The sequence below is a fragment of the Streptomyces sp. NPDC058291 genome (genome assembly GCF_042880855.1).
GTDB lineage: Bacteria > Actinomycetota > Actinomycetes > Streptomycetales > Streptomycetaceae > Streptomyces.
The window spans coordinates 1-48,603 of the sequence record NZ_JBHVYK010000035.1; the positions used below are offsets into that span (position 1 = coordinate 1).

The window sequence follows — 48,603 nt, forward strand, 5'->3', positions numbered from 1 at the left end:
GCCACCGGCATACCGCAGGGATCATGAACCGTCACTCCCCGACGACAACCCGAAACCTGTGGTCGCTCATCGAGCCGTTGTTGCCCGTGCCGGGTCCGAAGCTGGTGGCGGCAGGCCGGAAGTGATCTACGGTCGGGCAGGGCCACGAGACGTGGCCCAGATGGCGGATTAGTGTCGAATGTTCTTGATATTGCTTTCTGGGGCCTTTAGCGTCCTCGGGCAAGAGAACCGCCGCGGTGTGAGTCCTGTGACGGTCGAGCCCCCGGGAGCGAGGTGTGGAGCGAGTGCACCCGAAGTCCGGCTTCCGGACGGTCCGCTGGCCGCGGCCAGCTGCCCGAGGAGCGCGGCTCAGGAGAACGCGGAGACTGCGGGTGTTCGCCGCGCTGCCACTGCTCGCCTCGTTGTTGGCAGGCTGCGGCGGTGACGGCGAGGCAAGCGGCAAGACCACCCTGAACTGGTACAACTTCCCGGACGACTCCGGCGCGCTGCAGCAGGCCGCCGACAAGTGCAGTCAGGCGTCCGGCGGCCGCTACAGGATCGTTTACAACCGGCTGCCACGCGCCGCCGACGGCCAGCGAGAGCAACTGGTGCGCAGGCTCGCGGCCGCGGACAGCTCGGTCGACATCATGGGACTGGACGTGACGTGGGCAGCGGAGTTCGCGGAGGCCCGCTGGATCCGCGAGTGGACTGGGCCGGCCAAGCGGCAAGCAACCCAGGGCACCCTGCGCGTACCCCTCCAGACGGCCACCTGGAAACACAAGCTGTACGCCGTCCCGTACAACACCAATACCCAACTCCTCTGGTACCGCAGCGACCTGGTGCCCACCCCGCCCCAGACCTGGGCCCAGATGCAGACCATGGCCCGCGCTCTCGCCCGGCAGGGCAAACCGCACTTCGTGGAGATCCAGGGCGCCCAGTACGAGGGCCTCACCGTCTGGTTCAACAGCTTGATCAACAGTGCGGGCGGCTCCATCCTCAACAGGAACGCCACCGAGCCCTCGCTCGGCCCACCCGGTGTACGGGCCGCCCAGGTCATGCGCGACCTCGCAGCCTCCCCGGCTGCGGACCCCTCTCTGCCCAACCAGATGGAGGACCAGAACCGCCTCGCCATGGAGTCCGGGACGGCGGCGTTCGAGATCAACTACCCGTTCGTCTATCCGTCGATGAAAGCGAACAACCCGAAGCTGTTCAAGAGCTTCCGTTGGGCGCCCTACCCGAGGACCGACGCCGACCGCCCGTCACGGCCCACCATCGGCGGCATCGACCTCGCCGTGAGCGCCTTCTCGCGCAACCCCGGGCCTGCCTTCGAGGCGGCGCTGTGTCTGCGCAACCGCGAGAACCAGCTCACGGCGGCGCTCAAGGGCGGCCTGCCGCCCACCATGCGCAGCCTGTACGACGAGCCCTCGTTCATCAAGAACTACCCGTTCGCCAAAGACGTGTTGGCAGCCCTGCAGTCGGCGAGCGTGCGTCCGATCACCCCGGCATACCAGAACGTGTCGATCGCGGTTTCCCACACGCTGTCTCCCCCGGCCTCGATCGACCCGGAGAGTTCGGTCGCCACCATCAGAGACCAGATCGACCAGGCTCTCCAGTCCAAGGGTGTGATCCCGTGACCCACCACTACCCGCACCGGCCCAGACCCCCGCGGCCGAGCGCGCGGACCTCCTCCCCCGGCGGCCCGGCATGAGCATGCAGGCCGAACCGGCCGGGGCCCCACAGCCCCCCGAGGCGAAGCAACCGGGCAAGGACCAGGCGGCACCGTCCGGGGGCGCACGCCAGGAACGCCGGCTTGGCTGGCTGCTGTGCGCGCCGGCCGTCGTCGTCATGGTGGCCGTCACCGCGTACCCCATCGGATACGCCGTCTACCTGTCGCTCCAGCGATACGACCTGCGCTTCCCCGCACAGGCGAAGTTCGTGGGATTCAGCAACTACGGGGCGGTCCTGTCCTCCCCGTTCTGGTGGGATGCCTTCTGGGTGACGCTCTTCATCACCGCGGTTTCCGTGACCATCGAACTGGTCCTCGGCATGGGGCTCGCGCTCGTGATGCACCGCACGATCTTCGGGCGCGGCACCGTCCGCACCTCGGTCCTCATCCCCTACGGGATCGTCACGGTCGTCGCCGCGTTCTCGTGGCAGTACGCCTGGACGCCGGACCTCGGATACCTCGCAGGCCTGCTGCCCAGCGGTGAGGCTCCGCTGACGGAGCAGTGGCCCGCGCTGTGGCTGATCATCCTCGCGGAGGTGTGGAAGACCACCCCGTTCATGGCCCTGCTGCTGCTCGCGGGCCTCGCTCTGGTCCCCGAGGAAACCCTCAGGGCGTCCATGGTGGACGGAGCCAACGCCTGGCAACGCTTCACCAAGGTGGTACTGCCGCTGATGAAACCGGCGATCCTGGTGGCACTGCTGTTCCGCACTCTCGACGCGTTCCGCATCTTCGACAACGTCTACATCATGACCTCAGGAGCCCAGGGCACCGGCTCCCTGTCGATCCTCGGCTACCACAACCTGTTCACCGCGCTGAACCTGGGCGTCGGATCGGCCATCTCCGTGCTGATCTTCCTCTGCGTCGGGATCATCGCGTTCGCCTTCATCAAACTGTTCGGCGCCGCCGCGCCAGGCGCGGAGGTGAAGCGCTGATGGCAGCCGTCGGCAAGGCACACGCCGCCCGCTGGGCGGTCCTGAACGTGGTGGTGGTGCTGTACGCCCTGTTCCCGGTGGGGTGGATCGCCTCGCTGTCGTTCAAGGACCCCAGCACCCTGACGGACGGCGACTACATCCCCTCGAAGTGGACCTGGGAGAACTACCGCGGCATCTTCGACACCTCCGAGTTCACCCGCGCCCTCATCAACTCCATCGGCATCGCGCTGATCGCGACAGCGATCGCGGTGGTACTGGGCACCATGGCCGCCTACGCGGTGGCCCGACTGCGTTTCCCCGGCAAGCAGGTCCTGATCGGCATGTCGCTGCTGATCGCCACGTTCCCGCCGATCTCGCTGGTGTCGCCGCTGTTCAACATCGAGCGGATCCTCGGCATCTTCGACACCTGGCTGGGACTGATCATTCCGTACATGACGTTCTCCCTGCCGCTGGCGCTCTACACCCTGTCGGCCTTCTTCCGCGAGATTCCCTGGGATCTCGAAAGGGCCGCCAAGATGGACGGCGCCTCGCCCGCCCAGGCATTCCGGCTGGTCATCGTGCCACTGGCGGCCCCCGGCGTATTCACCACGGCTATCCTGGTCTTCATCTTCTGCTGGAACGACTTCCTGTTCGCGATCTCGCTGACCTCCACGCAGAGCGCACGCACCGTGCCGGCGGCCATCGCGTTCTTCACCGGAAGCTCGCAGTTCCAACAGCCCACCGGGTCGATCGCCGCCGCCGCCGTGGTGATCACCATTCCGATCGTTGTCTTCGTCCTGCTCTTCCAACGGCGCATCGTCGCCGGTCTCACCTCCGGAGCGGTCAAGGGCTGACAGGCCACCCCTACCCCGGCCGGCCACCGGCGCGCAGCCACCCGCACCGCGACACCCCGCACCTGGAAGGCAAGGAGGCACCACCCATGGCCGAGATCGTTCTTGAGGGAGTCACCAAGCGTTTTCCCGACGGATCCCTCGCGGTGAAGGACGTCAACCTCCGCATCGCCGACGGCGAGTTCGTCATCCTCGTCGGACCGTCCGGATGCGGGAAGTCCACCACCCTGAACATGATCGCCGGGCTGGAGGACATCACCGAGGGCCACTTGCGTATCGGCGGCAAGGTCGTCAACGACCTCACTCCCAAAGAGCGCGACATCGCCATGGTGTTCCAGAGCTACGCCCTGTACCCGCACATGACCGTCCGCGACAACATGGGCTTCCCCCTGCGCCTGGCCAAGGTCGACAAGGCCGTCATCGACAGCAAGGTCGAGGAGGCCGCCCGGGTACTCGACCTGACCGAGCACCTGGACCGGAAGCCGGCCAACCTCTCGGGCGGCCAGCGCCAGCGAGTGGCCATGGGACGAGCGATCGTCCGCGACCCCAAGGCGTTCCTGATGGACGAGCCGCTGTCCAACCTGGACGCCAAACTGCGGGTGCAGATGCGCACCCAGATCGCCCGCCTGCAACGGCGACTGGGCACGACGACCGTGTACGTCACGCACGACCAGACCGAGGCCATGACCCTCGGCGACCGGGTCGTGGTCATGCGGCAGGGCCTGGTTCAGCAGATCGGCACACCCGCACAGCTCTACGACCACCCCCGTAACCTCTTCGTCGCGGGCTTCATCGGCTCCCCCGCGATGAACTTTGTGACGGCGGCCCTGGAGGGCGACACCCTGCGCTCCCCCCTGGGCGAGCTGCCCCTGGACGACCGTACGCGCCAGGCACTGGAGCGGCAGAACGCACCCCGTGACGTCATCGTCGGCCTCCGGCCCGAGGCCTTCGAGGACGCGGAGCTGGCGAACGAACGGGGGCGCCCTCGCTTCACCGCGACCGTCGACGTGCTGGAGTCTCTGGGCTCCGACGTATTCGTCTACTTCACCGCTGAGGGCGCGGCCGCGAAGTCGTCCGAACTCGAGGAACTCGCCGCGGACGCGGGCGTACGTGACACCGGCTTCGAGGCCAGCCCTCAGATCGTGGCCCGTCTCGACGCCGCGACCCGGGCCCGTGAGGGTCAAACCGTGGAACTCCGCGTCGACATGGCCAAGGCCCACGTGTTCCACCCGGGCACCGGGGCGAATCTCACGCACCCGGACACTACTGCCTGACGGCCGCGTCCCTGGGCCCCGTCGCCACGCCGTAGGCGTGAGACGGGCCGCTCGGCCCTCATGCGGCGGATGCGGCAGCCGTCGTCGACTACCGCCTTGCACCGTGGAGTGGGCACAATCCCGAACAATCCAGCGCCGTGCAGACCGTGGCGCGCTGGTTCGGCCAGGTGGACCTGGCGGCGTCCGCGGCACACAGCGATGTGAAGGCGCAGTTGCTGCCCCTTGTCCCGGATGCAGGTGGGCGGTGACATCCCCGTTGCGATCCCCTGGCGGAACGCCGGGTGGTGGGGGTCAGGCAGTGGGGTTGGGCCCAAGGGCGATGTCGAGGAGGGCGCCGAGCTGGTCGAGCTGGTCGGGCGTGAGGGCGCTGAACGAGGTCGTGGTGATGGCGTCGAGCACGGTCTGGCCCTCGGCCAGCAGCCGTGCGCCTTCCTCGGTGAGCCGGTGGCGGACGGCGCGCCCGGGGCCCGGTACCCGCTCGATCAGGCCGCGCTCGGCCATGCGGGCGGCCAGCGATCCGAAGGACTGGTCGGTCTGGAAGGTCAGCACGGCCAGGTCGTGAAGCGAGGCGTCGGGCTTGGCGTGCAGATGCCGCAGGGTGTCCCACTGGACCAGCGACAGGCCGAGCGGCGCCAGCGCCCGGCTGGCGGCGCGCTGGTGCCGGTGCTGGAGACGCTTGACGGCCAGGCCGACATCGGAGGGTTCGCGCATGGCCCAAGTCTACTTCCGATCCAAGGTTGCTTAGATACGAGGCCTGATCTAAGGTTCCTTATATAAGCAAGCTGTCTTGCAAGGAGATGGAAGACGATGAGCGCCCCCGTTTTGGCCGGTTCCCTCCGGCCCGCCCGCACCTCCGGCTACACCGTCGCGTCCCCCGCCGGACCGGTCGAGATGACCGTCCAGGACCGCGACCGCACCCGCCCCTTCCTGCTCCTGCACGGAGGCGGCGGCATGCCCACCATGGCCGGCTTCGCCGACCTCCTCGCCGAGCGCGCCCACGCCCGGGTGCTGCTGCCGACCCACCCCGGATTCGGCGGTACCCCCAAGGCCGACGGCCTCACCGGCGTCACCGCGCTGGCCCGCGCATACGTCGCGCTGCTGGAGGAGTTCGACCTCACCGACGTCACCGTCGTCGGCAATTCCTTCGGCGGCTGGCTCGCCGCCGAGATCGCCCTGCAGGAAAGCCCGCGCGTCAGCGGCGCCGTCATCATCGACGGCGTCGGCATCGAGGTGGACGGCCACCCCATGACCAACCTCGCCGGCATGACACCGCAGCAGATCAGCACCCACTCCTTCCACGACCCGCGCAAGGCACCCGTTCCGCCCGCCGGCCAGGCCGGGCCGAGCCCCGACCTCCAGGCCCTGATCGGCTACACGGGCCCCACGATGTCCGACCCGACGCTTACCGGCCGGCTGGCCGGCCTCCATCTGCCCGTCCACGTCATCTGGGGCGAGAGCGACGGCATCGTCACCCCCGACTACGGCCGCGCCTACGCCGCCGCCATCCCCGGCGCTGCCTTCACCCTGCTGCCCCGCACCGGCCACCTCCCGCAGCTGGAGACCCCCGAAGAACTCCTCGGCGCCATCCTCGACCTCGACCTCGGCACCTGACCCACCCGGACAATCGGCGACCCCCCAAGAGCAGGAGAAACCATGAACACCCCCCTTGCCGTGACCCGGATCGGGCACGCCTGCCAGCTGATCGAGATCGGCGAGACCCGGATCCTCACCGACCCCTGGTTCACCGAGACCGCCACCTACCACCCCGGCGAACAGCTCGCCACGACCGTCGCCGGCCTCGGCCGGATCGACGCAGTCGTCGTCAGCCACGAGCACTACGACCACTGCGACCTCGACGCTCTGCTCGACGGCGGCTTCGACCTCTCCGTCCCGCTGATCGGCCCCGGCACCGTCGCGACCATCGCCCGCGCCAAGGGCTTCCGTGACGTCCGCGCCATCGAGGCATGGGAGGCGACGACCGTCGGCCCCCTGGTGGTGACCGCGACCCCCGGCGAGCACGGCGTCCACGAGGTGACCTTCGTCCTCCAGGCCAAAGGCCGCACCGTGTTCTTCGGCGGCGACTCGCTACGCGTCCCCGAACTCGACACCATCCCTGACCGGATCGGCCCCGTCGACCTCACCATCCTGCCGACCAACGGCCTGTGCGTCCGCCCACTCGGCATGCGGCAGTTCGTCATGGACGCCGAACAAGCCGCCGGTCTGACCGCGGCGCTGCGCCCCACCCTGGCGATCCCGCACCACTACGCCTTCCACAGCGGCCGCCTCGGCGACCGGATGATGACCAAGACCGACCCCGACCCCCGCCACTACGCCGACGCCGTCGCCCGCCTCGCCCCCGACATCGAGGTCCGCATCGTCCTCACCGGCGAGCGCGTGCAGGTACCCTGAGCGCCGACGAGCAGTACATGCCGTAGCTCGCCGGCCGGCCTGCCCGCCGGCGAGCACCCCATGATCGCCAGCGTCAGGATGCAGAAGGCGTGCGCAACGCCCGACGCACATACGTCGCGGAGCCCATGGACCGCTACGTGTAGCGCTCCCCTCCGTCCCGCACAGACCTTCAGGGCCCCGCCACCAGGCCGGGGCCCTGTCCCCTGTTCCCGGTGCTCATCAGGTCCGTCAGACCCCAGTCCGTCGGCCGGAGTCGGCCGTGCAGAGCTACTCGATCGCTCGCGCGCCCGACCACGGAACCGCCGGTCGTGGTCACGCACACTCCGGCTCAACTCCCGCAGCGCGTCCGGCTGGTCCTGGGTGAGTCCGACGACGGGCGGCGGGCTCGGTACCGGAAATGCGTGGTGACGGCCCGGTGATCCCGTTCAGCGTGATCCGGCTGGCGATCGTCTGCAGCACGTGCCGTCCAGCAGCGACGCGTCGATGTGCTCGGGGCCGGGCTTACGCCGGGCCTGCACCTTCGGCAGCTCGCGCAGCGCCTCCACGAGCGTGTGCGGGCGAGCACGGCTCCCGACACATGCCCGAGCCTGTGAAGCCGGCTTCGCGAACCGGCGTCGGCATGTCCTTCGGGGTGTAGAAGCTGATGGACGGCGTCCCTGATGCTCATGCGCCTTCCTCACTCGCACCGACGCGGGGCGACAGATGCGCAGGGGGTCGACCGAGGGTGCGCACATCGTGTTCGCCTGTTCCCACGTCTGCGTAGTTCTTCTCGGGTTCCCGGGCGGGCGCCTGGCGCCTGTAGCCACGGTGGTGACAAAAATGGCAAGATGGGGTAATGGCCCGCTCCACAAACACCCAGTTCGCCGTCGCCGCGCACGTACTGGTCATCCTGACACTCGCCACCGATGGCCACGCCGTGAGTTCCGAGGAACTCTCCAAGAGTGCCAATGTCAACCCGGTCTATGTACGCCGCGTGCTCGGACCGATGCGGAACGCGGGGCTGGTCCGGTCCCGGTCCGGCGTGAACGGCGGCTGGGAACTGGCAGCCGACCCCGCCCAGATCACGCTCGCACAGGTATGGCTGCTCCTTCAGGGCGACGAACCCGTGCTCGGACTGCACGGCCCCGATCCGTCATGTGTCACGGGCCGGTCCGTCCAGAAGTCCCTGGTGTCGATCGACCGTATGATCGCTCGCGCTGTGGTGACGGCCCTCGGGCACTTCACCGTGCAGGACATCTCGCAAGGTGTTCCGGAGGCGGCGCGGCTCCTGGAGAGCGTCTGACCGCGATCCTCCGCGCCGGCCGGGGAGGGCTGTGCCGTAAGGCGGAGAGAGTCGGCCATAGGCCGTTGCGCGAAACGCCTCCGGCCCGCCGGGCCGAAGCCTGGCGGGCCGGAGGCGCGAGAAAGATCTTTCACGCGGACGACGCGGACAGGCTCTCCTCGCTGACGGATCCGGCCCGAGCCGTGGTGAGTGCGATGAGGGTGTCGGCTGCGGGGCCTGAGGAGGCGGGGTTCTGGCCGGTGATGAGCAGGCCGTCCTGGACGACGTAGGGCTGCCAGTCGCCGATCTTGGAGTAGATGCCGCCGAGCTTGATGAGTTCGTCCTCGACGAGGAAGGGGACGACGTCGGTGAGCTGGACGCCTTCTTCCTCGGTGTTGGTGAAGCCGGTGACCTTCCGGCCCTGGACCAGGGGGGTGCCGTCTTCGTCGCGGGTGTGGCGCAGGACGCCGGGGGCGTGGCAGACCAGGGCGAGGGGCTTGCCGGAGCGCAGGGTCGTCTCGATGAGGCGGGCGGAGTGGGTGTCCTCGGCCAGGTCCCACAGCGGGCCGTGGCCGCCGGGGTAGAAGACGGTGTCGTAGTCGTCGGCGTTGACGGAGTCCAGGCGTACGGTGTTCGCCAGCGCGGCGGTCGCTTCCGGGTCGGTTTCGAAGCGGCGGGTCTGGTCGGTCTGGTTGGCGATCTCGTTGCTCTTGGGGTCCAGCGGGGGACGGCCGCCCTTGGGGGAGGCGAGGGTGATGTCCCAGCCGGCTTCCTGGAACCGGTAGTACGGCGCGGCGAGCTCCTCCAGCCAGAACCCGGTCTTGCGGCCGGTGTCGCCGAGCTTGTCGTGCGAGGTGAGGACGATCAGAACCTTCATGGTGACTTCCTGTGCATCAGTAGGACGATCACCCCTGGTGAGGCGAATCGCGCTGGGGGGCGTGATGAGGCGGGACGTGATGAGGCGGGATACGAGGATGCGGGCGCGGTCGGCCAGCCGGAGCCGGCCGACCGGGCAGAGGTGCGGCTTACTGAGCGAGGAAGTTCAGCAAAACCTCGTTGACCTCGGCGGTGTGGGTGGTGAGCAGGCCGTGGGGGGCGCCGTCGATCTCGGTGTACTGGGCGGTGGGCAGGGCCTTGGCGAAGCGGCGGCCGGTGGCGTCGATGGGCAGGGTGCGGTCGGCGGTGCCGTGCACGATCAGGGCCGGGACGTCGATCCTGGGGATGTCGGCACGGAAGTCGGTGGGCCAGGAGAGAGGCGCGGCGGCCGAGGCGATCGCGCCCGACCCGGCGGCGATGTTCCAGGCGTTGCGAACCGCCTCTTCGCTGACGCGGGTGCCCAGGTTCTCGTCGAGGTTGAAGAAGTCGTTGTAGAAGCCGGTGAAGAACGCGTACCGGTCCTTCTTGACAGCCTCGGAGACACCCTGGAAGAACGAGGCAGGCGCGGCACCGTCGGGGTTGTCGTCGGTGATCTCCAGGAACGGCTCCAGCGAGGCCAGGAACACCGCCTTGGCGACACGCCCCGAACCGTAGACGGACAGGTATCGGGCCACCTCGCCGGTGCCCATCGAGAACCCGACCAGCACCGCCTCACGCAGATCCAGCGCCTCCAGCACCGCGTTCAGGTCGGCGGCGAAGGTGTCGTAGTCGTAACCCGCCGAAGGCTGACTCGACTTGCCGAAACCCCGCCGGTCATACGTGATCACCCGATAGCCGGCCTCCAGCAGCGCCGACGTCTGCCCCTCCCACGAGTTCCCGTCCAGCGGGTAACCGTGGATCAGCACCACCGGCTGACCGGCCCCCTTGTCCTCGTAGTGCACCTCGATGTCCGTGCTGTTCTCCGTGCCGACCTTGATACGTCCCATGACGTCCAACCTCCATAGTGTGTTTTGCGCTCCGACATCCAGAACTGAACGACTGCTCCACTCACCCGTCACACGCGCCCCCTCCGACGGGCCCGCCGATCACCTCACCGACGGCCGGAGGCGACGGGTCGTGATCGGCACGGATGTCCCAAGGGTTACTTGGAGGTGGCTCGGGCGGCCTGTTCGATGAGGCGGGTGACCGTGCCGGGGTGGGAGATGGCGACCGCGTGCGAGGAGTTGACCTCGATGGTGTGCGCGTGGGCGCGCTTGGCCATGAAGCGCTGTTCGGCCGGTGCGATCGCGTGGTCCTGGGTGGTGACCAGGTCCCAGGAGGGGATGGTCCTCCAGGCCGTTTTCGTGGTCTTCTCGTCGAAGACCGAGGCGGCCAGCGGACGCTGGGTGACGGCCATGAGGTCAGTGACCGGCCTGGGTACGTCGGCGGCGAAGGCGTCGTGGAACTTGTCCTTCTGGACGTAGAGGTCGGTGCCGGTGCCTCCGCCGGGCAGCGGATAGGGCACAGCGTCGAGGGCCGAGGGGAGGGTCGCCCCCGGGAACCTGTCGCCGAGTTCCGCGAGGGTCTCGTCCTTGTCGGGGACGAACGCGGCGATGTAGACGAGCGCCTTGACCTCCGGATTGCCCGCGGCGGCGTCACTGATCACTGAACCGCCGTAGGAGTGGCCGACGAGGACGATCGGTCCCTTCACGGTCTTGAGGTAGCTCTCCAGGTAATCCGAGTCGCTGGCCACTCCACGCAGCGGGTTGGCTGGAGCGTCGACCGGATACCCCGCGTGCCGCAGGCGCGTGATCACGCTGTTCCAGCTGGAGGAGTCCGCGAAGGCCCCGTGCACCAGCACGACCGTGGGCTTCGCTGCCTGCGCGGCGGGTTCGGCGGTGGCCGCGGGGGCCGACGTCATGGACGCCAGGCCGAGAGCGGCCACGCCGGTTACGGCCGCGATCGCGGAAACACGCCGACGGGAGGGGCGCAGCACACTCTTCATCTTCGCCTTCATATGCATCTGTATCTCCTTGAGACGTGACGTTCTTCGAGCGGCAGGTCCTGCTATCCCCGGGCGCGGACCGGAGCAGTGCCTGGCACGTCGGCACATGCAGCGCCGGGCAAGGTGTCGGACGCACCAGCCGGTTCGGATGGCTCCCAAGTCGCCACTCCCACCTGCGCAAATGCGAGGCCCTCGCCTTTCTGCCACCAACGCGGCTACAGTAACATAACTGTAGCCGAGATGATTACGGATAGGGGTGACGTGAGGACGGTCGACGCGCGGTGGTCAGCACCACCGCCCTCGGGCCCGCATGCCGCCCGGCGAGCACACCGAGACGAGAGCGCGTGAATGAGCACCCGGCAAAGAGGTCATCATCGCGGTTCCCGCACACCAGCCGGCCTCCGACTGCTCGGACAAGCGGCAGCGGCCGGGCATGGCGCGGCATGGCGTGGCACGGCAGCCGGATCGCACATCAGGGATGAAGCAGTTCATCCTCTCAACTCGAACGTTCATACGACTGGTCTACTCATGGTTTGGGGCTGTGGCGTGGGTACTTCAAAGATCAAGGCTTCCCCTCACCGGCATGCCGCTGTCGACCTGCGCGGCCCCCACCGCAGCGGCTGGAACCGCAGCACGGGGCCTTTCGACACCGCGGCGCCGGCCACGGCGGAGACGTCGCCGGTGGTTTCGCGGGCGACGTGGGTGCGGCCCGCGGCGGCTGTCTTCACGGTGGGGTGGGGGGCGAACATGTTCGCCTCGCTCCTTCAGGTCTACCGAGGCAGTCTGAGCGGTTTCCAGGTCAACGCCCTTTTCGGGGCCTACGCGTTGGGGCTCGTCCCGGCGCTGCTGGTGATGGCGAGGGTGTCCGACCGGCTGGGCCGGCGGCGCGTCCTGCTGGCCGCCCTGCTGTTGTGCGCGCTCGGCTCGGCGGTGATCCTCTTCTCCGGAGGGGCGTTCGGGACCATCCTGGCCGGACGGATTCTGGTCGGGGTCAGCGCCGGTTCCGCGTTCGGGCCGGGAACGGCGTGGATCAAGGAGCTGTCCGACACCGGGGAGCCCGCCGGGGCGGGGGCGCGGCGTTCGGCCCTCGCGCTGACCGCCGGGTTCGCCGTCGGGCCGTTGCTGTCCGGGGTCATCGTGCAGTGGCTGCCCTCGCCGCAGACCACGGCCTACCTGGTGCACATCACCCTGGTGGCGCTGACGCTGCCGGTGGTGTGGCGCGCTTCCGAGTCGGCTCCGCCCGCCGCCAGTCCCCCGGCCGGGGCCGACGGCGGGCCGAGGGGTGGTGCGGGAGCGATGACCGTGCTGACCAGCCGCCTCTTCGTGACCGCGGTCCTGCCCACCGCGCCGTGGGTCTTCGGGGCCGCGACCGTCTCCCTCGCCGCTCTTCCCGTCCTGGTGCCACTGGGCGGCTACGCAGCCGTCGGCGGCGGCGTGATCGCCGCCGTCACCCTGGGCAGCGGCATCGCGGTGCAGCCCTTCGCCCGGCGGCTGGCCCGGCGCTCCCCGGCGGCACCATTCCGCACCGGCATGGCATCCGTGATCGCCGGGCTGCTCGCCTCGGCGCTCACCGTCACCACCGGTTCACTGCTCCTCCTGCTGGCCACCGCCGTCGTCCTGGGCGCCGCCTACGGCGTGCTGCTGGTGAGCGGCCTGCAGCTCGCCGAGTCCCTCGCCGGCCCCCGAACCATCTCCACGGTCATCGCCGCGTTCTACAGCCTCACCTACGTCGGATTCGCCTTCCCCGTCCTCGTCCAGGTGCTGGGCAAACTCTGGGACCCGGCGCTCATCCTGATCGCCGGCTCGGCGCTCGCGATGACCGCCCTGGCGACGACCCTGATCGCCTGGCCGGTACGACCGGCTTCCCCGCACCGCATCCTGAACCGGTCGGGGCATGACCGACCCGTGCGATGAAAGCTACGGACGGGCCCGGCCCCGTAGGTTTTCCCGCCGGGGTGATCTTCGCGTGGTGGGTGCATGAAGACAGGGCCTCCCGGTTGCCCGGGGATGCGAATCTGACCGAGCAGTGCCGGGAGGCCCTGGTGTCGTTGCTGTACTCGTTTGTGCCCGTCCAGTTCAACTCGGCTGTTCTATCGAGTGATTGCCTCGCGCATGTGTACGGCAACGCGGCTGATCATCCGGACCGGGTGCGCCGGTATCCCTCCGGCAGGACGCTGGGTGGCAGAGTGCACGTTCGCGTGGTTGATGAACTCCCGCCGCCTCGCCCGTGATGACGAAACACTGCCCGCTACCAGCGAGGCGATGATCCGGTGGTCCATGGTCACGCGGATGAGCCGGCGTCTGGCACGGCCACGGCCGGCCGGCACTGAATGCCCCCGACGTCTCCTGCCGCAGCCGCCCGCGCTCCGCCAGACGCCTGGCCTGCGAGTGCACCCCCCGACCTTCGCCGGCATGGTCGCCAGAGCCAGGCCCACCGCGATCTCCTTGGCCTTGAGCGGCCCTTGGCCCGCCGGGGCCCGTTCCTCGAGCACACCCAGAATCCGCTGGTAGTCCGGCGCCAGAACCGTCACCGGCAGTCCGTCCCGCCAGGGCGGCACCGTCGAGCCCGGCACCGGTGCGGGCAAGGGCCCTGTTTCCTGCTCCGCCTCGGCCAAGGACTCGCTCACGGCAGTCGCCTCGGCCGCGGAGGCGGCCAACGCCTCGACCAGCTCCTCCCGCGCGATCACCCGCCGGTCCAGCTCGATCTCCGCGACCTCCAACGCCTCAGCCAGCCGCGCGACTTCCTCCCGCAGATCGTGCACCCGCACCCGCACCCGCACCCGGGCAGCCGCCTCCCGCTCCTCCAGCATTCCCAGCACCGACGCCACCGCGCACCCCTCGCCCATGACGCGGACACAAGAGGCCGCATGCCTCCCTCACCCTGAGCGAGACCATGCCTGACCAGCAGAAATCAAGGGATCACGTTCGATTGAGATACGGCTTCTCAGTCCAGCGTGACTGAGCGCTTCAGTTGGCGCCTGAGCGCTTGAGTCGGCCCGGTTTCGCATCGCGGTTGGCCGCTCGAAACTCGTTGGCAGTCTGTGGGTGCTGGGTTTGTGTGTCCGCAGCGGATGGTGGTGAGCCCGACTCAGCAGCCTCTGTCACTGTCTGGCCGGCTTGGGTGCGTGCGTACAGGACCTGCCTGCCTGCGCGGTGGGCGCTGACCAGACCGGCGTTCCGCAGGGCGGTGAGGTGCTGGGAGGTGCCGCCGGGGGTCAGGCCGGTACGGCGGGCGAGTTCGGTGGTGGATGCGGGGGCGGTCAGCTCGGTCAGGACCATCGCGCGGGAGCGGCCCAGCACCCCCGCCAGGGCGTTGGGGACGGTCGCGGGCCGGGTGTGCCAGAGCGTGCCGACGGCGCGGGGTGGATAGCGCAGCGAGGGCTGCCACGGTTCGTTGAGCACGGAGAAGACGCGTGGCCAGATGAAGACGGAGGGCACCAGCAGCAGGCCTTGGCCGTCGAGCCGTCGAGCCCCGCGCGCGGTGCGGTGTTCCAGGTGCAGGGTGCCTTGAGCCCAGGTGACCTGCGGGTCGAGGTCGGTGAACAAGTGCTGTGCGCCGCCGGCGACCAGGCGGCCGGCGCGGTAGCGGATGTCGTCCTCCAGCAGGGTGAGGATGCGTGACCAGTACGGGGCCAGCGCCAGCTCCCAGTACGCCTCGATCGCATCTGCCAGCCGCGCGAGCTCGGTGGCCGGATTGCCGCGCAGCGCCGCCATCCGCGCTTCCGGCACCTCGGCCGTGGTGTGCAGAAGCGCCGGCGGCATGGCCCGCACCGTGGCCAGCTCCACCTCCAGCGACGGCAGCGGCGTCGTGGGCGGCGGACAGATGAACCCCGGGATGCGGCCGGCCCAGGGCGAGCGCACGGGCATCGGGACGAGGTCGAACAGCGGGCTCAGATCGAGACCTGCCGCCGCCAGCCGGGGGCGTACGCGGTCTGCCCATGTGCGGTGCAGGCCGTGTTCGTCCGCACCCTTGAGCACCCGGACGCTTGCCACGACCTCCCACAGCGGGGAGATCGCGAAGCGGGTGCGTGCCACGTCCTCCATGGCGAATTCGACCTGGATCATTTAGCTCAGCCTAAATCTCTGTGGGGAGCCGCGCAGCGTCCCGCACCGTACGCCGCATGACCCAAGCTCCAGATTCTCCGTGGCGCGTGGGCGCCTTCCGCACGCTCTTTGCCGCAAGCGCCCTCAGTCACCTCGGCAGCAACGTCGGTTATGTGGCGATACCGCTGCTCGCCGTCACCACGCTCGACGCCGGCCCCGGCCAGGCCGGTGCGCTGGCCGCGCTGTCCACCGCCGCCTTCCTGCTCATCGGGCTGCCCGCGGGCGCGTGGGTGGACCGCCTGTCCGGGCGCCGCCTGCTGGTGGCCGCCGACGCCGCTCGCGCGGTGTTGCTCGCCTCGATTCCGGTCACCTGGTGGCTGGGCGTGCTCTCGCTGCCGCAGCTGTACGCAGTGGTGCTGCTGAGCGGTTGTGCCACCGTGTTCTTCGACGTCGGCTCGCAGAGTGTCCTGCCCGAACTGGTCGGCCGCGAGCGCCTGGTACCGGCGAACGCCGCCATCGTCAGCCTGATGGCCGGCGCCAACATCGCCGGCCGCGGCGCCGGCGGCTTCATGGTCCAACTCCTCACGGCACCCCTGGCGATTCTCGGCGGGGCCCTCGCCTACCTCGCCTCCGCCGGCGGCCTCACCGGTATGGCCCGCAACCCCGCTCGCACGCAGCCCTCGACCGCCAGGCGACGGATACGTACCGAGATCGCGGAAGGGCTGCGCCACGTCTTGGGCACCCGCGAGCTGCGGTCCCTGGCGCTCACCGCGACCCTCACCAACCTCGGCGCACAGATGATCAACGCCATGTTGCCGGTGCTGTTCACCCGCGAACTGCACCTGCCCGCCGCAGCACTCGGCCTGTACTGGGCAGCCGGCGGCCTGGGCATCCTGTTCGGTGCCCGCCTCGCCCGCCCCCTCGCCGCCAGCCTCGGTCACGGCCGCACCCTGGCCCTGGCCGGGCTGTGGTTCGCACCCGCCGCGCCGGCCGTTGCACTGGTCGGCACCGGTACGTGGCTGTGGGTGGCCGGCGCTGGGTGGCTGGCCACCATGACCAAGACGGGCATCGACAACGTCCTGGGCGTCACCTTGCGCCAGCACCTGACTCCGGATCCGCTACTCGGCCGCATGAACGCCACCTTCCGCTTCCTGCTCACCGGCGCCCTGGCCATCGGCTCCACCCTGGCCGGCCTCATCGGTGAGGCCGCGAACGTACGCATCGCCGTGTGGGCAGGCGCCGTGTGCCTGGCCAGCGCCTTCCTCCCGGTCTTCTGCTCCCCCATCCGTGCACTCCGAGAGCTGCCGGGAACTCCGGCACCGCCCCACCGGGCATCAGCGACGTCCGCCACCGAAGCGTGAACCCGGCGCCGCCCGTACGCCCACCTCCGTCGCGCTTGACGACGCGTCGCTCGGGGCGGCGGCGCGGCATCCGGGCCTCGGTGTCGCCGCGTTTGCGCGCGGGCCGATCTCCAGCGTGTCGGCGCCTGCGCGGGCCGACGGCTGACCCGGGCCGACGGCTGACCCGGGCCGACGGCTGACGCGGGCCGGACGGGGCATCCGCAACTGCACCAGGAACAGCCCACCCACCGGGAGCCATCCGTGACCCGACACCTCGCCCTCGCCCGCGCCTGCCGCGCTCTGGCCCTCGCCGAACTGGCCGCCGCGGCCTGGCTTCTCACCAACCACGAGGGGCTGCTCGGGATCCTCGTCGTCTGGGCCGCGCCCAGCCTGCTCGCCGCCGACGTCGTATGCCGGGGCGCGCACCACCGCGCGCGGGCCGAGGCGCAGCGCGCGGCACAGCTGGAGGCCGGCGAGCAAGTCCGGCCGCTCACGCCGTGCTGCCCGTTGTGGAAGCACTCCGACGGCCAGGTCCACGGACCGGGCTGCACCCGCCCACCCCTCCCCCGACGCGACACCTACCGCCTCGACGAGGGCGGCCGAGCCGCGTTCGACGAGATCGTCCGCCACTACCACGACCGGAGTTCGGCCTGACCGGCCCGCCGTCCGCTCCGAGTCGAAGGTGTGGAGGCGGCCTGGTTGTCGCGGGACACGACGTCGGTGATGCAAGCCGAGGAGAAGCGGCGGGGCAAGATCATCGCGTGGTGCCGGCGGAACCTCCCCGCATGCGAGCTGGCGAACGAGTCTCCCCGAACACCATCTGCTGAAACTGGAGCTGGCCACCGCCGCGCTGACGCGCCACGGGCGCGGCGCCCCGCCGACGCGCAACTGACTGAGCACGCCCCCGATCCCCGGGGGCGTCCGCGCCGGCACGGGTGGAGGCGTTGCGGTCGAAGGCAAAGCGCCTGGTCGCGCGGGGCTGGCTGGCCGAGAGGCGGACGCATCCAGTTCAGCGGAAGTCACCGAGGTCCGGGAGGGCCGTACGACCTGCTGCGGATGTTCGGCCGCGAGGGACGCCCCACCCCGCTGGGGCAGGCGTTCGCCGAGCACGGGCGCATCGCCAAGACCGAGCACCTGCTCCGCGTGGTCGACCCGGTCGGCGACACCTACCGCCATCAGATGAACCGGCAGCTCACCGTGCGGGAGTCCCGCCACAAGGTCGACCGCGACGTGTGCCACGGCAGGCGCGGCACCATCCACCAGGCGTACCGCGACGGCATGGAGGACCAGCTCGGCGCGCTCGGCCTGGTCCTCAACGCCATCGTGCTGGGAAGCCGAGCGTGAGGCGGGCAACGCTGATGTGCCCGACGCCGAGAGCGCCGCGAACCGGTTCCTCGGCATGATCGCCAACTACGTCCTGCGGCCCCGCATGCTGCTGACCGGCTGGAACCCCGCAGCCTCCGACATCCACCACGCCGTCGAAGGGGCCGTCCAGACCATGCTCGCCAGATACACCCCCGACCCGTCGGCCTGACCCGAAGCCGGAACTTCGACACTGACGCGCCATGCCAAAGCCCGCGACGCCTTCACCCGCGGCCCTTCCGCCCGCGGTTGGCGTGACCCGATTCTCCCTCCGCCCGCGCCGATCCCCGCCCTGGCCGTGATGCCGAGCCGTGCCGCCGTCAGAGGGTGGGGACGACGGGTGTAGTGCCGAGTCGACGGCCTCCGATCTCCCTGATCCCCGCCGTGAACACGCAAGTCGGGCCTGGACAAAGCAGATTGACAGTTTCGATCAGCCACCCGATAGTCGTCTTCACAATATGAAGATCGCATGAGAGGCCTGGCGTGGCTGAAAGTACACGGGGGAGAGCAGCCATCGGCGCGATCTCCCTACTGGTCGGAGCGTTGCTCACGGGCCAGCTACCAGGATCGTCCCTTCCCACCGCGGTCGCGCAGACCTCGGAAACGGCGGGGACCCGGTCACCGGCCTCCGACGACCCCGCACCGGACACCCTTTCCCCCGCCGTCGACCAGGCGCGGAAAGAGGCCGAACGAGCCGGGAAGCGAGTGGAGGTCGTCTCCGAACGCGGCGCGAGCCGCGAGCTGTTCGCCAACCCGAGCGGCACCCTCACCGAGATCACGCACCTGCAACCGGTGCGCACCCGCCGGGCGGGCAAGTGGGTCGACATCGACACCGGCCTGCGGCGACTGGACGGGGTCGGCATCGCGCCGGTCGCCGTCACCTCAGATGTCGTGTTCTCGGCGGGCGGAAGCCGGGACCCGCTGGTCAGGATGACCAAGGCGGGCCGGGAGCTGTCTTTGTCGTGGCCCGGCACGCTGCCCGCCCCCGTGCTCTCGGGATCGTCCGTGACCTACCCGGAGGTTCTGCCGGGGGTGGACCTGCGGATGACCGCCGAGGCCGACGGATTCTCACAGGTCGTGGTGGTCAAGAACGCCGAAGCCGCGGCGAATCCGGCGCTCGCCGAACTGCGGCTGCCCGTGGCCGGCAAGGGACTCACGGTCCGCTCGAGCGCCGACGGGGGGCTTGAGGCGGTCGACGCGCAAGCAGGGGGCGTGGCTTTCGAAGCCGCTCAGCCGGTGATGTGGGATTCCCGTGAACCCGGCGCGGACGCGCCGCCGAGCACGGGCCAGGTACCGGGCGCCCGGACCAGGACGTCGTCCACCAAGGCCACCCCGTCCGGCGCCACCGCCAAGTCCGCCGCGCCAAAGGGCGCTTCGTCTGCCGCGCTTTCCCCGGAGCTGTACGACGGCCCCAGTGACACCTCGGCACGGGCCGACGTCGGCGCCTTGGTGAGCGGGAACTCGCTCCTGCTCACCCCCGACACGGAGCTGCTGTCCGGCGAGGACACCCGCTACCCGGTCTTCATCGACCCGGCCTGGTCCTCACCGCGTGCGTCTGCCTACGCGATGGTCTCCCGCGCCTTCCCCGACTCCGACTTCTACAAGTTCGACGGCGCCGCCGACTCCGGTCTGGGCTTCTGCCCGCCGAACTTCACCGGTCTCAAGTGCGCGCCGAACGACGCCAAGCGGCTGTTCTACAAGCTGCCCGTGACCAGCTTCGCGGGGAAGAGCATCACCAGCGCCGAGTTCGTCGTCCGTGAGACCTTCGCCTACAACTGCGTCAAGCAGCCGGTGGAGTTCTGGCGCACCAAACCGCTCACCTCGACGACGTCCTGGAACGACCAGAAGGCCTCGGGTTACTGGATCGACCAGATGCCGACCGTGACGGCCGCCAAGGGCGCCACCGCCTCCTGCCCGGACGGCGACCTGGAGTTCAACGCCAAGGACGCGGTCGCCTGGGCCGCCGCCAACAAGCAGACCTCGCTCACGTTCGGACTCAAGGCGCCGAACGAGAGCGCCGAGAACCAGTGGAAGCGCTTCGCAGGAAACGGCTTCCTGCGGGTCGAGTACAACAACCCGCCGAACCAGCCCAAGCAGTCGCAGCTGACCATGAGCCCCGGCGGCAGCTGCACCGTGTCGCCCAAGGCGGTGAACGTCATCCCCAAGGCGACGGCCGTCCTGTCGGACCCCGACAAGGACCAGGTGTACGCCGAGTTCAAGGTCGACTGGGACGCGGGCGACAGCGGCGGCTGGAAGGAACACTGGAACTCCGGCCGGATCGGCCCCAAGGCCTCCGGACAGCCGTTCACGATCACCCTTCCGTCGAGCATCCCGCAGAACGTCACGGCCGCGTGGAGCGTGCGCGCCTCGGACGGCAAGCTGTGGGGGCCCTGGAGTTACGCCGGTGACACCCAGACCGGCTGCTACCTGACCTACGACTCCAAGCACCCGGCCGCGCCGACCGTGACGTCCGCGCAGTACCCCCTCTCGCACACCGACGACCCGCTCGACCCCTGGCTGGACGGGGTCGGACGGTACGGCCGCTTCACGATCGACTCGACCGCGCCGGACGTGACCAAGTACTGGTTCGGTCTGAACGCGGACCCGACCGCGGCGAACGAACGCAAGCCGGCGACCCCCGGAGCGCCCGTCTCGATCGACGTCATGCCGACCCGGCCGGGGCTCAACTACCTCTACGTCCAGGCCTGGGACGCCAACAACAACGACAGCACGATCGCCAACTATCCGTTCCGGGTGGCCACCGGCCAGCCCGAACGCGCCGCCTGGACGCTCGACGCCCCGGCCGACTCGACGCAGGACCCGGGCAGCGGTGGTGCCCGGCCCGCTCTGCTGGAGGGCACCGCGGCACTCGGTGAACCGGGCGTCCGCGGCACGGCCCTCGCCCTGAACAACGCGGGCGCCACCGACGGCTTCGCGGCCGCCGGCCCCCATCTGCTCGACACCGACGGCGACTTCACCGTCTCCACCTGGGTGCGCCTCGACTCGGACGCCGGCACCGCCACCGCGGTGAGCGTCGACGGCACGTACCACGCGGGCTTCTACCTCGGCTACGAGGGAGGAAGCAAGCGCTGGGCGCTGCGCGTGCCCACCAAGGACGCCGCAGGCGCCGGCTTCGGCGTCCAGCAGGTGCTGTCACCGGCCCCGCCGCAGGTCGGCAAGTGGACCCACCTCGCGGCCGTCCGTGACGCGGCGGCCGGCAAGTACACCCTGTACGTGGACGGCGTCCCGGCCGGCACGTCCGCCGTCACCACTCCCTGGCACGCCGCCGCCAACCTCCAGTTCGGCAGGGCCAAGTACAACGGCGCCTACGTGGACCCGTGGAAGGGCGCGATCGACGAGACCGCCGTCTACGACCGCCCGCTGGGCGCGGAGGACGTCGGTCGGCTGGCCCGTCAGGAGCCCGTGACCACGGGACGTCCGGCCAAGGCGGCCTGGGACTTCGACGACCCGACCACCTCTCAGGTGGCGAAGGGCGCGAGCCAGGTGAACCCACTGGTCCTCAAGGGCGGCGGCGGTACGTTCGGCGTCCCGGGCAACGTCGCAGGGGCCCTGGACCTCAGCTCCACCGCGAACGGCTACGCGAGCACCACCGGGCCACAGGTCAACACCCTGCGCAGCTTCTCGGTGGCCGCCTGGGCCAGACTCCCCAAGGCGGAGTCCGCCGCGGCGCAGATCATCGCGACCCAGGCCGGCGCGGAGCAGAGCGGCTTCGAGCTCTACTACTCCGGCTCGTATCGCCGTTGGGTCTTCAACCGGTACGACTCCGACGCCGCGGGCGTGCAGCCGACCCGGGCCATGGCCAACCTCGGCAAGCCCGCCGCCGAGCAGGTCTATCCCGGCGACAGCTGGCACCATCTCCTCGGCGTCTACGACAGCACGCTGAAGGAGCTGCGGCTCTTCGTGGACGGCAAGCTCGTGTCCACGGTGCCGTTCGCGCCCGCACCCTGGGATGCCACCGGCCCGGTGCAGGTCGGCGCGGGGTCGTACGCTGGCCGGCCCAGCTCCTTCTTCACAGGGCAGATCGACGATGTGCGCCTGTACGACCGGGTGGTCTCCAAGGACGAGGCCGGTGACCTGTTCAAACAGCATCCGCAGGTGAAGGGCCGCTGGAAGTTCGACGCCACGACAGCGGGCACACCTGCTTCCAGCCCCGACGACAGCGCCGGCAAGCGGCCCGCGGTCCTGGGCGCCCAGGCGGCCGTGCAGCCGGGCGCCGGATGGGTCGGCGCGGGTGGTCTGGTCCTGGACGGGATGGACGACTACGCCGCCGCCGCGACGGTCCCGGTGAACACCAAGGAGAGCTTCACCGCGACCGCCTGGGTGAACACCGCGGCCCGCCCGCAGAAGAAGGTCACCGTCCTGTCGGCGGAGGGCGCGGTCAACAGCGCCTTCACGGTCCGGTACGCGCCGGACCCCACGGACCCGCAGAACCAGGGAGGTTACGAACTCGAGTTGCCCAGCGAGGACGCGACGGGCGCCGCCCGGCCCGTGGTACGGCATTCGAGCTTCCAGTCGGACTTCGAGTGGGACCACCTGGCGGTCGTGTACGACGCGTTCGCCGACGAGGCGCGGTTGTACGTCAACGGCCACCTGGAGCAGGTCCTGGACGCCATGTCGTGGCGGGCCAACGTCCTGCCGTTCCAAGCGACCAAGCAGCTCCAGTTCGGACGCAACAAGGAGAACGGGACGACCGGCGAGTACTGGCCGGGCGTGATCGACGACGTGTGGCTGTTCTCCGGCGTGGCGAGTGACGCCCAGATCGTCAAACTCGGCAACGGGGAGTCCCTGGACACGGTCCCGGGCCCTTAGCCCGCGCTCCCGGCGCCGCGACTGCGCGCCTCCCTCGACCCGTGGGCCCCGACCGGGGCCCACGGGCTCCGCAAGCATCCGGACTCACCCCCACCCACCAACGTAAGGACCATTGGGTTGTCCAGACCCATACGGCCGCCTCGTGCGGCCCGCTTCCACCGGTACACCGCCCTGGCGGTGGCCGCGCTCATGGCCGGCTCGCTGTTCCAGGCCGAGCCCGCGCTGGCCGCCGCGAAACCCGGCGGCGTCCGGCACACCTCGCCCGTCGAGGCGGACCACCCCGTCCCGGGCAAGCCGCTGAAGACCAAGCCGCGCAAGGCGGACGGGCTGGCTGCCGGCCCTCGCCGTGCTCCTCACGCCGCCTGGCCGGCGGCCGCAGCCGTGCAGGTCACGCTGCCCGCCGCGGCCACGGGCTCGGCGGCCGCCCCGAGCTCGGGAACCGGCGGAAAGGCGGCGGGCAAGCGGGCCGCAGGCCCTGCCGTCGCGCAGTTGCCCGTACCCGGCCTGCCCGTCCGGTTGCAGGCCGACCCGGCGGCCACCGGTCCCGTCAAGGCCCAGGTGCGGCTCCTGCCGAAGGACACCGCCCGCGGCCTCGGCCTCGACGGAGTCCTGCTCTCCGTCGGCGCCGGCGGGTCCGCGAGCGCGTCCACCGGCTCCCGCAGCGTCGGCGTCACCCTGGACTACTCCGCGTTCGGCGAGGCCTACGGCGGCGACTACGGCGCCCGGCTGCATCTGGTCACCCTGCCCTCCTGCGCGCTGACCACACCGAAGCTGCCCCGCTGCCGGACGACGACGCCGGTGACCGGACGCAACGACAGCGAGAAGCGCACCGTCTCCGCCGATGCCGTCGCGCTGCGTCCCGCCTCCTCGGCCGTCCTCCTCGCCGCCGTGGCCGAGCCCGACGGCGGCTCGGCGGGCGCCGGCGACTACACCGCCACCCCGCTGTCGTCGTCCGCCGCGTGGCAGACCAGTCTCCAGACGGGCGACTTCTCCTGGTCCTACCCGCTGACCGCGCCGACCGTGCCCGGCGGACTGCTGCCCAAGCTGTCCGTCGGCTACTCCTCGGGCGCCGTCGACGGACAGACCACCACGAGCAACAACCAGTCCTCGTGGGTCGGTTCGGGCTTCGACATGAACACCGGCTTCATCGAGCGGCGCTACAAGCCGTGCGGCGAGGACGGAGACTGGAGCAAGGACGACGCCCCCGGCGACCAGTGCTGGGGCTACGACAACGCCACCATCAGCTTCAACGGCCGCGCGGGCGAACTGATCCCCGCGGGCAAGGACGTCTGGCGGATCCGCAACGACGACGGCACCCGCGTCGAGAAGCTCAGCAACGCCACCGACCGGGCCAACGGCGACAACGACGGCGAGTACTGGAAGGTGACGACCACCGACGGTCTGCAGTACTTCTTCGGTTACAACCGCCTCCCCGGCTGGAGCGCGGGCAAGGCCGAGACGAAGTCCACCTGGACCGTGCCGGTCTTCGGCAACAACATCGACGAGCCCTGCCACCAGGCCACCTTCGCCGCGTCCTGGTGCCGCCAGGCCTGGCGCTGGAACCTCGACTACGTCGTCGACCTCCAGGGCAACGCGATGTCCTACTGGTACGACCCGGAGAGCAACTCCTACGGCCGCAACCGGGTGGCCGCCGACGACACCCCGTACGAGCGCGGCGGCGTCATCGACCGCATCGAGTACGGACAGCGCAACGACACGCTCTTCGCCGCCAAGCCCGCAGGCAAGATCGTCTTCACGAACACCGAGCGGTGCATCCAGGCCACGGCCGCCGACTGCGACGCATCGGAGATCGAGAAGAACCCCACCCGATGGGAGGACACGCCGTACTACCTGAACTGCAAAGCGGGTACCGACTGCGACAAGGGCCGGTTCGCCCCCTCCTTCTGGTCCCGCAAGCGACTGTCCAAGATCACCACTCAGGTTCTGCAGCCCTCGGGCGGCTACGCGGACGCCGACGCCTGGGCGTTCACCCAGCGGTGGGGCGACGCGGACATCGACCGGTCCCTGCTCCTGGAGTCGATCCAGCACACCGGCCTGTCCGCCACTCCGCCGATCACGCTGCCCAAGGTGACCTTCGGCTACAAGCAGGGGCCCAACCGCCTCGACCGGCTCGGTGACGGCATCGCACCCTTCATCAAGTACCGGCTCGCCAACGTCTCCGACGAGTCGGGCGGCTCGATCGACGTCGCCTACTCGGAGCCCGAGTGCGACTTCGCCGCCCTGCCCACGCCGGAGACGAACACCACCCGCTGCTTCCCGCAGTACTGGCAGCCCGCGGGCGCGCCCGATCCCGTACAGGAGTGGTTCAACAAGTACGTCGTCACACAGGTCACCGCGACCGACCGCACCGGCGGCTCGGACGACATGGTCACCCGGTACGCCTACCTGGACGGCGCCGCCTGGCACTACGCCGACGACGACGGCCTGACCAAGGAGAAGTACAAGACCTGGTCGCAGTGGAACGGCTACGGCCGGGTCCAGGTTCAGTCCGGCGGCTGGGACCGCATGCGCTCGCTGGGCGAGCACTGGTTCCTGCGGGGCATGGACGGCGACCGCAAGAACGCCGCGGGCGGGACCAGGACGGTGACCGTCTCCGACGGCGAGGGCGGCAGTCTCACCGACCACGAGGCCTTCCAGGGAACCGAGTTCAAGACGATCAACTACACCGGGCCGGGCGGCACGGTGGAGAGCAAGACCGTGAGCACCCCGTGGCGGAAGGAGACCGCCAAGCGCATACGGAATTGGGGCACGGTCACCGCGAATCTCACCGGCACGGCCGCGACCCGCACGTGGGACCGCAAGCACGACGGCAGCTGGCGGCAGACGTCCACCGCGACCAAGTACGACGACCTGGGACGCGTCGTCGAGGACAGCGACCTCGGTGAGGCCGCGTCCGGCGACGAGAAGTGCACGACCACCCAGTACGCCGACAACGCCACCACCTGGCTGCGCGCCCTGCCCAAGCAGGTCGAGGTCCTCGACGTGGCGTGCGGCACGGCTGTCACCTACCCCGCGCACCTGCTCTCCCGCAAGCGCAACACCTACGACTCCCTCGCCTTCGGAGCCACGCCCACCCGGGGCCTGCTCACCAAGCAGGAGGAGTTGGTCGGTTACACCGGCGCCACACCCGACTACCGGTGGAAGAGCACCGGATACGACAGCTACGGGCGGGTGAAGTCCACCTCCGACTCGTCAGGGGCGAGCGGTACGACCGTCTTCGCCGCGGCGACAGCCACCAAGCCGGCCACCCTCACCGTGACGGGCACCGAACTGATCGCCGGCACCCCGTCCAGTGCTCAATCCGTCGTGACCGAGTTCGACGGCGTCCGCTCGCTGCCCATCGCCTCGATCGACACCAATGGCAAGCGCAGTGACGCGGAGTTCGACGCGTTGGGCCGACTCACCAAGGCCTGGCTCGCGAACCGGCCCAAGGCCTCCAGCCCGACGCCCAGCCTGGAGTACGCCTACCGCATCGCCGAAGGCGACATCGCCGCGGTCGTCGCCAAGAAGCTGACGAACGACGGCAGCCAGCAGGCGTCCTACATCCTCTACGACGGCTGGTTGCGGCCCCGCCAGTCGCAGTCCGCCGGACCCGACGGCGGCCGGCTCGTCGACGACACCTTCTACGACGGACGCGGTCTCGTCGTGCGGAAGTACGCGCCGTACTACACCGCCAAGGCGCCCGAGGCCAAACTCTTCGGCGTCACCGAGCAGGGCTCCGTGGACACCCAGACCGTCAACGAGTACGACGGCCTGGGCCGCCCGACCGTCACCAAGACGCTCCGGGGCAACGGCGTCGGCGTGGAGCTGTCCCGAACCACGACCGCCCACAGCGCCGACCTGGTCACCGTCGACCCGCCGGCCGGCGCCACCCCGACCGCGACCGTGCTCGACGCGGCGGGCCAGACGACGGAACTGCGGCAGTTCCACGGGGAGTCGCCGACCGGCGCCTACGACAGCACGCTGTACGAGCACGACGCGGACGGCCACCTGGCAAAGGTCACCGGCCCCGACAAGACGGTCCGCTCCTACACCTACGACCTGCTCGGCCGCCAGCTCACCTCCACCGACCCGGACTCCGGCACCACCAGGACGACGTACGACGACGCGGACCGGGTCACCACCGCGACCGACGTCGGCCGTCAGAAGACGCTCGCCTTCGTCTACGACCGGCTCGGCCGGCACACCGAGACCCGGGAGAACTCCGCTACGGGCCCCCTGCTGGCCTCCTGGACCTTCGACACCGTGCGCAAGGGCTACCTGGCCAGCTCCACCCGGTATGTCGGCGGCGCGGGCGGCGCCCAGTACACGCAGACCATCAACGCCTACGACAACCTGTACCGGCCGCTGCGCACGACCGTGTCGATCCCGTCGGCGGAGCCCGGTCTGGGCGGTACCGCGGGCGTCAGCTACCAGACGAACACCACCTACAACCTGGACGGGACCGTCAAGTCCGCCAGCTATCCGGCGGCGGGGAACCTGCCCGCCGAGGTGGTCGCACCGACCTACGACGGCCTTCAGCGCGTGGTCAAGGCCGAAGGCCTCGGCACCTACGTCGGACACGTGCGCTACAGCCTCACCGGCAAACTGGAGGAGCTGGAACTCGGCGACGCCGGCAAGCGGGTGTGGATCAACAACACCTACGAGCCGGGCACCCAGCTGCTGTCCACCAGCCGCACCGAACGCGAGGGGATCGCCGGCGTCGACCGTGCGGTCGCCTACGACTACGACGAGTCGGGCAACGTCGACTCGGTCACCGACGCCTCCCGCCAGGGCACGGACCGGCAGTGCTTCCGCTACGACTACCTGCAGCGGCTGACCGAGGCGTGGACGCCGGCCGGGGACTGCTCCTCTGCCCCCGGCGCCACCGCGCTCGGCGGGCCCGCGCCGTACTGGCAGTCGTACACCTACACGGCAGGCGGGAACCGCGACACGGACACCACGCACGACACCACCGGGAAGGTCGCGGGAGACGTCACCCGCACCTATCGCTACGACGAGAACGGGAAGGGCCAGCCCAACACCCTGACGTCCATCTCCTCGGCGGGCGCTGTCACCGGCAAAGACACCTACACCTATGAACCCGGCGGCGGCACCGAGTCCCGCACGCCGAGCGGCGGGGCCAAGCAGACGTTCGGCTGGGACTCCGAGGGCAACCTCGCCTCCGTCACCGAAGGCTCCGCGACGACCCAGTACCTGTACGACGCCGACGGCAAGCGTCTGATCAGCCGAGGTCCCGGCGGCGTCTCGACGCTGTACCTGGGAGCCACGGAGATCACCTGGACGAAGGCCACCGGCAAGACGACCGCCCGGCGCTACTACGACCTCGGCGGGGCGAGCGCCGTGCGGCAGGACGACGGCAGGCTCTCCTTCGTCGTCGCCGACCACCACGGCACCGGTGAACTCGCCGTCGACGCCGCGACCCAGACCATGGTGCAACGCCGCACCACACCCTTCGGCGAGGCACGCGGCACGCCGCCGGCAGCCGGAAGCTGGCCGGGCGCCAAGGGCTTCGTCGGCGGTACGCAGGATCCGACCGGACTCACCCACCTCGGGGCCCGGGAGTACGACCCGAAGACGGGCCGCTTCTCGAGCGCCGACGCGGTGGTCGACCCGGCGGACCCCCAGCAGTTGAACGGTTACGCCTACGGGCACAACAACCCGCTGCGGCGCAGCGACCCGACGGGCAACTACGACCCGGACATGATGGCGTGGTGCCAGGACAACCCCGGCAAGTGCCAGGGCGGAAGGATCATCCCCAGCAAGCCCTCGAAGCCCAAGAAGAACCCCAACCCCGGCATGGACAGGAAGCGCGCCCACATGCCGGCCGTGCAGAACCAGCGCCTCAAGGACATCATCGAAGAGCTCTACATCAGGCCGCAGGTCGCGGACAAGGACGTCGTCGGCGACGGCAAGACGGCCACTGCCCTGATCGAGGAGATGAACGAGGGCAAGGCCTTCGGCGGTGACGGGACCAAGTGGCACATCGAGAAGGCGGTCTCGAAACTCGGCGGTCTTCGAAAGCTGCTGGAGGACGATCGTAAAGCCAAGGAAGACACCGGAAAGGGCATCCTCTCCGATTCCGACCACAAGGTCGCGATGAGCGAGTCAAAGGAACTCTGGACGGCTCTCCAGGCGGACGACGTCGCTGGCGAGGTGACGAAAAGAGTGAACGCGTCGGGGTTTGCGAAGACGGTGTCAAAGCTCGTGAAGGACGTCATCTCTTCGGAATCGATGAGCGAGATCACCGGCCAGAAGTTCGCCGTCCCCGAGAATCTGCACCCGAAGGCCGCCCAGCGGGCCGTGCCCACGGGCGAGAGGGTCAAGGGCCGCGGTTTCGCCAAGGCGTTCGGGGTGGTGGGCGGCGCCGCCAGCGTTGCGCAGTTCCCGGTGGACGCCTACAACTACGGCTTCGAGGAAGCGACGAAACAGCTCTCGGAGTCTCTGACGGACCCGCTGGACGTGGTCCCCGACGGTCAGGGCGCGGGATGCCTGTTCTTCGGTGACTGCTATGTGGTGACCCCCATGGCTTAACACCGGCGGAGCACGTACCGACAGCGCCACCGGCCGGGAGGATCCCCGGCCGGTGGCGCGGTAGTATCAGCGCACAATGAGGGAGTGTGGGCGTGCAGGGAATCTCTTCCGACGATCTGATGGTGCAGCTTCTGCGACTGCTGCCGGAAGTGAAGCCTTTCCTCGAGAAGGAGGCAGGGCGTGAGGGCCTTCGTGCATCGCAGGTGACCCACTGGGAACAGCTCGAAATCCATCCCGGAAATCTCCTGTCCGAGGTGCTGGTCTACCCCCTCTTCAAGCCCCTGATGAGATCTCCGGAACTCACCGCAGAGCAGGAGAAATTCCTCGAGCGTTGCTTCGAGTTCATCGAGGCGCTTGAGGAGGACCCCACGGGCTGGCTGGTGACCACGGCCCACTTCACCTTCCTCGAATTCTTCCTGGACAGCAGGGAAGTGCTCGACCGCGCGATGCGGCTCGCCTGGCCGAAGACCAGGGCGGAGATCCTGTCCATGCTGCGAGGCTGGAACGTCCCCATCGATCCGTCCTGGGAGGCTCCGCCGGGGGCGGGCGAAGGACAGAGCTGAGAACGTCGCAGGCGGTGGGAGGCGAACCCGCTGCGCGAAGCATGAGCAGACCGGGTGGTGTGCGCAGTCACGGCCGGGGATCCCTCCGCCGTCAGTCGGCGAGCCGCGTGGTTACGGCGTGCTCACCCAACCGGTGACCTCAAACCACGGTGTGCGGCGCGGCGCGGTGTGCGTGGAGCGCATGCTGTTCGGCTGAGCTCATGCTTCGCCGAACCCCTGCTGACCTGCAGGCTTCAGCGAAAGCCCTGCTTGAGGTAGGGCAGGGCGCCTTCGAGCATCAGCTCCCCGATCGCGTGCGTGTTGGCGGCGAGGTCGTCGAAACAGGCACTTTCGTCCTCGGTCGCGCTCGGACGCCATGTCGATGCCGGGCGGCGGTGTGATCGACGCGGTGTCGGCGGCAGCCGCCGTCCACCCACGTCTTGCGGACAGAGGGGGGCGGCGGCCACCCGGTCGATCAAAGCGCTACCGGCAACGGATCCCCGTACGCTTGCGTCGGGGTTGACCGCTTGCCGCACCGGATGCTCGGGTACGACGAATCGTCGGCGCCCGAGGCCCAACGGCGGTCTAGGCTGCCGGAGCGATGATCACAGCCGTTCCGTAGGCGCAGACCTCGGTGCCGGCGTCCTGGGCCGTGGTGACGTCGAAGCGCGTGGCGAGTACGGCGTTGGCGCCGCGGGCGGCGGCCGCCTCGACGAGGCGCTCCATCGCCTCGTTGCGGGTCTGCACCAGTGTCTTGGTCAGGCCCTTCAACTCACCGCCGATCACCGACTTCAGTCCGGCTCCCAGCTGGGAACCGATGTTGCGGGAACGCACGGTGAGGCCGAACACCTCTCCGATCACCTGTTTCACCTGCTGCCCGGGCACGTCGTTGGTGGTCACGACCAGAACGTCCGAGCCCTGTGCCGGGCCTCCGGTGTAGTCGTCGATAGGCATGGGATCCGCCTCGAAGTAGGAAGGAGTAAAAAGAACCAAGCACTTGCCACAACGGTGTCGGCGTGGTGCCGGTTCATCGGGCGCCACCGAAATCTGCTCGGGATGCGTGGCCGTACGGTCCGTGAGGCGCGGCCCCGCCCGGCGAGGTTGAACACGCGCTGCTTGACCGGGCGAAGATCCAAGTCCGGTGCCAGCTGGACCGCCAACTGCCGGCCGGTCACCGCCTCCAGGGCCGTGACAGCCCTGTCCTCATACGTCATCTGCACCCCCGAGCCACGGGGCCGCCTGCCGCGTGGCCGGCCGCGGCGATGCAACGGACGCCGAAGCGCTCAGCTCACGCCCTGGTCCTGGTCCTGGTCGTGTCGGGATCATTCGCCGAGTACGCCCCGTTCCTCGAGCGCCTTGCGCAGAGCCCGCATGGCGTAGAAGGCACGGCTCTTGACGGTGCCGAACGGGATGCCGAGATGTTCGGCGGCCTGGGCCACGCTGCATTCCAGGTAGTACATGAGCTGGATGACGGTCCGCTGCTGCTCGTGGAGATCGCGCAGTGCTCCGAGTACCACGTGGGAGGTGAGTGTGGAGTCTGTGTTGTCCCAGGCGGCGTCCAGTTCCTCGGCTGGCATCAGTTCCCGGGGGCGAATCCGGCGGGCCCGGTGGTGGTCGATGACCAGGTTCCTGACCATGGTGAACAGCCACGGCCGGATGTGCTCGTTGCGGCGTCCCAGGAACCGGGCCCGCGGTGGACCGCACGGACATCAGCACGCAAGACTGCGACACCAGGGCCTCCTGATGGTCGGTGGTTCGACACCAGCGAGCTGTTCAGGAGGCCCTCCTCGCATGCACCGAGCACCCGACGACTGCCCAGTCGAGGCGGCTGTTCGATCACCAAGTCCCAAGAGCAGTACGACAACAGGTGCTTACGAGTCGGGATGTTCCGGCAGGGCGAGCCAGTCCGACCAGGAGATCTCGCGGCCGAGGAAGCGCGGGTGCTCGAACGGCCAGTCAGCGGCGATCCACTGCGGCACCAGCGCGTCGAGGGCCTGCTCGACCTCGCTACCCACCAGATCGTCCACCACCCACCAGGAGATCTCGCCGTCCGCGCCGGCCCTCTGCGGTGGGTCGATGTAGACGCAGCCGAACAGAGCTGTCTCCGCCGCGTCGAACAGCGCGTAGTTGAAGGACTGGTGTGCGGCGATCTCCTTCTCGTGCCGCAACAGGTCGGCCTGGTCGGCCTCGTAGGTCATGGTGGCCGCGGGCCAGCCCCAGGCCGGGCCGAAGATGGTCCACAGCCGCTCGCGCGAACCCATCACAGCCGGATAGTCGAGCGGGGTGTCCACCTCCCGGATCGGCCGCAGGTGATGACCACCGCCCGCCAGCGGTATCAGGACAGGGTGGACGAAGTTCTCGGGAAGCCAGCTCATGGCGTCCGACCGTAGCAGCGCGGGGCCGTCCGGTCCCCTGAACTTTCCCCGTCGTGGTGCTCGCGCTCCTCGCGGTTGCGCAGGCCCCGGAACCAGGCCGACACGATCCGCGCGATGTCCTTGGGGAAGTACACGAGCACGGCGGCGATCGCCCCGTGTGGTGTCCCTGGTCCTGGCCGCGTGTCTGTTCCCGGAGGTGGGATACCTCGGCGTGTGGCGCAAGCTCACAGGCGCACTGGTCGGCCTGCCGGTGGACGGCACCCCAGCCCCGCGGTGAGCGATGCACCTCGCCGGCCACTGTTCGTGGCCACGTCGGGCTGCACGTGGCAGCAGTTGCAGTCCGCGTCGTTCGGGCCGTCGGGAGCGACGCCCGACGGCGATTTGGCGGGTGGACCAAGGCCAGGGTGTGGGCCAAGCTCCACCGACTGGTCCTCGACGAGCTGGGTGCCCGCGGTGAGTTGGACTGGTCCCGCTGCGCGATCGACTCGGTGAACATGTGGGCCTTGGAAAGGGGGACCTGACAGGTCCGAATCCTGTCGACCGGGGCAAGTACGGGTCGAAGATCCACCTCATCACCGAGCGGACCGGTCTGCCCCTGTCCGCCGGAATCTCCGGGGCGAACCTGCATGACAGCCAGGCCTTGATCCCCCCGGTGAAGGGCATACCGCCCATCCGCTCCCGCCGCGGACCCCGACGGCGCAGGCCGGACAAGCTCCACGCCGACAAAGGCTATGATTACTCCCACCTGCGGCGATGGCTATCCAGCCGAGGCATCCGGCACCTTCTCCGGCGGCACCCTCGCCTCCGCGCTCGGCCGGTTCGCGCGCGGCCGGCAGGCACATTGTCACTGCGGGGTTTTGTCCTGGTGGTCCCGCGCTGCTACGTCGCCACCGCCCACTCGGAGCGCACCGCCACGTAGTCCAGGCAACCGAGCAGGCCCTGTGCGGCGGACAGAGAATGTCGGACTACTGCGAGGGCTCAATTGCCGATGAGACCCGGAGCCGAGGCGTGCGGAGAATCGACGGGCGGCGTTCGAAGCGGTGAACCGGCTTCTGTGGCGTGCCCAGTGGTGAGTTCTCTGTAGTGGCTGTTGTGAGCGAGAAGGTGCTCGTGGCTGCCGGAGACCGCCGTCCCGTCCTCCGTGAGCAGGATGACGTGCCGGGCCCTGCGGACGGTGGGCAGTCGGTGGCTGGCGACGATAACGCAGCGGGTGGCCGCCAGGTCGTCCACGGCTCGGGTGACGAGGCGGTCACTGATGCTGTCCAAGTGGGAGTTCGGCTCGTCGAGGAGGAGGATGTCGCTGTCTGTGAGGAGGGCGCGGGCTACGGCCAGGCGCTGGCGTTGCCCGCCGGACAGGTCGTGGACGCGACCCAGGGGCGTGTCGATCCCTTGAGGAAGACGCGACACTGTTTGGCGTAGCCCGACCGTCTCCAACGCGTTCAGTAGGTCCGCATCGATGGGCGGTTCGGCGAGACCAAGTCGCAGGTTCTCGCGAATGGTGCCTTCGACAAGGGTTGACTGTTGGTCGACGTAGGTAACGCGTCGGCGCAGGTCGCCGAGGGGCCAGTTGCTGATGGACCTGCCCAGGACGCGGATTTCCCCGTGCTCGGCCTGTGCGAGCCGGTTGATCAGGGTAAGGACCGTGGACTTTCCCGTGCCTGAGGAACCGACAAGGGCGGTGAGCCCGGTTGCGGGGACGTGGAAGCTCGCATGGTCCAAGACAGTATTGCCTTGCGGAAGGCGGAAGGTGACACGGTGGAAGGTCACTGCATGTGCGTCGGGGCGGGGCAGCGGTAGGACGGGAGCTGCTGTCGTGTCCAGTTCCGCTTCCGCTGGGCGAGTGAGGAGGTGGTGGAAGCGGCCTCGTGCGGTTCGTCCCGCCTGTAGATGGCCGATGCCAAGGGCGACGACTGTCAGGGGCGAGGTGAGGTACAGCAGGTAGAGAAAGAAGCCACTGAAGGCGGCCAGAGACAGCTGTCCGTGCGTGATCTGCTGCCCTGCTGCCAATGCGACGGCTAGGACGGCAATCTGCTGGCCCAGACTCACGACCGGGCCGATGAGACACTGCAAACGGGAGGCGGGCAGACACGCCGAACGAACCGCGTCTGCGGCGTGTCCAAGTTGGTGTGCAGCCTCACTCTCGTAGCGGCAGGCCTTGACGGTGACGAGGGCGACGAGATGGGCGGTAAGGCTCTGTGCGAGCTGTCCGAGCGCGCGCTGCTGAGCGACTGCGAGATGTTTCATCCGGGTCGTCACGGGGACGATGCAAGCTCCGGTGAGCCCGAAGGCTCCGGCGGCGACCAGGGTGAGGCTCGGGTCGATGACGACCATGGCGGTGAGCGTGGCCACCGTGGCGAAGAGCGCCACCGGAAGGTGAATGAAACCGGTTTCGATGAGCAGACGCAGGAGCACAGCGTCCGAGGTGACCCTGGCAGTGAGGCTGCCAGTGCCCTCGTCGCGTACCGCACGCAGCGGAAGCCGCAGCAGATGCGCCATGGCCCGGCGGCGCAGACGCAGCACGGCGCGCTCGCCGACTCCCGCCAGCAACCATCCGCTCAGGGCCTGCAGTCCGGCTGCGCCGAGGACGGCGACGCTCATGCCCACGGCGGGAAGGGTGGCTGGCTGGTGCCGGGTGAGAGCGTGCATCACGCCCGTGGCCAGCCACGGCACCGCCAGGCTGGCTGTTGCTGAAGCGAGGGACAGGACGGCTGCCAGGGCGAGCAGCAGTCGGTCGCCACGCAGGAGGTCTCGGCCGATGCGCAGTCCCGGAAACGCCCCGCAGCCCGAGGTCGGGGAACGGGCCGGCGGTCGTGGGCGGACAGACGGGAAGGTCATATCGCGGTGCCTCGTTCACGAAGACCGGGCGAGGGAGGAGCCGATCGACCGCAGCCCGGAACCCTGCTCATCGTGTCGCGGAACAGGAGGCGTACTGCCGGTTCCGGGCCGGCAGGGGCAGCGACGACTACCGATCGGGGACCCACGGCTACATCCGACGGTGGCAGGCTGCTCTCTGCTGGGTTCTGCCCACGGGCTGGAGCCGGAACGCCCCCTCATACCGGCTGGGGGACATCGTCGGGTGTGAATCGCACTGCCGTGCCGTACAGGTCGAGCAATCCTTGGAAGGGCTGGGCGGGCAGGCCAGGCTTCCACAGTTCGACGGCCATCTCTCCGTGATACAGCAGGGGCCAGCGCACGTAGGTCCGCGGGTCGGCCGGATCGTTGACGGCGCGTGAACGGCGCACGGTGTCGCGGGCGATCTCGACAGTCAAGTCGGTACCACAGCCGAAGCCGTAGGGGAACTGCTCGCGGTCCGCCCCGACGGTTTCGATCTCCGTGTGGTCGCTGGAGACGACGCCGACGTGGGCGTGGATGCCGGCCCGGATGAGAGGTACCTCGCGTTCTCCGTCGGGGTCCAGCACCCAGGTGCCTGACGGGTTCTTCGTGACGCGAACGGTGGGGCAGGCTTCCATCAGGGCGCAGATCTCCCATGTCTCTACCGATGGTTGCATCGGCAGCGTGCCGCTGGGGGCCAGGACGCGCAGGCGCTTGCCGTCGGTCAGGCGCGGCTCGACGGCGACGATCTGCTCTCGGGTCAGGTTGCGCTTGTCGACGTCCCAGGAACCTGAGGCGCTGACGACCAGGCAGTTGAGATCGGGGTCGAAGGCGAACAGCATGCCTTCGCTGAAGCCCCGCATTCCCATGTAGATCTCGTACATATCGGCCAGTTGGTCGGAGACGAAGTCGGACACCTTCACCGGTGCCGGCAGCAGCTCCAGCTCGCCCATCCGCCGTCCGGCATAAGCCAGTTGCTCAGGTGCGGCGCTGGCCTGCCACGCCTCGTTGGTGATCGCGTCGCGGACAGTGTCGTAGTCCTCGGCGACCTGCCGGGCGCACGCCGCGGTGACCAGCCGATCACGCATGCGGTCGGCGATGTTCGTGATCTCGGTGGGATGGCCGCCCTCCATGTTGCAGAACGTCACCTCCCCTACCTGACCGGGGGCATCACCGCGGGACACGAACAGGACCTTGGCCGCGCCGAGCCGGCCCATGGCTGTGCGGGCGGTGGCGACGACCTCTGCGTGGGGCAGCGCACTGAGTCGTTCGGGCACCTCGACCACGGCGACGACATGGCGGGGGTTGCGGCGCAGGCCGTGCTGCTGGCGCAGCATCGCACTCAGCGGCGGGTATTCCTCGGGGATCCTCTCCCGCAGAGGCTGCGGCCCCTCGGGGATCCGCCCGCACATGAGCATCAGGTCGACGTCGCCATGGGAGCGGTCCAGGACGGTATGGCCCTGCACTTCGAAGGATGCGACCAGGTGGTCCAGGAAGGTCCGCAGCGCCTGGTGTCCTGCCGGCATCTCACCGATGACCTGGACCGTGCAGGGACGCCACCAGCCGCAAGCGGTCACATCGGTTTGGACGACGGGTACGGCGACCTGTGAACTGCTCATGGCCTACCTTCCGGGAACGTTGCGGCCGCCTTGAGAGAGGCCTTCGTCGGCTAGGTCGCGGCGCGTGAGAACGCGGCAGTGACCAAGTCTGTTGCCGTGGACGTGCGAGAAGCCGCATGGGGGGGACGGGCTCAGGATGTCGGTGACCATACCGGCGGCCTAACGGAACACCTACCTATCGCCACCCTTTCCGGGTTCGGCGGGTAACCACTTGACGCCAGAACGATGTTTGTGCACGTCAGTGGCTTGGAGCAGCTGCGATCTTCACCCTCAGGGATGAACGGTAGGGCCATACCGGGTCACCGGACCGGCCGAATTCACCCCTTATGTGCTTCGGAGTTGTTTCCAGCCTTCACCCGCACGCCGCAACGCGTGCAAGGCCTGGTCGTCGGTCTCCCTATGATCACGGCGTCCCCGGCGGCGGAAGCACCCTTCGCGTGCCACTGCCTGCGGTCTTTCGATGCCCACCCTTCTTTCACGCACCAGGAGAACTCCGTGATCGTGGCTCCCGCGACCCCTGACAGGCCCGCCGTGGCGATCGTGGGCCTCTCGTGCCGGCTGCCTGGCGGCATCGAGGGACCGCAGGACCTGTGGGAGGCGCTGCAGGAGGGGCGTGACCTGGTGGGCGAGGTCCCGCCGGACCGTTTCGACCCCGAACGGTTCGTCGACACCGAGCGGCGCAGGAACAACAAGAGCTACACAGCGGCGGGCGGGTTCCTCCAGGACGTGACCGGTTTCGACAACGGCTACTTCCAGCGGGTCTCACCGCGCGAGGCGGCGCGCATGGATCCGCAGCACCGGCTGCTGCTGGAGATGGCGGTCGAGGCCCTGGACGACGCCGGCGTCGATCAGCTCGCCACCGCTGGCTCTGACACGGCGGTGTTCGTCGGCATGTCGAGTCACGACTACGCCGACTTGCAGTCCACTGGCGGTGACGCGCCCAACGCGTACTCGATGGCTGGGCTGGCGGCTACCAACGCCGCCAACCGCATCTCCCACCTGCTCGACTGGCACGGGCCGAGCATGACGGTGGATACCGCCTGTTCCTCGGCTCTGACCGCCCTGCACCAGGCGTGCGAGACGCTGCGCATGGGCCGAGCGCGTATGGCTCTGGCTGGAGGAGTGAGCGTCCTGCTCAGTCCCTTCGGTTTCACCGGCTTCTCGGCCGCCTCCATGCTGTCGCCGACCGGCCGCTGCCGTGTCTTCTCGTCGGAGGCAGACGGCTACGTGCGCGCGGAGGGCGGCGGCGTGGTGGCCCTCAAACTTCTGCCCGACGCGCTTGCGGATGGCGACCGCATCCATGGAGTGATCCTGGCGAGCGGCGTCAACAGCGACGGCAGCACCACCGGGCTGGCACTTCCCAGCGCCCAGGCGCAAGCAGCATTGCTGGAACGGGTCTATGCCCAGGCCGGCGTGAGCGCCGACGACCTGTCCTATCTGGAGGCCCACGGCACGGGAACACCGGTGGGCGACCCGATCGAGTGCGACGCCATCGGCCGCGCCCTGGGCACCCGCCGCACGATCGGGCCGCTGCCGATCGGATCGGTCAAGAGCAACACCGGTCACTTGGAGGCCGCTTCCGGCATGGCCGGACTGGTGAAAGCCCTCCTCGTCCTGCGTCACCGCCGTATCCCGCCGACCCTGCACGCGCAGCCGCTCAGCCCTCACATCGACTTCGAGGGCTGGCAGCTCGATCCGTGCACCGAAGCCAGGCCCCTTGCCGGGCAGCGGCCGGTGGTCGGCGTCAATTCCTTCGGTTTCGGGGGATCCAACGCGCACGTCGTCCTGGCCGCCGCGCCCGTAGTCCCCCTCACCGACCCGAGTGAGCCCCCTGAGGGTGTGCTGCCGGTAGTGGTCTCGGCCCGCACCCCGGAGGCGCTGGAGGCCGCGGCCGCACGCATGGCCCAGCGGCTGCAGGAGGAGACCCTCCAGGGGCTCTACGACGTCGCGTGGACGGCCGCATGTCGTCGTACCCTGCACCCGCACCGGGCCGTGGTCCTGGCCCCCGACGCCCGGCAGGCAGCCGAAGCCCTGGAAGCCGTCGGCCAGGGCGCACTGCCCCTGCCCGCCGCCACCGCCACGGGACAGGCGGTGACAGACGGCCGCGTGGTGTTCGCCTTCGGCGGCAACGGCTCCCAGTGGGCCGGCATGGGGGCAGACCTGCTGCGCGAGGAACCCGTGTTCAGGGCAGCGCTCGACCGGGTCGATGACGCGCTCCTGCCCCACCTTGGCTGGTCGGTGCGTGAGGAGATGGCGGCAGCCGACCCCGCGCGCATCGAGGCCACCGAGATCGCCCAGCCGCTGCTGTTCGCCTTCCAGATCGCTCTGGTGGAACTGTTCAAGGCCCGCGGCATCCGTCCGGCCGCGGTCCTGGGCCACAGCGTCGGCGAGATCGCCGCCGCCCACATCGCCGGCGCCCTTGACTTGCCTGCCGCCGCCCGGGTGGTCGCCGAACGCAGCCGTGCTCAGGCAGCCACCCGCGGCCGAGGCCGCATGGCCGCAGTCGGTCTGTCAGCGGAGGAGGCAACCAAGGAACTCGCCCCGTACGCCAACGCGTTGGAGATCGCCGCCGTCAACGGCGACCAAGACGTCACCGTCTGCGGTCCCGAGGAAGACCTCCGCGCCTTGGGCGCGGATCTGGAGCTGCGCGCAGTCTTCTTCCGCATGCTGGAGCTGGACTACGCCTTCCACAGCCACGCCATGGACCCCGTACGGGACGGCCTGCTCGAGTGCCTGGCGGGCCTGCGTCCCAACCCCACCGTTCTCCCCTTCGTCTCGACTGTCACGGGCGCCGTCTGTACGGGCGAGGACCTTGACGCCGTTTACTGGTGGCGCAATGTCCGTGAGCCCGTGCTGTTCGGACCGGCCCTGCATACGCTGCTCGACGACGGCTACGACATTTTCGTCGACATCGGCCCCCACCCCGTCCTGCGGCCCTACATGCGCAAGGCGATCAAGGACCTGGAACGGTCGGTGCTGGTCACGGCTACCTGTGCTCGGGCCGTGCCGGGGCCTGCCGCCGTCGACACTGCGGCGGCCCACGTAGTGGCTGCCGGCGCCCGAATCCATTGGGACGTCTTCTTCCCGCGGCCTGGACGCACGATCGACTTGCCGGCCTATCCCTGGCAGCGCGAGCGGCACTGGCACGGTGACCCTCAGTGGTGGCTGCGCGTCGCCGGCGAGACCACCCCCGTTGAACATCCTCTGCTGGGGGCACGTGTCCCCGTGCAGCAGCCCGGCTGGTCCAACCTGATCGAGCCCACCCGGTTGCCGTGGCTGGCCGATCACCAGGTCGCAGGCTCCGTCGTCATGCCCGCCGCTGCCTACCTGGAGATGGCCCTTGCCGCAGGCAGGCTCGTCCACGACGCGCCCGTCGAGGTCAACCATCTGCTCATCACCCGTGCCCTCGACCTGCCCTGGGACGACGAGGCCGCCGACGTGCGCGTACAGGTCTCTCTCAGCGAAGGCGACCAGGCACTGACGATCGCCGCGCGTACCGGCGACGACCTGCCCTGGCAGCCCTACGCCCGTGCCCGCGTGCGACGGCTGCTGGCCGCCATGCCGCCATCCGCCGACCACGCAGACCTGCGCTCGCGTCTCCACACCCGCATGGACGTCACCGAGCATTACGCCCGTGCCCAGCGCGCCGGCCTCGTGTACGGACCCGCCTTCCAGGTCCTCACCGACCTGCAGCTGAACGAGGGCGAAGCCCTCGCCTCCTACACCCTGGACGAACCCGCCGACGGCTACCACGTCCACCCTGCGCTCCTGGACGGCGCACTCCAGGCAGGTGCCTGCCTGATCAGCGTCGAAGGCGAGTACCTGCCGCTCCTTCCGGTCGCCGTCGAAGCCTTGCGTCTGTGGCACACCCCGCCGCAGAGCGGCCTGATCCACGTACGCCTGCGCGAGAGCAACCCCCAGGAGACGTGCTGGGACATCACCCTGTCCGACGCCGACGGCAAGATCTGCCTCCAGCTCACCGGCTGCCGGCTGCGCCGCATGGGCAACACCCCCACCGAACCCGTGCAGCACCTCCTCAACGTTCTGCGCGCCGCTCCAGGGACCGCCGACCCGGCACTGCCCGGCCCCCTGCCCTCCCCCACCTCCCTGGCGCAGGCATGTCTTCCCTACCGCGACCGTCTGGAGAAGACCTGGCGCGAAGAGGGACACGAAGCCGGACTGCAGCGTCTACGCGAGTGCTGCTCGCGCCTGATCGCCGACGCGTTCGCCCAGCTGCTGCGGGAGGGGCAGAGCGAGTTCGGCACCGGTGATCTCGTGGCAGGCGGCATGCAGCCCCGCCACGCCCGTCTCGCTGAGCTTCTCGCCCATGCCACCCGCGGCCTGCTGCACCAGATCCAGCAGGCCGGAGAAGGCCGCTCTGCACGTTGGCGCCTTCCCGACACCGACGGCCCTCCGGCGCTGGAGCTGTTCCGGCAACTCGTACGCGACTTTCCCCAGCACGCGGTCGAGACGTCCCTGTTCGGCCGGTGCTGTCTGCATCTGGCCGACGTCCTGCGCGGCAAGCGCGATCCGCTGACGCTGCTCTTCGACGAACCCGACCGCCACCTGATCGAGTACTTCTACAGCGACGCCGTCCAGCCCCGCTTCCACAATCAACTGCTGCTCGCCCTGGTACGGGAACAGGTCCGCACCTGGCCCGAGGACCGGCCGCTGCGCATCCTGGAGGTCGGTGCCGGTACCGGCAGCAGCACAGCCCTGCTCCTGCCCCACCTGCCGCCCGAGCGCACCGCATACACCTTCACCGACCTGTCCGCCGGCTTCTTCCCCCCTGCCAAGGCCCGCTTCGCCGACTTCGACTTCGTCGACTACCGCTGCCTGGACCTGAACCAAGACCCGGCCGAGCAAGGCTTCACCGCGGGCTCCTTCGACGTCGTGATCGCCACCAACGTCCTGCACGCCACCCGAGACCTGCGCGCGACGCTCGCCCGCATCACCCACCTTCTTGCCGATGGCGGACAACTCCTCGCCCACGAGACCCACGAACCCGGTCTACTGGCCCCCTGCTTCGGCACCCTCGAAGGATTCTGGGACTTCACCGACGCCCCGTTGCGCCAGGACTCCCCTCTGCTGCCGGGGGAGGCATGGGCACCACTGCTCCGCGAGTGCGGCTTCGACGAGGTCGCCCAACTCGGACATGACCAAGCCTTGCCGGAACTCGAGTACTCAGTGCTCTGCGCCCGCCGCGCGACCCGCACCACCGCCCTCCCCGCCCCCCTCACGCCCGCCGCCCCGGCCGCGCGCTGGCTGCTGGCCGGGGAGACCCCCGACGGCGACCTGGTGCGCGACCTCGTCGACGTTCTCCTCGAGGCGGGCGCCGATGTCCGCGTCGCCGACCTGGACCAGACGCCTGTGCACTGGGCACAGGTCGCGGGAGAGCAACAGCCCCCGCACACCGTTCTGGTCTTCGACGCACATCCCGGCGACAGCCCCGCCGAAACGTGCGCCCAAGCCGTCGCCCGACTCGGTGTGCTGCGGGACCTCGCCCAAGCCGGCTCGCACCTGCCGACCGAAGGCGCAGCCAACCTGTGGATCGTCACCCGTCCCAGCGGCATCCACCCCGCCCCCGAACGACCGGACGCTCCTCAGGACGCGACGCTGTGGGGCGCCACCCGCTCCCTGGCGAACGAGATCCCCCAGCTGACCATCCGCCGCATCTCCCTGGACGCCGGGGCCCGGCCCGCCGACGACGCACGGCGCCTGGCGGCCGAACTACTCCAGCCCACCGACGAGGACGAGATCGTCCTGACCCGCAGCGGCCGCTTCGTCCCGCGCACCGTCCCCCGGCCCGCCTCCACCACAGCACCCCACGCCTCCGCCTCAACGCCCTTCACGCTGCGCCTGCACGACGCCGGCCTGCGCCCCCAGCTCACCTGGACCCCGGATCGGCCGCAGCAACCCGCCGACGACGAGGTCACCATCGCCGTCGCGGCGGCAGCCCTCAACTACCGCGACGTCATGCTCGCCGTCGGCCTCCTGCCCCCAGGCGCGGAGACACCGCTGCCGGACGGACCGGCCCTGGGCCTGGAATGCGCCGGCACGGTCACCGCAGTCGGCGCCAACGTCACCCACCTGACACCGGGCGACCGCGTCTACGCGCTGGCGCCCCGCAGCCTCAGCTCCCACGTGACCGTCAACGCCCGCCTCGTCGGGACCATCCCCGACGGCATGACGTTCACCGAAGCCGCCACCCTGCCGGTGGTCTACTTCACCGTCCACCACGCCCTCGAGCGCCTCGCGCGTCTCCAGGCGGGCGAGACCGTCCTGATCCACGGAGCCGCCGGCGGCATCGGCCTTGCCGCCCTCCAACTCGCCCAGGCCCGCGGCGCCCACGTCATCGCCACCGCCGGCACCCCTGCCAAACGCGACCTGCTGCGCATGCTCGGCGTCCGCCATGTCCTGGACTCCCGCACCCTCGACTTCGCCGAGCACGTCCGCGACCTCACCGGCGGGCAGGGCATCGACGTCGTCCTCAACTCCCTGGCGGGAGAGGCCATCAGCCGCACCCTGGAACTCCTGCGGCCAGGCGGGCGCTTCCTGGAACTCGGCAAGCGCGACATCTACACCTCCACCCCGCTGGCGCTGCGGCCCTTCAGCAACAACATCGCCTTCTTCGGCGTGGACGCATACCAGCTCATCTCCGGCCGCCTGCCCCAGGCCGGGGCCTGCTTCGACGAAACAGTCCGGCTCATCGCGGACGGAACCTACCGCCCCTTGCTGCACCTGGCCTACCCGGCCACGCGGATCAGCGAGGCACTGCGCGTCCTGCAACGCTCCCGCCACCTCGGCAAGGTCGTCATCACCTTCGAGGAGCAACCTCCGCTGGAGCGCATCCACCCGCCCCTGCAGCTCTCCCCGCACGCCACCTACCTGGTCACCGGCGGACTCAGCGGCCTCGGCGCAGCCCTCGCCCACCGCCTCGTCGACCACGGCGCACGACACCTCGCCCTCCTGGGCCGCCGAGGCTCCGACACCCCTGACGCCTCCCGGCTGATGCGGACTCTCGCCCAGCGCGGCGCCACCGCCACTGCCCACACGGTCGACGTCACCCGCGAAGAGGACCTGCGCCGGACACTCGCCACCATCGACGCGGACGCCCTCCCCCTGGGCGGGGTGATCCACGCCGCGATGGTTCTGGACGACGCACCGCTGGCCGAACTCACCGACGAACGTCTGCGCACCGCGCTGGAGCCCAAAATGCTCGGCGCGGCCACCCTGGACGCACTCACCCGCGACCGCGACCTCCACCTGTTCGCGACCTGCTCGTCCGTCACCGCCTGGTTCGGCAACGCCTACCAGGCCAACTACACCGCCGCCAACGCCTACCTCGAAGCACTCACCCGCACCCGGCGCGCCACCGGCCTGCCCGGCACGACCATGGCCTGGGGCGCCGTCGGCGACACCGGCTACGCCGCACGCCACGGCATCACCGACATGCTCGCCCGCCTCGGCCTGGACAACCTCACCCCCGCCGAAGCCTGCACCGCCCTCACTGACGCAGTCGCCCAGGACACCGACGTCACCGCCGCCGCCAGGATCGACTGGGCCCGCATCCGCAGCATGATGCCGGCCGTGCAGACCCCCCGCCTCGCCGGTCTCATCCCCCTCCACACCCCCCAGGACGACGGCCCCGACCAGCTACGCCACCGTCTCGCCACCGCCACCCCCGACGAAGCACTCACCCTGGCGGCCGAGGCCATCACCCAGGTATTGGCCGAGATCCTGCAGACCGACCCCGCCCGCCTCGACCGCGATCGCCGCCTGGACCAGCTCGGCCTGGACTCCTTGATGGCCGTCGAAGCCGTCGTCGCCGCACGCCGCCGCCTGGGCTGCGAACTGCCGACCCTTGAATTCCTCAACGCCCAAGGCATCACCGACCTCGCCCGCCGCGCCCTGATCCGCCTCGGCCACCAGACCCCCACCGTGCCGGCGCCGTCCGCGCCCAGTTCAACCGCGTCGGCTCTGCCCGTGCCGGGCCCGGCCGGGCCAGCACTGAGCGCTCACACCCCCTGATCCCACCCACCCATACACCTGTAGTAGAGAGGCAACCGTGATGTGCGAGCCACCCCTGCACCCCGACCGCTCGCACATCCCGGGCTCCCTCGCCGCGCTCGCCCGGTGGGCCGCACGCCGCAACAAGCTCGTCCTGGCCGCCGCCGCACTCTTCGTCGTCCTCACGGGTCTGCTGTCCGCCGGAGTCTCCGCACACCTGAGCAGCGGCGGCTGGCTTGCCGACAACACCCCGGCGGCCCAGGTACGCGACAGGTTGGCGCAGTCCCCACACGGAGGTATGCCGCCCCTCCTGCTCCTCGCCCGCACCACCGGGTCCGTCGACGAGCCAGCCGCGCGCACCGCCGGTACCCGCCTCACGGAGGACCTGCGACGCGTACCGGGCGTCACCGCCATCGACTCGTACTGGACAGGCCCTCTCGACCCGACCACCTCCACTCCGGCACTCCCACCCCCGCCGGACCCCCTGCTACGCGCCACCGATGGCCGTACGGCCCTCATCGCCGTGTGGCTCGACACCACCGAGCCCGCTCAACATGCCGCCATCGCAGACGTCCTCGCCCATGCCGACGGACGGCATGGCCCCCTGGAGACCCGAGCGGCAGGAGAGGCGGCCGTCACTCGCGCCATCCAGATGTACAGCGAGCGGGACCTGGTGCGCATGGAACTGCTGGCCCTGCCCATCACCTTCGTCCTGTTGTTCCTGATGTTCGGCAGCTTTCCAGCGGCTCTTCTGTCTTTGGCCGTGGGTACTGTCGCCATTACGGGCACCGCCGCCATCCTGCGCGCCGTCGCCGCCGTCACCCCGATCTCCGCGTTCGCCCTCAGTCTCACCACGGCCGTTGGGCTTGCCCTGGCCGTGGACTACAGCCTGTTCCTCATCGCCCGCTATCGCGAGGAGACCGCTCTCGGCCGCCCCCACGCCCAAGCGGTGGTCCTTACCACGTGCACCGCCGGACGCACCGTGATCGCCTCCGCCGGAGTCGTCGCCGTCTCGCTGCTGGGACTCCTGCTGTTCCCCGTGCCCTTGATGCGCTCCCTGGCCACCGCAGGCATCAGCGTCATCGTCCTGGCCGCGACGGCGTCCCTGCTGATCGTCCCAGCCGGCCTTGCCTGCTTCGGTGAACGCCTGGCCGGGCGGGACATTCTCGCCCGCCGACGCCAGGCCGCGCGGGCCGCCGCCCGGTGGAAGACCCTAACGACCGCCGTCATGCGCCGCCCCCTTGTAGTCGTCACCCTGACCAGCACCCTGCTGCTCCTGCTCGCTCTTCCTTTCCGCGATGTGACGTTCGGTTTCAGCGCCGAACGTGCCCTGCCCGCCGATTCGCCCATCGCCCGGACCATGAGCGATTTGCATACCGACTTCCCCCACCTCGGGACCGAGATCGACGTCGTCCTGCACAACTGGCATCCCGCCCGCCCCGACGACGCCAACCACCTCGATACCTACGCCCGCACTCTCTCCCGCCTCCCCGGCGTCCAAGGACTACGCACCGCGACCGGCACCTACCTCAACGGCAAACCTGTCGGCCGTCGGTGCCGACCCACCGAAGCAACACCTGCGCATCACCCCTGCGCGGGACTACGACGATTCACCCTGCCCAGCGGCACCTGGCTGGCGATCAACGCCACACCTTGGCCCTACAGCACTGCCGCTGTCGACCTGCTGAACACCGTCCGCGCTCAACCAGCCCCCGTGTCAGCCCTCACCGGTGGGGCCACGGCCGACTTCGTGGACACCCGCACCTCGGCGTTTCACCGCCTACCCGGTGCCGTTGCGGTCGTGACTGTCGCGACCCTGGTCCTGCTGCTGGCCTTCACTCGTAGCCTGTTCCTCCCACTCAAGGCCCTGCTGATCAACCTGCTCAGCCTCACTGCGACCTTCGGTGCGATGGTCTACGTTTTTCAGCAAGGCCACCTGCGCCCATGGTTCGGCGACTTCGCCATGACTGGCAACACCGACCTCTCACTGCCGTTCATCGCGTTTTTTCTCGCCTTCGGCCTGTCGATGGACTACGAGATCCTGCTGCTGGCTCGCATTACCGAGGCGCACGTTCGTACCCGCGACACCGTCCGTGCGACCGCCGAGGGCATGCAAGCCGCCGCGCCATTGTTCACCGCCTCCGCCGCAGTGGTCCTCGTTGTTCTGCTGGCGCTCGCAGTGACGGACGTCGCCATCTTGAAGACCATCGCTGTCACTGTCGCGCTGTCCGTCCTCCTGGACGCTGCTGTGATCCGCCCCCTGCTCGTGCCGGCCGTCATGAAGCTGGCGGGTAACGCCAACTGGTGGCTGCCCACCCCCTGGCGCCGCCATCTTCCGCCACGGCCGGGCTCTGAACTCCCCCGCCACCACACCGCTGCAACCGCCAATCCCCAGCCCGCAGACGATGTTCCCCTCTCCACCTGACAAGACGCGGACCAACCGTCCCGGACCCCCCGGACCAATCCAGCCGTCCCGAAAGAGCCCCATGAGCCGCTACGACCTTGCCGGACGCACCGTCGTCATCACCGGGTCTACCGGCGGACTCGGCTCCGCCCTCGCCGACGCACTGCACCATCGAGGCGCGCACCTCGCCCTCCTCGGCCGCGACGAGACCGCCCTCGCCGCTCAAGCCGCCATGCTCGGCGGGCCCCGCACCGCGTGGGCAACCCACGCAGACGTAACCGACCTCGTCAGTGTCCGCTCGGCGATCGACCGAGCCGCCGACCACTTCGGTCGCATCGACATCGTCGTCGCCAATGCTGGAGTGAACGTCATCGCCCCGACGGCCACCCTCGATCCCGACGCCTTCGAGCGCGTCATCAACGTCAATCTGACCGGAGTATGGCGAACCTTCAAGGCGGCCCTCCCGCACGTCGAACGTCAGCGCGGCTACTTGCTGGCCATCTCCTCAATGGCGGCCTTCGTGCACTCCCCGCTCCAAGGCCCTTACACCGCCAGCAAGGCCGGTGTCTGGGCGATGAGCAACAGCATCCGCCTGGAGGTGAGGCATCTCGGCGTCGACGTCGGCACATGTCATCCGACCTTCCTCAAGACGCCGATGATGGACGCGATCCACGCGGATCCGGCAGGTCGGCGCCTGTGGAGCGGAAACGAACGTGGACTTTGGCGGATGTGCACCGTCTCCAAGGCCGTGCGCAGCATCGTGTCGGGCATCGAACGCCGTGCGCAGACGATCACTCCGCACCGCCTCCACACACTTGCCGCGGCAGCCCCCGGCGTGTTCCGGCCGTTCATCGACCGGTTCGCGTTCACGACCAGGACCATCACCGACGCCAGCGCTGCGGCCCCACCCAACCGCGGCCCTGCGCCCACTAACCTCGACCGCGAGTCGTGACCCCGAGTGTTAAATGCTGACCCTGAGGTAGCCGAAGACGTAGACCGTCCGGCTGTCTGAACGGCGAACCTGCGCGCAGGGTTCCGTATGGGCTCAAGACGGTGCCCTATGTGGTGATCGTTCGTTGGTCCGTTCAGGGGGCGGGGTACGTGGAGAGCGAACGCCTGGGTCGCCGCCGGTGGGTCATCGAGCGGACCCTCTCCTGGCTGTCGGCTACCGCAGACTCAACCCCCGCTACGAGCGCCACCCTCGCACGTACCTGCCCCTTCTCGGCCTCGCCGCCGCCCTGTGCTGCTACAAGCGGTTCGTTCGCCTCACCACAGAGGGCACCGTCGAAACCACCCAAGGCAGGTCTGGATGGGAGCGGCCCGCAGCTCGCCCGGACCGACAGGACCGAGGCGGCGTGGGCGGGCAGGACCGAGGCGGCGTGGGCGGGCAGGACCGAGGCGGCGTGGGCGGGCAGGACC

30 protein-coding genes and 4 pseudogenes are annotated in these 48,603 nt (G+C 69.6%); 20 read left to right on the forward strand and 14 right to left on the reverse strand.

Annotated elements, in window-relative coordinates; all coding sequences use genetic code 11:
• Nucleotides 1-371: 371 nt before the first annotated feature.
• From ACFVYK_RS19165 to ACFVYK_RS19180, 4 genes are all read left to right on the forward strand, one after another.
• Nucleotides 372-1,613 (forward strand): ABC transporter substrate-binding protein, encoded by a 1,242-nt coding sequence (locus tag ACFVYK_RS19165; RefSeq protein WP_389775220.1) that lies wholly within the window; start codon nt 372-374, stop codon nt 1,611-1,613.
• Nucleotides 1,614-1,683: 70 nt separating this feature from the next.
• Complete coding sequence (locus ACFVYK_RS19170; protein WP_389775222.1) at nt 1,684-2,637, forward strand: carbohydrate ABC transporter permease; 954 nt, start codon at nt 1,684-1,686, stop codon at nt 2,635-2,637.
• Complete coding sequence (locus ACFVYK_RS19175) at nt 2,637-3,470, forward strand: carbohydrate ABC transporter permease (protein WP_389775225.1); 834 nt, start codon at nt 2,637-2,639, stop codon at nt 3,468-3,470. Before ACFVYK_RS19170 ends, ACFVYK_RS19175 begins: the two co-directional genes overlap by 1 nt.
• 86 nt (nt 3,471-3,556) lie before the next feature.
• Nucleotides 3,557-4,741, forward strand: a complete 1,185-nt coding sequence (locus tag ACFVYK_RS19180) for an ABC transporter ATP-binding protein (RefSeq protein WP_389775228.1) — start codon at nt 3,557-3,559, stop codon at nt 4,739-4,741.
• Nucleotides 4,742-5,032: 291 nt separating this feature from the next.
• Here the strand turns inward: ACFVYK_RS19180 and ACFVYK_RS19185 are convergent, their stop codons facing one another.
• Nucleotides 5,033-5,452, reverse strand: coding sequence for a MarR family winged helix-turn-helix transcriptional regulator (locus tag ACFVYK_RS19185; RefSeq protein WP_389775230.1), 420 nt, complete (start codon nt 5,450-5,452; stop codon nt 5,033-5,035).
• 96 nt (nt 5,453-5,548) lie between these two features.
• On the opposite strand from ACFVYK_RS19185, the gene ACFVYK_RS19190 reads away from it, so the two are divergent.
• The 3 genes from ACFVYK_RS19190 (at nt 5,549) to ACFVYK_RS19200 (ending at nt 8,432) form a co-directional block, all read left to right on the forward strand.
• Nucleotides 5,549-6,352 (forward strand): alpha/beta fold hydrolase, encoded by an 804-nt coding sequence (locus tag ACFVYK_RS19190; RefSeq protein ID WP_389775233.1) that lies wholly within the window; start codon nt 5,549-5,551, stop codon nt 6,350-6,352.
• Nucleotides 6,353-6,394: 42 nt separating this feature from the next.
• Nucleotides 6,395-7,150: an MBL fold metallo-hydrolase gene (locus ACFVYK_RS19195; RefSeq protein ID WP_389775236.1), complete on the forward strand. Its 756-nt coding sequence runs from the start codon at nt 6,395-6,397 to the stop codon at nt 7,148-7,150.
• A gap of 835 nt (nt 7,151-7,985) precedes the next feature.
• A complete protein-coding gene (locus ACFVYK_RS19200) occupies nt 7,986-8,432 on the forward strand; it encodes an Rrf2 family transcriptional regulator (protein ID WP_389775238.1) in 447 nt (148 codons plus the stop codon).
• Between the two features lie 130 nt (nt 8,433-8,562).
• Here the strand turns inward: ACFVYK_RS19200 and ACFVYK_RS19205 are convergent, their stop codons facing one another.
• The 4 genes from ACFVYK_RS19205 to ACFVYK_RS19220 all read right to left on the reverse strand — a co-directional run bounded on the left by ACFVYK_RS19205 (nt 8,563) and on the right by ACFVYK_RS19220 (nt 12,020).
• On the reverse strand, nt 8,563-9,288 hold the full coding sequence (locus ACFVYK_RS19205; protein WP_389775240.1) for a type 1 glutamine amidotransferase domain-containing protein: 726 nt from the start codon (nt 9,286-9,288) through the stop codon (nt 8,563-8,565).
• Between the two features lie 148 nt (nt 9,289-9,436).
• Nucleotides 9,437-10,273, reverse strand: coding sequence for an alpha/beta fold hydrolase (locus tag ACFVYK_RS19210; protein WP_389775241.1), 837 nt, complete (start codon nt 10,271-10,273; stop codon nt 9,437-9,439).
• Nucleotides 10,274-10,428: 155 nt separating this feature from the next.
• Nucleotides 10,429-11,289, reverse strand: coding sequence for an alpha/beta fold hydrolase (locus ACFVYK_RS19215; protein WP_389775243.1), 861 nt, complete (start codon nt 11,287-11,289; stop codon nt 10,429-10,431).
• Between the two features lie 557 nt (nt 11,290-11,846).
• On the reverse strand, nt 11,847-12,020 hold the full coding sequence (locus ACFVYK_RS19220) for a hypothetical protein (RefSeq protein ID WP_389775246.1): 174 nt from the start codon (nt 12,018-12,020) through the stop codon (nt 11,847-11,849).
• Here ACFVYK_RS19220 and ACFVYK_RS19225 point away from each other — a divergent pair.
• Nucleotides 12,019-13,185: an MFS transporter gene (locus tag ACFVYK_RS19225; protein ID WP_389775248.1), complete on the forward strand. Its 1,167-nt coding sequence runs from the start codon at nt 12,019-12,021 to the stop codon at nt 13,183-13,185. The two genes, ACFVYK_RS19220 and ACFVYK_RS19225, sit on opposite strands and share 2 nt — an antisense overlap.
• Before the next feature lie 176 nt (nt 13,186-13,361).
• Here the strand turns inward: ACFVYK_RS19225 and ACFVYK_RS19230 are convergent, their stop codons facing one another.
• Nucleotides 13,362-14,099 carry a hypothetical protein gene (locus ACFVYK_RS19230; protein ID WP_389775249.1) on the reverse strand — a complete coding sequence of 246 codons (738 nt, stop codon included), beginning with the start codon at nt 14,097-14,099 and terminating at the stop codon, nt 13,362-13,364.
• A gap of 139 nt (nt 14,100-14,238) precedes the next feature.
• Nucleotides 14,239-15,336, reverse strand: coding sequence for a DUF5937 family protein (locus ACFVYK_RS19235; RefSeq protein ID WP_389775251.1), 1,098 nt, complete (start codon nt 15,334-15,336; stop codon nt 14,239-14,241).
• 56 nt (nt 15,337-15,392) lie between these two features.
• Between ACFVYK_RS19235 and ACFVYK_RS19240 the strand changes: the two genes are divergently transcribed.
• From ACFVYK_RS19240 to ACFVYK_RS19270, 7 genes and pseudogenes are all read left to right on the forward strand, one after another.
• A complete protein-coding gene (locus tag ACFVYK_RS19240) occupies nt 15,393-16,676 on the forward strand; it encodes an MFS transporter (RefSeq protein WP_389775254.1) in 1,284 nt (427 codons plus the stop codon).
• 240 nt (nt 16,677-16,916) lie between these two features.
• Nucleotides 16,917-17,309 (forward strand): hypothetical protein, encoded by a 393-nt coding sequence (locus ACFVYK_RS19245; RefSeq protein WP_389775256.1) that lies wholly within the window; start codon nt 16,917-16,919, stop codon nt 17,307-17,309.
• Between the two features lie 387 nt (nt 17,310-17,696).
• Nucleotides 17,697-17,984: pseudogene (locus ACFVYK_RS19250) on the forward strand (Tn3 family transposase); the annotation flags it as partial.
• Between the two features lie 31 nt (nt 17,985-18,015).
• On the forward strand, nt 18,016-18,189 hold the full coding sequence (locus tag ACFVYK_RS19255; RefSeq protein WP_389775259.1) for a TetR/AcrR family transcriptional regulator C-terminal domain-containing protein: 174 nt from the start codon (nt 18,016-18,018) through the stop codon (nt 18,187-18,189).
• A gap of 533 nt (nt 18,190-18,722) precedes the next feature.
• Nucleotides 18,723-22,847 carry a LamG domain-containing protein gene (locus ACFVYK_RS19260; RefSeq protein WP_389775261.1) on the forward strand — a complete coding sequence of 1,375 codons (4,125 nt, stop codon included), beginning with the start codon at nt 18,723-18,725 and terminating at the stop codon, nt 22,845-22,847.
• A gap of 117 nt (nt 22,848-22,964) precedes the next feature.
• Nucleotides 22,965-29,402, forward strand: coding sequence for an RHS repeat domain-containing protein (locus tag ACFVYK_RS19265; protein ID WP_389775263.1), 6,438 nt, complete (start codon nt 22,965-22,967; stop codon nt 29,400-29,402).
• A gap of 86 nt (nt 29,403-29,488) precedes the next feature.
• Nucleotides 29,489-29,965, forward strand: a complete 477-nt coding sequence (locus tag ACFVYK_RS19270; protein ID WP_389775266.1) for a hypothetical protein — start codon at nt 29,489-29,491, stop codon at nt 29,963-29,965.
• A gap of 233 nt (nt 29,966-30,198) precedes the next feature.
• Here the strand turns inward: ACFVYK_RS19270 and ACFVYK_RS19275 are convergent, their stop codons facing one another.
• The 5 genes and pseudogenes from ACFVYK_RS19275 to ACFVYK_RS19295 form a co-directional block, all read right to left on the reverse strand.
• Nucleotides 30,199-30,411, reverse strand: a complete 213-nt coding sequence (locus ACFVYK_RS19275; RefSeq protein ID WP_389775268.1) for a hypothetical protein — start codon at nt 30,409-30,411, stop codon at nt 30,199-30,201.
• Nucleotides 30,412-30,529: 118 nt separating this feature from the next.
• Entirely contained in the window at nt 30,530-30,898 is a 369-nt protein-coding gene (locus ACFVYK_RS19280) for a YbjQ family protein (protein WP_389775271.1), read from the reverse strand.
• A gap of 368 nt (nt 30,899-31,266) precedes the next feature.
• Nucleotides 31,267-31,623: a sigma-70 family RNA polymerase sigma factor gene (locus ACFVYK_RS19285; protein ID WP_389775353.1), complete on the reverse strand. Its 357-nt coding sequence runs from the start codon at nt 31,621-31,623 to the stop codon at nt 31,267-31,269.
• A gap of 192 nt (nt 31,624-31,815) precedes the next feature.
• On the reverse strand, nt 31,816-32,319 hold the full coding sequence (locus tag ACFVYK_RS19290) for an N-acetyltransferase (RefSeq protein WP_389775274.1): 504 nt from the start codon (nt 32,317-32,319) through the stop codon (nt 31,816-31,818).
• Between the two features lie 50 nt (nt 32,320-32,369).
• Nucleotides 32,370-32,474: pseudogene (locus tag ACFVYK_RS19295) on the reverse strand (undecaprenyl-diphosphatase); the annotation flags it as partial.
• An 85-nt stretch (nt 32,475-32,559) separates the two neighbouring features.
• On the opposite strand from ACFVYK_RS19295, the pseudogene ACFVYK_RS19300 reads away from it, so the two are divergent.
• Nucleotides 32,560-33,112, forward strand: a pseudogene (locus ACFVYK_RS19300) (IS5 family transposase); the annotation flags it as partial.
• 185 nt (nt 33,113-33,297) lie between these two features.
• On the opposite strand, the gene ACFVYK_RS19305 reads toward ACFVYK_RS19300, so the two are convergent.
• Entirely contained in the window at nt 33,298-35,154 is a 1,857-nt protein-coding gene (locus ACFVYK_RS19305) for an ABC transporter ATP-binding protein (RefSeq protein ID WP_389775276.1), read from the reverse strand.
• 215 nt (nt 35,155-35,369) lie between these two features.
• Nucleotides 35,370-36,770 carry a hypothetical protein gene (locus ACFVYK_RS19310; RefSeq protein WP_389775279.1) on the reverse strand — a complete coding sequence of 467 codons (1,401 nt, stop codon included), beginning with the start codon at nt 36,768-36,770 and terminating at the stop codon, nt 35,370-35,372.
• Nucleotides 36,771-37,265: 495 nt separating this feature from the next.
• Here ACFVYK_RS19310 and ACFVYK_RS19315 point away from each other — a divergent pair, with 495 nt between their 5' ends.
• The 4 genes and pseudogenes from ACFVYK_RS19315 to ACFVYK_RS19330 form a co-directional block, all read left to right on the forward strand.
• Complete coding sequence (locus tag ACFVYK_RS19315; RefSeq protein WP_389775282.1) at nt 37,266-44,801, forward strand: SDR family NAD(P)-dependent oxidoreductase; 7,536 nt, start codon at nt 37,266-37,268, stop codon at nt 44,799-44,801.
• A 40-nt stretch (nt 44,802-44,841) separates the two neighbouring features.
• Nucleotides 44,842-47,205, forward strand: a complete 2,364-nt coding sequence (locus tag ACFVYK_RS19320; RefSeq protein ID WP_389775285.1) for an MMPL family transporter — start codon at nt 44,842-44,844, stop codon at nt 47,203-47,205.
• 61 nt (nt 47,206-47,266) lie between these two features.
• Complete coding sequence (locus ACFVYK_RS19325) at nt 47,267-48,136, forward strand: SDR family NAD(P)-dependent oxidoreductase (RefSeq protein ID WP_389775288.1); 870 nt, start codon at nt 47,267-47,269, stop codon at nt 48,134-48,136.
• A 143-nt stretch (nt 48,137-48,279) separates the two neighbouring features.
• A pseudogene (locus ACFVYK_RS19330) lies at nt 48,280-48,458 on the forward strand (transposase); the annotation flags it as partial.
• Between the last annotated feature and the right edge of the window lie 145 nt (nt 48,459-48,603).

Bases quoted from the DNA above. Each gene is read 5' to 3' on its own strand.
- ACFVYK_RS19210 (WP_389775241.1), bottom strand. From the start codon at position 10,273: ATGGGACGTATCAAGGTCGGCACGGAGAACAGCACGGACATCGAGGTG.
- ACFVYK_RS19305 (WP_389775276.1), bottom strand. From the start codon at position 35,154: ATGACCTTCCCGTCTGTCCGCCCACGACCGCCGGCCCGTTCCCCGACC.
- ACFVYK_RS19215 (WP_389775243.1), bottom strand. From the start codon at position 11,289: ATGCATATGAAGGCGAAGATGAAGAGTGTGCTGCGCCCCTCCCGTCGG.
- ACFVYK_RS19240 (WP_389775254.1), top strand. From the start codon at position 15,393: ATGACCCAAGCTCCAGATTCTCCGTGGCGCGTGGGCGCCTTCCGCACG.
- ACFVYK_RS19225 (WP_389775248.1), top strand. From the start codon at position 12,019: ATGTTCGCCTCGCTCCTTCAGGTCTACCGAGGCAGTCTGAGCGGTTTC.
- ACFVYK_RS19195 (WP_389775236.1), top strand. From the start codon at position 6,395: ATGAACACCCCCCTTGCCGTGACCCGGATCGGGCACGCCTGCCAGCTG.
- ACFVYK_RS19205 (WP_389775240.1), bottom strand. From the start codon at position 9,288: ATGAAGGTTCTGATCGTCCTCACCTCGCACGACAAGCTCGGCGACACC.
- ACFVYK_RS19235 (WP_389775251.1), bottom strand. From the start codon at position 15,336: ATGATCCAGGTCGAATTCGCCATGGAGGACGTGGCACGCACCCGCTTC.
- ACFVYK_RS19175 (WP_389775225.1), top strand. From the start codon at position 2,637: ATGGCAGCCGTCGGCAAGGCACACGCCGCCCGCTGGGCGGTCCTGAAC.
- ACFVYK_RS19200 (WP_389775238.1), top strand. From the start codon at position 7,986: ATGGCCCGCTCCACAAACACCCAGTTCGCCGTCGCCGCGCACGTACTG.
- ACFVYK_RS19190 (WP_389775233.1), top strand. From the start codon at position 5,549: ATGAGCGCCCCCGTTTTGGCCGGTTCCCTCCGGCCCGCCCGCACCTCC.
- ACFVYK_RS19180 (WP_389775228.1), top strand. From the start codon at position 3,557: ATGGCCGAGATCGTTCTTGAGGGAGTCACCAAGCGTTTTCCCGACGGA.
- ACFVYK_RS19320 (WP_389775285.1), top strand. From the start codon at position 44,842: ATGTGCGAGCCACCCCTGCACCCCGACCGCTCGCACATCCCGGGCTCC.
- ACFVYK_RS19290 (WP_389775274.1), bottom strand. From the start codon at position 32,319: ATGAGCTGGCTTCCCGAGAACTTCGTCCACCCTGTCCTGATACCGCTG.
- ACFVYK_RS19325 (WP_389775288.1), top strand. From the start codon at position 47,267: ATGAGCCGCTACGACCTTGCCGGACGCACCGTCGTCATCACCGGGTCT.
- ACFVYK_RS19185 (WP_389775230.1), bottom strand. From the start codon at position 5,452: ATGCGCGAACCCTCCGATGTCGGCCTGGCCGTCAAGCGTCTCCAGCAC.
- ACFVYK_RS19310 (WP_389775279.1), bottom strand. From the start codon at position 36,770: ATGAGCAGTTCACAGGTCGCCGTACCCGTCGTCCAAACCGATGTGACC.
- ACFVYK_RS19170 (WP_389775222.1), top strand. From the start codon at position 1,684: ATGAGCATGCAGGCCGAACCGGCCGGGGCCCCACAGCCCCCCGAGGCG.
- ACFVYK_RS19220 (WP_389775246.1), bottom strand. From the start codon at position 12,020: ATGTTCGCCCCCCACCCCACCGTGAAGACAGCCGCCGCGGGCCGCACC.
- ACFVYK_RS19280 (WP_389775271.1), bottom strand. From the start codon at position 30,898: ATGCCTATCGACGACTACACCGGAGGCCCGGCACAGGGCTCGGACGTT.